Source organism: Pseudomonas sp. GW823-FHT02C02 (genome assembly GCF_058797635.1).
Genome location: NZ_JBXAJV010000026.1, coordinates 1 through 57,671, shown reverse-complemented (window position 1 = coordinate 57,671; position 57,671 = coordinate 1). Strand labels below are relative to the sequence as shown.

Here is a 57,671-nt window from a genome sequence, read left to right as displayed (position 1 = left end):
TCGTCGAATCCAGTTCATCGAGCCACTCTTCAATATCGCTCGATTCCAGTTCCGGCAACGGCTCGATCTCGACCCGCAGATGCTCATCCAGCCCCTGCAAGGCGGCCGCTAAAGGCTCGAGCGGTGAAATGCCGAGGCCCCAGCCGGGCAGCAGAATCAGTCGATCACGCATGGCTTGGCTCCGGTCCCAGTAATTGAAAACAATCGGCCAGTCCATTCAACAATAGCTGCACCTGCGCTTCGCTGTGGGCGGCGGTCAGGGTCACGCGCAGACGGGCGCTGCCGGCGGGCACGGTGGGCGGACGAATCGCCGTGACCATCAGTCCGCGCTCGCGCAGCATCTGCGACAGTCGCATCGCACGCCCGGCATCGCCGATCATGATCGGCTGGATCGGCGTGAAGCTGTCCATCAACTCCAGGCCGATCTGCTCGGCGCCATGGCGGAACTGGCGGATCAGCGTCTTCAGATGCTCGCGTCGCCAATGTTCAGTGCGCAGCAGCTCAAGGCTTTTCAGCGTCGCGCAAGCCAGGGCCGGTGGCTGGCTGGTGGTGTAGATATAGGGGCGGGCAAACTGGATCAGGCTTTCGATCAGTTCTTCGCTGCCGGCCACAAAGGCTCCTGCCGTGCCGAATGCCTTGCCGAGGGTGCCGACCAGCACCGGCACGTCTTCCTGACTCAGGCCGAAATGCTCGACAATCCCGCCGCCGTTGGCGCCCAGCGGGCCGAAGCCATGGGCGTCATCGACCATCAGCCACGCGCCCTTAGCCTTGGCTTCCCGGGCCAACGCCGGCAAGTCGGCAATATCGCCGTCCATGCTGAACACGCCGTCGGTGACCACCAGTGTATTGCCGGTAGCCTTCTCCAGCCGCTTGGCCAGGCTGACCGCGTCGTTGTGCAGATAGCGATTGAAACGCGCGCCGGACAACAAACCGGCATCCAGCAACGAGGCATGATTGAGGCGGTCTTCCAGCACCGTATCACCCTGCCCGATCAACGCGGTGACCGCGCCGAGGTTGGCCATGTAACCGGTGGTGAACAGCAGCGCACGCGGGCGACCGGTCAGGTCGGCCAACGCTTCCTCCAGCTCATGATGCGGCGTGCTGTGGCCAATGACCAAATGCGACGCCCCGCCACCGACACCCCAACGAGCAGCACCGGCGCGCCAGGCTTCGATCACTTGCGGATGATTGGCCAGGCCCAGGTAATCGTTGTTGCAGAACGCCAGCAATGGCTGACCGTCGACCACCACTTCCGGGCCTTGAGGGCTTTCGAGCAGGGGGCGCTGGCGGTAGAGGTTTTCGGCACGACGGGCAGCAAGGCGTGCGGCGAGATCGAAAGACATGCAGGCCTCGTGGATCAGAATTCAGTAGCGATCGCAGTACCTGTGGGAGCGAGCCTGCTCGCGAAAGCTATCGAACAACCAACATGTATGTTGAATGTGAATGCCTCTTCGCGAGCAGGCTCGCTCCTACAGGGTTTTGCATTCCTTCAGAAGGATCAGTGGAGCGTCAAACAGCCGCGTTATAGAACTGCTCGCTGCTCTTCTGCTCAACCAACGCTTGTTCGATCGCGGCCTGATGCACTTCGTCCGCGTGCTCTTCGCGCGCTTCCGGCAGGATCCCCAGGCGCGAGAACAGTTGCATGTCCTTGTCGGCCTGCGGGTTGGCGGTGGTCAGCAGTTTTTCGCCGTAGAAAATCGAGTTGGCACCGGCGAAGAACGCCAGGGCCTGCATCTGCTCGTTCATCGCTTCGCGGCCAGCGGACAGACGCACGTGGGATTGCGGCATCAGGATGCGCGCGACGGCGAGCATGCGGATGAAGTCGAACGGGTCGATGTCCTCGGCATTTTCCAGCGGCGTACCGGCGACTTTCACCAGCATGTTGATTGGCACCGACTCTGGATGCTCGGGCAGGTTGGCCAGCTGGATCAGCAGATTGGCGCGGTCATCGAGGGACTCGCCCATGCCGAGGATGCCGCCGGAGCAGATCTTCATCCCCGATTCACGCACGTAAGCCAGGGTTTGCAGGCGCTCGCTGTAAGTGCGGGTGGTGATGATGCTGCCGTAGAACTCCGGCGAGGTGTCGAGGTTGTGGTTGTAGTAATCGAGGCCGGCGTCGGCCAGCGCAACGGTCTGGTCCTGATCCAGGCGACCCAGGGTCATGCAGGTTTCCAGTCCCATGGCTTTCACGCCTTTGACCATTTCCAGCACGTAAGGCATGTCTTTGGCCGACGGGTGTTTCCACGCCGCGCCCATGCAGAAACGGGTCGAACCGATGGCCTTGGCGCGAGCGGCCTCTTCGAGGACCTTCTGCACTTCCATCAGCTTTTCTTTTTCCAGGCCGGTGTTGTAGTGACCGGACTGCGGACAATATTTGCAATCTTCCGGGCAGGCGCCGGTCTTGATCGACAGCAGGGTGGAAACCTGGACGCGGTTGGCGTCGAAATGCGCGCGGTGCACCGTTTGCGCCTGGAACAACAGGTCGTTGAATGGCTGAACGAAGAGTGCTTTGACTTCGGCCAAAGACCAGTCATGACGCAGGGTGGCAGAGGTGCTGGCGCTCATGGGCGTTTCCTTGTTTATGCTTGGCAAGCGACTGGGGAAGGGAATACCCACAGACGCGACACGGATGTTCGGCATATTTAAGGAAGAGTGATGCGCTGTCAACCACGATACGTTGGACCGGTTTACATCTGGTTAAATAATAACCAACACTGTTTGCTCTGCAGTGAAGCCACCGAGGACGTCAGGCCGATCTGCATGGCCTGTGAAACCGACCTGCCCTGGCTGGGCGATCACTGCCAGACCTGCGCGCTGCCCTTGCCTGCGTCAGGCCTGACGTGTGGCCCATGTTTAAAACTGCCGCCGGCTTTCGAGCGGGTCGCCGCGCCCTGGACGTACAGCTTTCCGGTGGACACATTGATCACGCGCTTCAAGCACAGCGCCAAGTGGCCGTTTGGCCGCCTGCTCGGCGAACTTCTCGCGCAGTTCCTGCAACATCGCTTCGATGAGGACCTTGATCGGCCCGACGTTCTGGTCCCCGTTCCGCTGGCTGCAAAACGCCTGCGTCAACGGGGTTTCAACCAGGCTGCGATGCTCGCCCACTGGCTCAGTAGTAGCCTCGACATCCCTTGCGATGAACAACTGCTGCTGAGGATTCAGGACACCAGCGCGCAACAGGACCTGAATGCCGACGCTCGCAAAAAGAACCTGCGCAATGCGTTTGCCCTGACGGCCGATGCGCCGGTCAAAGGGCGGCACCTGGCAATTGTGGACGACGTGCTGACCACCGGTGCCACGGCTCAGGCCCTGGCTCGCCTGTTGATGGACGCGGGCGCGGCTCGGGTAGATGTTTATTGCCTGGCCCGCACGCCCAAACCCGGGGACGCAGCCTGACGTAACGCCATGCGCAAAACCTGTGGGAGCGAGCCTGCTCGCGATGGCGGTGTATCAGACACATCAATGGTGACTGTGATGGCCTCATCGCGAGCAAGCTCGCTCCCACAAGGACGTGGGCTGACTTGACTCCCAGGCTTCCAGCCGCCAACGTCCTCCCCATCGCCACAGCCCAAAGCGCCTCACCATGTCCTTGCCCACCTTGTTGTCCCAGCACATTGTCCGTCGCCCGCAGCGCATCGCGTTGCTGCAACATATTGCCGAACAGGGCTCGATCACCCGCGCCGCGAAAAGCGCGGGACTGAGTTACAAGGCGGCGTGGGACGCTATCGATGAGCTGAACAACCTAGCGCAAAAACCGCTCGTGGAGCGCAGCGTCGGCGGCAAGGGCGGTGGTGGCGCCAAACTTTCAAGTGAAGGCCAGCGAGTGCTGCGCCTTTATCAAAAACTGCAAGCCTTGCAGGCCCAGGTGTTGGAAGCCGCCGAAGATGCCAGCGACCTGGACCTGCTCGGTCGGCTGATGCTCAGAACCAGCGCGCGCAATCAATTGCACGGCAAGGTCGTGGCGATCGACAACCAGGGGCACAACGATCGGGTCCGTCTTGAACTGGCCGAAGGCTTGACCCTCGATGCGCAGATCACGCACGACAGCACCTTGCGCCTGGAGCTGGAGACCGGCACCGAAGTCGTGGCCCTGATCAAGGCCGGTTGGCTGGAGTTACTGGGCATCGATCAACAAGCGACACCGGGTAGCAACTTTCTGAATGGCATCATCGAAGAAATACTCGACGCCCCAGACGGCCCCAGCGAAGTGCGCATCGGCCTGCCCAATGGCCAGACACTCTGCGCGCTGGCCGAGCCGCAGCACCTGAGGAGCCAGGGGCTTGCCACCGACAAACCGGTGCGGGTGCAGTTCGCGCCGTCCAACGTCTTGCTCGGCACACCGCTCTGAAACAAAAGTTTCATCATTGCTCTTTAAGGTGGCTGCAAAACCAGCAGGGAGCCTGATGTGAGCCTATTAGAAGAAAACCAGTCCACCGACCTCGAGAAAATGGTCGGCCTCAGCCGTCGCGGTTTCATCAGCGCCGGCGCCCTCTGCGGTGCGGCCATGTTCCTCGGTGGCAACCTGCTGAGCCGCAGCGTATTGGCCGCGAGTGTCAGCGCAGGCTCCAGCAAACTGTTGGGTTTTGACAGCATCCCCGCCGCCACCAGCGACGCAATCACCCTGCCGCCGGGCTACAAGTCTTCGGTACTGATCAGCTGGGGCCAGCCATTGCAAAAAAACGGTCCGGCATTTGACCCGAGCGGTAACGGCACCGCCGAGCAACAGGAAGTCCAGTTCGGTGACAACAACGACGGCATGAGCCTGTTCGAATTTCCCGGGGAAAAAGACCGGGCGCTGATGGCAATCAACAACGAATACACCAACTATCGCTACCTCTACCCGCACGGCGGCATGCCGCAATCGGCCGAAGAGGTGCGCAAGGCACTGGCCTGCGAAGGCGTGTCGGTGATCGAAGTGCAACGCAAGAACGGCCAATGGGCGTTCGTCCAGGGCTCGCGCTACAACCGACGCATTCACGGCAACGCACCGATCAGCCTCAGCGGCCCGGCTGCCGGCCACGCACTGGTGAAAACCAGCGCTGACCCGCAGGGCAAGCATGTCCTCGGCACCTTCCAGAACTGCGCCAACGGCATGACGCCGTGGGGCACATACCTGACCTGCGAAGAGAACTTCACCGATTGCTTCGGCAGCAGCAATGCCGAGCAGAAGTTCGATGCCGCGCAGAAGCGTTATGGCGCAGTGGCGGCCAGCAAAGAGATCAACTGGCATCAACACGATGAGCGGTTCGACCTGGCGAAAAATCCGAACGAGCTCAACCGTCACGGCTGGGTCGTGGAAATCGACCCGTTCGATCCGCAATCGACGCCGGTCAAACGAACTGCGCTGGGCCGCTTCAAACATGAAAACGCTGCGCTGGCTGAAACCCATGACGGTCACGCCGTGGTGTACATGGGCGACGACGAACGCGGCGAGTTCATCTACAAGTTCGTCAGCCGCGACAAAATCAACCACAAGAACCCCAAGGCCAACCGCGACCTGCTGGACCACGGCACCTTGTACGTGGCGCGCTTCGATGCGGGCGACAGCAACGCCGATCATCCGAAAGGCCAGGGCGAATGGATCGAACTGACCCACGGTAAAAACGGGATCGACGCCAGCAGCGGTTTTGCCGATCAGGCCGAAGTGCTCATTCACGCGCGCCTCGCGGCCAGCGTGGTGAAGGCCACGCGCATGGACCGTCCGGAATGGATCGTCGTCAGCCCCAAGGATGGCCAGGTCTATTGCACGCTGACCAACAACGCCAAGCGTGGCGAGGACGGCCAACCGGTGGGCGGGCCGAACCCGCGCGAGAAGAACGTCTACGGGCAGATTCTGCGCTGGCGCACTGATCGTGACGATCACGGTTCCAAAAGCTTTGCCTGGGACCTGTTTGTGGTCGCCGGCAACCCGGGCGTCCACGCTGGCACGCCGAAGGGCGGTTCGTCGAACATCACGCCACAGAACATGTTCAACAGCCCGGATGGCCTGGGCTTCGACAAGGCCGGGCGGTTGTGGATTCTCACCGATGGCGATTCGAGTAATGCAGGCGACTTCGCCGGCATGGGCAACAACCAGATGCTGTGTGCCGACCCGGTGACCGGGGAGATTCGTCGGTTCATGGTCGGGCCGGTTGGCTGCGAGGTCACGGGGATCAGCTTCTCGCCGGATCAGAAGACGTTGTTTGTCGGGATCCAGCACCCTGGAGAGAACGGGGGCTCGACGTTCCCGGAGCATCTGCCGAATGGCAAGCCGCGGTCTTCGGTGATGGCTATCACGCGTGAAGATGGCGGGATCGTCGGCGCCTGATCGGGCCCCATCGCTAGCAGGCTAGCTCCCACACGGGATCTGCGACACACCGCAAATCCCCTGTGGGAGCTAGCCTGCTAGCGATGGCAACACCACTCATCTCAAGCCTTAACACTAAAGACGCCCCGTCTGCGCTACCATGCTTGGCCGGACGCGGCAGCCTGCTGCGCGCAGGAGTCAGCATGGCCCACCCGTTTGCAACCCTCACCCCAGACCTCGTGCTCGATGCCGTCGAAAGCATCGGCTTTCTCAGCGACGCACGCATCCTGGCGCTCAACAGCTACGAGAACCGCGTCTATCAGGTCGGCATCGAAGACTCCGAGCCGCTGATCGCCAAGTTCTACCGCCCACAACGCTGGACCAACGAAGCGATTCTCGAAGAACACCAGTTCACTTTCGAACTCGCCGAGTGCGACGTGCCGGTGGTGGCGCCGATGATTCACAACGGCGTCAGCCTGCATGAACACGCCGGGTTTCGTTTCACCCTGTTCCCCCGCCGTGGTGGCCGTGCGCCGGAGCCGGGCAATCTTGATCAGCTGTATCGACTGGGTCAGTTGCTTGGCAGGTTGCACGCCGTCGGCGCCACCAAGCCGTTCGAACACCGTGAAGCGCTGGGCGTGAAGAACTTTGGTCACGATTCGCTGACCACCCTGCTCGAAGGCAATTTCGTCCCCAAGAGCCTGCTGCCGGCCTACGAGTCCGTGGCCCGCGACCTGCTCAAGCGCGTGGAAGAGGTCTACAAGGCCACCCCGCACAAGAACATCCGCATGCACGGCGATTGCCACCCCGGCAACATGATGTGCCGCGACGAAATGTTCCACATCGTCGACCTCGACGACTGTCGCATGGGCCCGGCGGTGCAGGACATCTGGATGATGCTGGCGGGGGATCGCCAGGAATGTCTCGTTCAACTGTCGGAACTGATGGACGGCTACAACGAATTTCACGACTTCGACCCACGGGAACTCGCGCTGATCGAACCGCTGCGCGCCTTGCGCCTGATGCACTACAGCGCCTGGCTCGCCCGCCGCTGGGACGACCCGGCGTTCCCGCACAGCTTTCCGTGGTTTGGCAGTGAACGGTATTGGGGTGATCAGGTGTTGGCGTTGCGCGAGCAATTATCTGCTCTCAACGAAGAACCGTTGAAGCTCTTCTGACAACCAGATCCCCAGTAGGAGCGAGGCTTGCCCGCGAAGAACGATAACGCGGTATTTCAGGCAGACCGCGATATCGTTCTTCGCGGGCAAGCCTCGCTCCTACAAAAAATACAACACATCTATACAATCCCCTCTTTGTTAGCTGCCTAAGCAAGGATTCTGCATGCAAGCTGCCAACCCGCGTCGCGGGTACATCCTGGGCCTGAGTGCCTACATCATCTGGGGCCTGTTCCCGATCTATTTCAAAGCCATCGCCAGCGTGCCGGCCGTGGAGATCATCATTCACCGTGTACTGTGGTCGGCGCTGTTCGGCGGCTTGTTGCTGATGGTCTGGAAACACCCGGGATGGTGGCAGGAACTGCGGGATAACCCGAAACGCCTGGCGGTCCTGGCCCTGAGCGGCACGCTGATTGCGGCCAACTGGCTGACCTACGTCTGGTCGGTGAACAACGGGCGCATGCTTGAGGCCAGTCTCGGTTACTACATCAACCCTCTGGTCAACGTGCTGCTGGGGATGCTGATCCTCGGCGAGCGGCTGCGGCGGATGCAGTGGATCGCGGTGGGGCTGGCGGCCATCGGCGTGGCGCAGCAGGTGTGGCAAGTCGGCAGCTTGCCGTGGGTGTCGCTGGTGTTGGCGCTGACGTTCGGCTTCTACGGTTTGATCCGCAAGCAAGCGCCCGTCAAGGCGCTGCCCGGCCTGGTGGTGGAAACCTGGATGCTGGTGCCGATTGCCATTGCCTGGCTGCTGTTCAATCAGACGGCCACAAGCGCTCAGCCCGAGTTCTGGACCACATCCGAAGCCTGGTGGCTGGTCGCGGCCGGGCCAGTAACGCTGGTGCCGCTGGTGTGTTTCAACGCCGCAGCACGGCATCTGCCCTACACGACGCTGGGTTTCCTCCAGTACCTGGCGCCGACGCTGGTGCTGTTGCAAGCCGTGCTGTTGTTTGGCGAGCATTTGTCTTCCAGCACGCTGGTCGCGTTTATCTTTATCTGGGCAGGTCTGGCGGTTTACAGCGTCGATGCGGTGATCAGTCTTCGCCGCCGCAGCTGATCAAAAAACACACAAACCTCTGCGAGCCACGTCCTTCGTGGCCTGCAGTGATCCTTCCCAAGGTTATCCACAGCGTGATCCCCGCCGTTTGTGCGCAACTTGTTGAAACTGATGGTTTTTTGATCAGATCTGGAAGAAGCCCGGCCGGCGTGGGCTGGCGGGCTGTCTCTACAGGTTATCCACAGGCAGGTGCACGTTTAACTTGGATAACCCGGTCAGGGTTCACTGCGCAGCACCAATTCCACCATCAGATCGTCGGCCAGGGTTTCCAGGCGCGACTGCAAGACATCCAGCGATAAGGTCAGCGGCACCGCCAGGATCGCTTCGGCGTGAAACAACGGCTCGCTGCTCATCGGTGCCGGACGCACTTCGGTCACCAGACGCTCCAGGCTCACCCCTTGCTCACTCAGCAGGCGAGTGATGTCACGGACAATCCCCGGGCGGTCATTGCCCACCAACTCCATGGCAATCGGTTTCCAGGTGCAGGATTGCTCAATGCCGCTTTCGGCGATCAGCACGCGAATACCGTGGGCGGACAACGCCTTCAGGGCATCGACCAGCTCATCGTAAGCCTCGGCCGGCACGCCCACCCGAAGAATCCCGGCGAACTGCCCGGCCATGCGCGACATGCGGCTCTCCAGCCAGTTGCCGCCATGCTCGGCAATGCATTGGGCAATGCGCTCGACCTGCCCTGGCTTGTCCGGAGCGAAAACAGTGAGTACGAGGTGGTCCATGGCGCAGCCCTCTTTTGTTATAGAGAAAGAAGTATAGGCAAGGGTTGTTACTGCGTTGAATCGGCGAATGCCTTCCCGGGCAAGCCTCGCTCCTAGAAGGAGCCGCCCCCTGCAGGAGCGAGGCTTGCCCGCGAAAGGCGCGCCGCGAAGAACATCGCGAACAATAAATCGTGTACAAGTTTTTATATTTAACTGGAACAATCCAATAGTTTTTTGAGAACATCCCGTGCCCCGACGTGACCGCAATGCGTCATGGGGTCGCAGAACGACGTAATTAGTCTAATTTTCACAAGCGCAATTCATCATGTAGTATGCCGCAGCGCGCACTACATAACGTTGGATCGATGTCTGCCACAGGCACACTCGCAGCCCTGATAGCCCTGTCAGCAAGGCCTCAAAGCCGTTGATCGGTTCCATCCCAGCCGCCCGAAATGGCATGTACTGGTGGAAGGGGTTTGTGGTTTAAATAGCCAGAGGCTTCATTGTTAATTTGAAGAGCTGAAAAGCGAAATAGCTGAGCAGAGTGAGGCAAGCAATGACTGAACACGTTCAAGTCGGTGGCCTGCAGGTCGCCAAAGTCCTGTTCGACTTCGTGAACAACGAAGCCATTCCCGGTACCGGCCTCACCGCCGATAAGTTCTGGGCCGGTGCCGACAAGGTCATCCATGACCTGGCGCCGAAGAACAAAGCCCTACTCGCCAAACGCGATGATTTCCAGGCTCGTATCGATGGCTGGCACCAATCCCGTGCCGGTCAACCACACGACGCTGTGGCCTATAAAGCCTTCTTGCAAGACATCGGTTATCTGCTGCCAGAAGCGGCTGATTTCCAGGCAACGACGCAAAACGTCGATGACGAAATCGCCCGCATGGCCGGTCCACAGCTTGTGGTTCCGGTGATGAATGCCCGTTTCGCGCTCAATGCCTCGAACGCCCGTTGGGGTTCGCTGTATGACGCGCTCTACGGCACCGATGCCATCAGCGAAGCTGACGGCGCGGAGAAAGGCAAAGGCTACAACAAGGTTCGCGGCGACAAGGTCATCGCCTTCGCCCGAGCCTTCCTCGACGAAGCCGCGCCCCTGGCGGCCGGCACTCACGTCGATTCCACCGGCTACAAGATCGTTGACGGCAAACTGGTCGTCGCCCTCAAAGGCGGCAGCAACACCGGCCTGCGCAACGATGCACAGCTGATCGGTTTCCACGGCGATACAGCCGCACCGACTGCAATCCTGCTGAAAAACAACGGCCTGCACTTCGAAATCCAGGTCGATGCCAGCACCCCGGTCGGCCAGACCGACGCTGCCGGTATCAAAGACATCCTGATGGAAGCTGCGCTGACCACCATCATGGACTGCGAAGACTCCGTCGCCGCTGTCGATGCCGATGACAAAGTGGTGATCTACCGCAACTGGCTCGGCCTGATGAAGGGCGACCTGTCGGAAGAAGTCTCCAAAGGCGGTCAGACCTTTACCCGCACCATGAACGCTGATCGCACCTACACCGGTGTCGACGGTAAGGAACTGAGCCTGCACGGTCGTTCGCTGTTGTTCGTGCGCAACGTCGGTCACCTGATGACCATCGATGCGATCATCGACAAAGATGGCAACGAAGTGCCGGAAGGCATTCTCGACGGCTTGATCACCAGTCTGGCAGCGATCCACAGCCTCAACGGCAACAACTCGCGCAAGAACAGCCGCACCGGTTCGGTCTATATCGTGAAGCCGAAAATGCACGGCCCGGAAGAAGCCGCGTTCACCAACGAGCTGTTCGGTCGCATCGAAGAAGTCCTCGGTCTGCCGCGCAACACGCTGAAAGTCGGGATCATGGACGAGGAGCGCCGCACCACGGTCAACCTCAAGGCCTGCATCAAAGCTGCGAGCGAGCGCGTGGTGTTCATCAACACCGGTTTCCTCGACCGCACGGGTGACGAAATCCACACCTCCATGGAAGCCGGCCCGATGGTGCGCAAGGCGGACATGAAGGCCGAGAAGTGGATCGGCGCCTACGAGAACTGGAACGTCGATATCGGTTTGAGCACCGGCCTGCAAGGTCGCGCCCAGATCGGTAAAGGCATGTGGGCGATGCCCGACCTGATGGCGGCGATGCTCGAACAGAAAATCGCTCACCCGCTGGCCGGCGCCAACACCGCCTGGGTTCCATCGCCGACTGCCGCTGCGTTGCACGCGCTGCATTACCACAAGGTCGACGTGTTCGCCCGTCAGGCCGAGCTGGCCAAACGTGCCCGCGCGTCGGTTGACGACATCCTGACCATCCCGCTGGCGGTGAACCCGCAGTGGACTGCGGAACAGATCAAGAACGAACTGGACAACAACGCCCAGGGCATTCTCGGTTACGTGGTGCGCTGGATCGATCAGGGCGTGGGTTGCTCGAAGGTGCCGGACATCAACGACATCGGCCTGATGGAAGACCGTGCGACGCTGCGGATTTCCAGCCAGCACATCGCCAACTGGCTGCGTCATGGCATCGTCACACATGACCAGGTCATGGAAAGCCTCAAGCGCATGGCGCCGGTGGTTGACCGCCAGAACGCCAACGACGCGCTGTATCGTCCGCTGGCACCGAACTTCGACAGCAACATCGCCTTCCAGGCGGCGGTCGAACTGGTGGTTGAAGGCACAAAGCAGCCAAACGGCTACACCGAGCCGGTCCTGCACCGTCGTCGCCGCGAGTTCAAGGCTGCCAATGGCCTGTAACTGAGCACTGACGCCGGACAAAAAAAGGCCCTGATCGAAAGATCAGGGCCTTTTTTTATCAAGTCGGTGTTTGCTCATCCATTATTCCCAACTCATGTTTGACCAGCTCCAACAACCTGCCGGTATCGACAGGTTTGAGCAGGAAGTCGACCACGCTCAGATGCATTGCGGCGATTGCGTCTTTCACGTCGGCGTCGCCGGAAACGATGATGAACGGCATCGCCGCCCGGACTGACTCTCGCACCTGGCGGATCAGGTCCAGGCCATCGATGTGCCCCATTCGCAAATCAGTGATCACCAGGCCAATCGTTGGTTTTTCGATCACCATTTTGAGTGCAGTTTCGCCACTGGCGGCGGTCATGCAACGAATACCGTCCAACGCAAGAATCTCCGACAACAGCTCACGCGAGTCTTTATCGTCGTCAACGATCAGCACCCGCTGCGCCGGTAAATCGGGTTCGAGCATGACGGCACTCAGCGCCTCGCGCTCGGCATCACTCAAAATATCGTGGTCGGACATGGCTTTCTCTACGTTTTCAATTCAATCCCCTAGCACTTTCGTCAGACATCGCTAAGTAGACCTTCAATGTGCACTTCGTCGGAAACTTTTCCTATAGCCAATGTAGGAGGTTTTTCCTGCATTTGCGTCAGACATTTCTTAACTTCCGAAGCCTGCACGCCCCGACCTAGACTTACGTCCAATGGGCACCCTGCATGTACGAGCCGACCATGGGGGTAGTCATCCGACAACAATTCAAAAAAGACTGCGGTAATGGTTATGAGTAGAGAGGACGCCTTTACACAGGCAGGGAAAACCGCGGTGTTGCAGAACATCCAGGGCACTTTGCAATTCCTTCAGCGATTCCCGCCCTTCAATCAAATGGAACACGCGCACCTGGCGTACCTGGTTGAACAATGTCAGCTGCGTTTTTATGCGCCCGGCGAAAGCATCATCAAACCGGCCGACGGGCCGGTTGAGCATTTCTATATCGTCAAACAAGGACGGGTTGTGGGTGAGCGCCCGCATACGGCCAAGGGCGGCACCGAAACCACCTTCGAAATCACCACCGGCGAGTGTTTCCCCCTCGCCGCGCTGCTGGGCGAGCGTGCTACCCGCACCGAACACCTGGCGGCCGAAGACACCTTTTGCCTTCAGCTCAACAAGCTGGCGTTCATCAAGTTGTTCGCCCTTTCCACCACGTTTCGCGACTTCGCCCTGCGCGGTGTCAGCAGCCTGCTGGATCAGGTCAATCAGCAAGTCCAGCAAAAAGCCGTGGAAACCCTCGGTACTCAATATTCGCTGAACACGCGACTGGGCGAATTGGCCATGCGCCATCCGGTGACTTGCAGCCCCGCCACGCCATTGCGTGAAGCCGTGACCCTGATGCATGAGCAACAGGTCGGCAGCATCGTGATTGTCGACGAGCGCAAAGCCCCGCTGGGCATTTTTACCCTGCGCGACCTGCGCCATGTGGTGGCCGACGGCACTGACGACTTCAACGAAGCGATCGAACGCCACATGACCCAGGCGCCGTTTTTCCTGTCGCCGGACCACAGCGCCTTCGATGCGGCGATCGCCATGACCGAACGGCACATCGCCCACGTCTGCCTGGTGAAGGACCATCGTCTGTGCGGCGTGGTGTCCGAGCGCGACCTGTTTTCCCTGCAACGGGTGGACCTCGTCCATTTGGCGCGGACTATTCGCAGCGCCCAGAAAGTGGAAAACCTGGTGGCGCTGCGCGGCGAGATCGGCCAACTGGTCGAACGCATGCTGGCGCACGGTGCCTCCTCGACCCAGATCACCCACATCATTACCTTGCTCAACGATCACACCGTGTGCCGGGTGATCGAACTGACCCTCGCCGAAAAAGGCGACCCTGGGATTCCATTCAGCTGGCTGTGCTTCGGCAGCGAAGGCCGCCGCGAACAGACGCTGCACACCGATCAGGACAACGGCATTCTTTTCGAAGCCCGGGACGCGGCGCATGCCGCCGAAATTCGCGGCAAATTGCTGCCGATTGCCCAGCAGATCAACCAGAGCCTGGCACTCTGCGGCTTCACGCTGTGCAAGGGCAACATCATGGCCGGCAACCCCGAACTGTGTTTGTCCCGGGCCGAATGGGCGCGGCGTTTTGCGGCGTTTATTCGTGAGGCGACGCCGGAGAACCTGCTGGGATCGAGCATTTATTTCGACCTGCGGGTGGTCTGGGGCGACGAACAAGGTTGCGAGCAGCTGCGTCGGGGAATTCTCGATCAGGTGAATGACAACCGGTTGTTCCAGCGGATGATGGCCGAGAACGCCTTGCGCAACCGCCCTCCGGTCGGGCGTTTCCGTGAGTTCGTGCTGGCGCGCAAGAATGGCGAGAAAGCCACGCTGGATCTGAAGGTCCAGGGGCTGACGCCTTTCGTCGATGGCGCCCGATTGCTGGCCCTGGCCCATGGCATCGAGTCCAACAATACCCTGGAGCGCTTTCGCGAACTGGTGGCCAAAGAGGTCATCGAACGGCTCGACGGCGCTGCGTATGAAGAGGCCTACCACTTCATCCAGCAAACCCGCATGCAGCAACATCAGCTACAGACTCGGGAGAACTTGCCCTACTCCAACCGGGTCGATCCGGACAGCCTCAATCATCTGGACCGACGGATCCTGCGTGAATCCCTGCGCCAGGCTCAACGCCTGCAAAGCAGCCTGGCCCTGCGGTATCAGCTATGAGCCTGTTTTCATGGCTGCGTCCGGCGGGCCCAAGCCTGACCGCTGAACTCCAGCTACGTCTGCAACGCTTACCCTCGGCGGCCGATCTGAGCGAATGCAGCCTGCGCGAGCAGCGCTGGGTGGTGCTCGACCTGGAAACCACCGGGCTGAACCTGAACAAGGACCGGGTGTTGTCCATCGGCGCGGTGGTGATCGAAGACGGAGCGATCGATTTCAGCCAGCAGTTCGAACGCACGCTGCAATGCGCGGATATGAAGGTAGGGCCCAGCGTATTGATTCATGGTCTGGGGCCTAGCGCGATTGCCGCTGGCAGCGATCCGGCTCAGGCACTGGTCGAATTTATGGAGTTCGTCAGAGACAGCCCGGTGCTGGCGTTTCATGCGCCGTTCGATCAACACATGCTGGGGCGTTCGCTGAAAGAGCATCTGGGCTACAAATTGCAGAATACGTTTCTGGATGTGGCGGACATCGCACCGTTGCTGTGTCCTCAGGCGCACATTCGCGATGCCGGGCTCGATGACTGGATCGACTGGTTCAAGCTGGAAGTCTTCGAACGCCACAACGCCAGCGCCGATGCGTTGGCCACCGCGGAGCTGGCGTTGATTCTGTTCAGCCGGGCGCGGCAGCAGCAGATTCATAGCCCGTTGAATTTGCAGCAGCGGGTGAGTCAGTGGAAACGCCGGCAGCGGGCGCCGTCCTTCTAAATCTGCGGCGCCTGTTCTGACGCCTTCGCGGGCAAGCCTCGCGCCTACAGGTTTTGTGTCGATCTGTGGAACGACGACATCCTGTAGGCGCGAGGCTTGCCCGCGAAGCACGACAACGCGGTCCACCTGAAGACTCCCCATCAAAAACCACCTGACCAGTGGCCAATTGCTTACCTCCCCCGCCTCTGCCACAATCGCGAACAATTCTCGTTAGTTAACATTTCCCAATCGGTGATGCTGCGTGTCGTCAGTCCAAAGCCCCCAAAGTGAGCTCGTTGGTGCGTTGTATCGCGACCATCGCGGTTGGCTATTGGCCTGGCTGCGACGCAATGTGGCCTGCCCGCAACGGGCCGAAGACCTGAGTCAGGACACCTTCATGCGCCTGCTCGGCCGTGATGAGCTGAAGGAGCCTCGTGAACCGCGGGCGTTTCTGGTGGCGATCGCCAAGGGCTTGCTGTTCGATTATTTCCGTCGCGCAGCGCTGGAACAGGCCTACCTCACCGAATTGATGCTGATCCCCGAAGGCGAACAACCGTCGGTGGAAGAACAGCAGCTGATCCTCGAAGACCTGAAAAACATCGACCGCCTGCTTGGCAAGCTTTCCAGCAAGGCCCGGGCGGCGTTTCTCTATAACCGCCTCGACGGCCTCGGCCATGCGCAAATCGCCGAGCGTCTGGGCGTGTCAGTGCCTCGGGTTCGCCAATACCTGGCCCAAGGCATTCGTCAGTGCTACATCGCGCTGTACGGTGAGCCGGTATGAACCCGGTCAGCTCCAAACCGGTATCAGCGCAGGTGCTGGATGCCGCGATTGCCTGGCAATTGTCCCTGGATTCCGGCAGCCCGGTGGAGCGCGAAGAGTTCACCAAATGGCACGCCGCCCACGAGGAACACGCGCGGGCCTGGCGCCAACTGGGCATGCTCGACCAGCGTTTCAGCGTCGCCAGCGGCCCGGCGCGCACGGCGTTATTGCAATCGCGCGAAAGCATTCGCCGACGGGTGCGCAAGCTCGGCAGTGGCCTGGCCAGCGTCGTCGCAGTAATCGGCTTGGCGCTGTTCGTCGGTGATCGTCATTTGCCCATCGACTATTGGCTGGCCGACCAGCGCACCGCCACCGGCGAGCAGCGCACCCTGCGCCTGAGCGACGGCACGCTGATCAACCTCAACACCCACAGCGCGGTGGACGTGCGTTTTGACGAAAAGCAGCGGCTGATCATCCTTCAGGAAGGGGAAATTCTCGTCGAAACCGGTCATGGCGACGCTCGACCGTTTATCGTCGAAACCCGTGAAGGCAGCCTGCGCGCGCTGGGTACGCGGTTCCTGGTCAAGCGCGAGGACGACGGCACGCGACTGAGCGTGTTGCAGTCCGCGGTGGCCGCCCACCCGCAGTCGAGCCCTGAAGAGCAGATCCTGCATGAAGGCCAGCAAGTGCTGATGCGCAGCAATGGCCTGGGCCCAATCGTCGCGCTGAACCTCGGCGCCGATGCCTGGACCCGCGGCATGCTGGTGGTGGACAACACACGACTGGAAGACCTGGTGCACGAACTCGGTCGATATCGACGGGGGCATTTGGGCGTTGCGCCGGAGGTGGCTGACCTGCGGATCACCGGTAGCTTCCCCCTGCACGACACCGACAAGGCGCTAAGCGCGCTGCTGCCGACCTTGCCCGTGCAGATCGAACAGCACACGCCGTGGTGGGTGACGGTGGCGAAGGCCGAAGCCAAGCCCTGAGGGGTGTTGCGTCTGATCGGCCGCCTTCGCGGGCAAGCCTCGCTCCTACAGGATGTCATCGCTCCACAGGTCGACACAAAACCCGTAGGAGCGAGGCTTGCCCGCGAAGAGGCCGTCAACAACAGCACACATCTAGACTCAGCCCCTCACTTACTGAATCGAAATTATTTTCATCCAGCCCTATCACTTTGGGATTCTCATTCGGCACCTAGGCAATTGAGAAATATTTCCATTCAGGAGCCGCTGTATGTCCCGTTCGCTAGACACCTTGTTGCGCCCCAGCTTGCTGGCCATCGCCATTGCCCTTTGCGCCCCGCTGGCCAGCAGTCAGCTGATTGCCGCTGAACAGGCGTCCAGCGTTCGCGCCTACAACCTGCCGGCCGCGCCATTGGCCAGCACGCTGAACCAGATCGCCAGCCAAGCGGGCCTCGCGCTGTCGTTGAACCCTTCGCTGGCCGCGGGCAAGACCTCAGCGCCGGTCAAGGGCCAGTACGACGCCGCCAGCGCCTTGCGTGAAGCCTTGCGCGGCACCGGTCTGCAACTGGAACAAAGCAACGCCGGCACCTACAGCCTGGCCGCCATCCCCGAGGGCACGCTGGCCCTGCCGGAAACCGCCGTCATCGGTGTCCAAAACACTGAAAGCGCCTGGGGCCCGGTGGAAGGCTACCTCGCCACGCGCACCGCCGCCGGCAGCAAGACCGACACCGCGCTGGTCGAAGCGCCGCGCTCGATATCGGTCGCCACTCGCCAGCAAATGGAAGATCGCAATGTGCAGAACCTCGATGACGCCGTGCGCTACATGCCCGGCATCGTCGCCAGCAGCTACGGCAGCGACACCCGTGCCGACTGGCTGCGGGTCCGGGGCTTTGAGCCGACCCAGTTCCTCGATGGCCTGCCGCTGCCGAAAGGCACCTACGCCAACCCGAAACAGGAAACCTGGAACCTCGATCGCCTCGCCCTGCTGCGCGGCCCGGCGTCGTCGGTCTACGGCCAGACCCCGCCGGGTGGCTTGCTGGACATGGTCAGCCGCCGTCCAAGCGCTGAAGACAGCCACGAGATCCAGCTGCAATACGGCAGCGACAACCAGCGCCAGATCAACTTCGCCAGCACCGGCAAAATTGATGACGAAGGCCAGTTCCTCTATAGCCTGAGCGGCGTGGTGCGCGACAGCGGCACGCAGATCGACCACGTCGACAACAAGCGCTACAACATCGCGCCAAGCCTGACCTGGAACATCGACGAAGACACCCGCTTCACCCTGCTCACGCAATTCACCCGCGACGATACCGGCATCACCAGCCAGTTCCTGCCGGTGCAGGGCACCAAGATCGACATGCCGTTCGGCAAGGTTTCCCATCATAAGAATCTCGGCGACCCGGACTGGGAATACTACGACCGCACCTACTACGCTCTGGGCTATGCGTTCGAACATCGCTTGAACGACGTCTGGCAGTTCAAGCAGAACCTGCGTTACACCAAATCCGATCTGTCGTTCCAGGGGCTCACTGTCGGCTCGTATCCGTTCACCCAGGTGGATAACGAAGGCAACGTCGGGCGCACCAGCACCATCGTCGATGAAGACATCAGCCAGTTCGCCGTGGATAACAATTTCCAGACCGACTTCGCCACCGGCGATGTCCGTCACACCCTGCTGCTGGGCCTCGACCACCAGCGCAGCAACACCAACTACACCTCGATTTTCGGCGACGGGCTGACCACCAACGTCAACAACCCGATCTATGGCCAGCCCATCGTTCGTCCACCGCGCTCCACCGCGTTCTACGACTACAACCAGAAGACCTACCAGACCGGCCTGTACGTGCAGGATCAAATGGCCCTCGACCAATGGCGCCTGACCGTCGGCGGACGTGAGGATTGGGTCCACACCAGCACCGAGTTTTTCAACAAGGGCGATGCCACCAACACCCAGCGTGACAAGAACTTCAGCGGCAACGCGGCAATCAGCTATGTGTTTGATTCGGGCTTCGTGCCGTACTTGTCGTACGCCGAATCCTTCCAGCCCACCACTGGCGCATCAGCCTCCAGCACCGAATCGTTCAAGCCGACCGAAGGCAAGCAGTGGGAATTGGGCATCAAGTACCAGCCACCGGGCAGCAACACCCTGCTCAGCGCAGCGGTGTATGACCTGACCCAGAAAAACGTCTCGGTCACCACCACCGTCGGCGCCACACCGATCACCAGCCAGACTGGCGAAGTGAAGGTCAGGGGCCTGGAGCTGGAAGCGGTATCCGACGTCACCGAAAACCTGAAAATCATCGCGGCCTACACCTTGGCCAAATCCGAAGTGCAGAAAGGCGACTACAAGGGCAATCGTCTGCAATTGATGCCCAACCAACAGGCTTCGCTGTGGGCCGATTACACCTGGCACGCCGGCGTACTGGATGGCTTCGGCATTGGCGCCGGCGCTCGCTACACCGGCAACACCTACGGCGATCAGGGCAACACCTGGCTGGGCAAGGCCGACGCCTACACCGTGTTCGACGCGGCGGTCCATTACGACCTCGGCCGCCTGGACAACAGCCTGAAAGGCGCGTCCCTGGCACTGAACGCGACCAACCTGCTGGACAAGGACTACATCTCCACCTGTGACAGTTTCTACTGCTACTACGGCGACCAGCGCAGTGTCGTCGCCAGTGCAACTTACAAGTGGTAAATGCCTGAGCTGAACGCTCCAAGACCAAGCCGTCCTTCGGGGACGGCTTTGGTATTTCTGAAGGCCATCAAATGAAAAGTAAAACAATTCGCCGCTGGTCGTTCATCCACACCTGGACCAGCCTGATCTGCACCGTGTTCCTGCTGATGCTGGCGCTGACCGGCCTGCCGTTGATCTTCCACCACGAGATCGACCACCTGCTGGGCGATGCCGCCGAGTTGAAGCAAATGCCGGCGGACACCCCGCAGCTGAATTTGCAGCAGTTGGTGCAGGCGGCGGAAGAACATCGCCCCGGCGAAGTCATGCAGTATTTCGGCTTCGACGAAGAAGAGCCCAACGCCGCGATCGCCATCATGGCGGCCACCGCCGGTACCGAGCCCAATTCGTCGCACACCTTCATGCTCGACGCCCGCACCGGCGAAGCGCTGGAGATGCCGTCGGCCAACGGCGGTTTCATGATGGTGATGCTGCGCCTGCACGTGGACATGTTCGCCGGTCTGCCGGGCAAGTTGTTGCTGGCGTTCATGGGGCTGATGTTTGTCGTGGCCATCATTTCCGGGACGGTGCTGTACCTGCCGTTCATGCGCCGCTTGAAATTCGCCAGCGTGCGCCAGGACAAGTCCACTCGCCTGCGCTGGCTCGACCTGCATAACCTGATCGGCGTGGTCACCCTGACCTGGGCACTGGTGGTCGGGGTGACCGGCGTGATCAGTGCCTGCGCCGACCTGCTGATCGCCGCCTGGCGCAACGACGCACTGAGCACGATGATCGCGCCCTACCGCGACGCGCCACCGCTGACGCAATTGGCACCCGCGACCCGTTTACTCGACATCGCCAAGGAAGTCGCGCCGGGCATGCAACCCGATTTCATCGCCTTCCCCGGCACGCGGTTTTCCAGCGAACACCATTACGCCGTGTTCATGAAAGGCAGCACCCACCTGACTTCGCACCTGCTGACCCCGGTGTTGATTGACGCCAGCACCCTGCAAGTCACGGCGGTGGCGGAACGACCGTGGTACATGGACGCCATGGGCATGTCGCAACCCCTGCACTTTGGTGATTACGGTGGCATGCCGATGAAAATCCTCTGGGCGACTCTGGATGGGCTGACCATCGTCGTGCTGGGCAGCGGGGTTTATCTGTGGGTAGTGCGGCGCAAGGCGGCGAAACCTGCGCTCGAGCAAGCGGAGGCTCAAGCATGAGGCCACGACAGTCGAACTTCTGGAAGGTCTTCGCCACGCCCACCGTGATCGCGCTGCTCAGTGCCGCGGGGTTGTTCGCCGCGTTGCTGGGCGACGGCGTGTGGGATGCCTTGAGCTGGCTTGGCTTGGGCGTCCCTGCCGTCCTGGCCCTGCGCGGCCTGCTGCAACGCCGCTGATCCTTGTGGGAGCGAGCCTGCTCGCGATGGCGGCCTGACATTCAACAGGGGTGCTGAATGTAAACGACCTCTTCGCGAGCAGGCTCGCCCCCACGATCTTGAGCAATCTCTTGAACGCGCTATGCTGCCCAGCATTGCCCAACTCCGAGATGCTGCCATGTCCGCCCCCAGCATGACCCTGTTCCACAATTCGTTATCGCCCTTCGTCCGCAAAGTCATGGTGCTGCTGCACGAAACCGGTCAGACCGACCGCGTGGCGCTGCAAGACTGCGTGCTCACACCGGTAAGCCCGGATCAGGCGCTCAACGAAGACAACCCGCTGGGCAAGATCCCGGCCCTGCGCCTGGCCGACGGCAACGTTATCCATGACAGCCGGGTGATCCTCGATTACCTCGATCATCAACACGTCGGCAACCCGCTGATCCCCCGCGACGGCTCGGCCCGCTGGCGCCGTTTGACCCTGGCCTCGCTGGCCGACGGGATCATGGACGCTTCGGTGATGGTTCGTTATGAAGTGGTCCTGCGCGCCCCCGAAAAACAGTGGGACGAATGGCTCGATGGCCAGCGCGACAAGATTCGTCGCGCGCTGGCGCTGTTGGAGAAGGACGCGATTGCCGAGCTGACCAGCCATTTCGATGTGGCGGCGATCAGCGTGGCGTGTGCGCTGGGTTACCTCGACCTGCGCCACCCGGATCTGCAATGGCGCGAGGCGAATCCGCAATTGGCGGCCTGGTATTTCGAGGTGAGCCAGCGGCCGTCGATGGTGGCGACGATGCCGAAGGTCTAGATCTTCGCTGGCTGTACCGGCCTCATCGCGAGCAGGCTCGCTCCCACAGTTGATCGGTGGTGTGCACGAACCTTGTGTTCACTGCAGATCCCTTGTGGGACCGAGCCTGCTCACGATGGCACCACACCGGGTCAACAGGAAACAAACCGAATATCTGCTTCGCCAACTCTTCCCCCTCCCGCTGATCCTCGCGCAACCCCACCGACCGGCTCATTCCACCGCCCCCAGATCAAACGCCAACGGCTTGGCCGGCTTCTGCCCGATCCCGTACCAATCCAGCTTGCGGGTCAGCACCATGAACACGCCGAGCAAGCCGAACAGCAACAACGAGCCCATCAACAACGCGTAGTCCTCGGCACTCAACAAGCCGTAGAGCAAGCCATACAACGCCGCCAACCCCGCCGAAAAGCTCAAGCCGTGACGCGCGCTTCGCAACACATGGCAGACATAGAACCCGATCAGCAACACGCAGCCGCCGGCCGACAACAGATAAGCCAGGGCAAAACCGATGTGCTCCGACAGCGACAGCAGCAACAGGTAGAAGAACGCCAGCGCAACCCCCACCAATGCATATTGCACCGGGTGCACCGCGAGGCTTTTCAGCACTTCGAAGAGGAAGAAGCCGGCGAAGGTCAGCACGATAAACAGCAGTGCGTATTTGATCGCTCGGTCGCTCTTGAGGTATTGGTCCACCGGATCAATGAAACTCACGCCAAAGCTGCGGCCGCTGTACGCCTCGCACCCACCGCCGGATACGCAACTGCTCAGCGCTTCCTGCAGGTTGGTGGAGAAAAACGAGGTCTGCCAGTTGGCGGTAAACCCCTGATCGGTGACTTCACGCTGGGCCGGCAGGTAGTTGCCGATAAAGCTTGGGTGCGGCCAGTTGGCGCTCAGCGACACCTTGCTGGTCTTGCCCACGGGAAGGATCTGCAACTGACCGGTGCCTTGCAGCCGCAGGTCGAAACCGAAGGTCAATTCCGTGGATTGCCTGGCATCCAGCGCTGGCAATGTCACGTGTACACCTTCGCCTAACCAGCCCACCTGGGTCCCCGGAACAAAGTCCAGCCGCTGGTCATTGAGTTCGAGTTTCAGGGCGTTTTCGATGCCGCGAATGTCGCTGATCCCGACCGCCAGAAACGGTTGGTCGAACTGGTAATCGGCGAAGTCTTCCTTGATGCCCAGTTGCGCCGGGACCGAGAAATGCCCGCTGATGCGGTTGTCGGCGTGGAACAGTCGCGCCTCGTAAATGCCTCGGGAGCGCAGTTCGGTCTGCACTTGGCCATCGAGTTCGAAGCGTTCCGGGAGGAAATACAGACGACCGCGCTCCTCACCGACTTCCTGATAACGCTGGTTGGTTTTTTCGTTGAGCTTCCAGGTGCGCACCACTTTGCGATACGGCACCACCATCAGCGGCCCGCTCAGTTGCTGGCTGTAGCTGGAGCTGCGGGCAATGTCTTCAAGCACACCGTCGCGCAATTGCTGGCGGTCCTGGATGACGCCGTTGATCATCAGCAACGGAATCAGCAATAGCAGAATCAGAAGGGCGATTGCCCCGAGTTTTAGGGTCAGGCTGCGGTTCATGGGACTCTCCCTGTTTGGATGGGGAGAGTCTGGAATCGGTGTGTGGGGGATTTATGAGGGGAATATGGAGATTGTGTGGAGTCTGGGCCGGCCCCATCGCGAGCAGGCTCGCTCCCACAGTTGATCTGCGGTCCCCCTGCAGGAGTGAGCCTGCTCGCGATGGGCCGCAACTCGGTCCTAAGCCAGGTGCAACCTGACTTCAACACCACCCTGGACATTGCCGATGCTCAATGCCCCACCATGCAGCTTCACCACTTCTTCCACAAAGTTAAGCCCCAACCCGGTGCTCTTGCGCCCACTGTCCGGGCGCGGCAGCGAGTAGAAACGCTCGCTCAAACGCGGTAACGCATAGTCGGGAATCGCCTCGGCCTGATTGAACAACCTGAACTCGATCTGCTCACCGACCCTCTCGGCGCTGAACCGCAGCAGCCCCTGAGGCGGGGTGAAATCCAAAGCATTCTCCAGCAGATTCCCCAGCGCCTGACGCAACAGAAACGGCTCGCCATGCAGGGTCATATCCGGCGCAATCCTCTGTTCCACGCGCAACTTTTTCCCTTCGATCCGCGCGGCCTGGGCGTTGAGCAACTCATCCACCAAACCCGCCAACGGCACCGCCACCCGCTCTTCCAGCCCTTGACGCTGTTCGACCTGGGCCAGGTTCAGCAACCGCTCAATCAACTGCTGCATCCGCACACTTTCACTGTCGATGTTGCTGACGAAACGCTGCTGCTGAGCCAACGGCATTTCACCTTGCAGCAACTCCGCTGCACCGCGAATCGCCGCCAATGGGCTTTTCAATTCATGGGTCAGGGTGTGCACATAACGCTCGACGTAGGCTTTGCCTTCCAGCTGGGTTCGCATCTGTTCCACCGCCGTCGCCAGTTGCTCCAACTCCCCGCCGCGATAATGCGGCACCTCGACGCGCCGGCCCTCACTCACCGCTTGGGCATAGGCGGTCAACCGCCGCAGCGCCGCGCTCAACCACCACGACAACAGCGCGCCGAACAGCAGGCCCAGGCCGATCAACCCGGCGCCATAAGCGAGCAATCGACGTTCGGTGCGATCCACGTAAGGCTGCAACGAACTGTTGGGCTTGGCCACGGTGACCACGCCGATGATCTGGCCGTTGTCGCGAATTGGCGCGCCGACGTGCATCACCGAAGAGGTCGCATCGTTCGGATCGCTGCGGGTGGAACGTGCGCCGTATTCACCGCGCAACGTCAGGTAGACGTCGTTCCATCGTGAATAGTCCTGCCCCACCGCTGCGCCACTGGAGTCCAGCACCACGAGGCCTTTGGCGTCGGTGACGTAAATCCGGTGGTTGACCTGGTTCTTCGGCAAGCCCCAGATGCTTGCCTTCGGCTGCCGTTCGCCATAGGCCCTGAGCAGCTCGGGCCAGCGGTTCTGGTTGAGGGTGCCGGCCTTGAAATCGTCGCGCAGGATCTCGGCCATCAGGTTGGCGGTGTCGACCAGGGTTTCTTCCGTGGACTGGCGCACCCCTGGGCGGATTTCTTCCATCACGGTGTTGAGCACGAAGTAACCGGTCAGGCCGATAAACAGCACGTAGACCAGGAAAATCCGGATCCCCAACGGCATCAGCTGTGCCCCGGGCTGTAGCTGTAACCGAGGCCGCGATGGGTCTGGATCGGTTCGGCGTCAGCCTTCACCAGACGCAATTTGGCGCGCACGCTTTTGATATGGCTGTCGATGCTGCGCTCGTAACCGGCATCGGCGGCCACGCCCAGCGCATCGAGCAATTGCTCGCGACTGAAGACGCGTTCGGGTTGTTCCAGCAGGCATTGCAGCAGACGGAATTCGTGCCGGGTGAGATTCAATGGTTGATTGCGATAGCTGATCTGCACGCGTTCGCAGTCGACCCGAAACAACGCCGATGAGACTTCGGCCACCGGTCGCGGCGCCATGCGCTTGAGAATCGCCCGGACCCGCGCCGCGACTTCCCGGGGGCTGAACGGCTTGACCACGTAGTCGTCGGCGCCGATTTCCAGGCCCACGACGCGGTCGATTTCTGCGTCACGGGCGCTGAGGAAGATTACCGGCACTTCGCTGAAACGCCGCAGTTGCTTGCAGGTCTCGAAGCCGCTGATGTCTGGCAGGCCGATGTCGAGAATGATCAGGTCGGCCGGGGTCTGGCGCTGATGCTCCAGCGCCGCCGCGCCGAGGCTCAACCAGGTCGTGGTGAACCCCTCGCCCTGCAACGCGAATATCAGGGTGTCGGCAATCGCCGCTTCGTCTTCGACAATCAGGATATGAGGCATGGCGTCCGAGCCCGGCAGTTAAGTGGGCGAACGGTGCCCCAAGCCTCTCGTTCCGTCAATCAGCAGTCGGGTTTGTCGGCCGTGAAACGCCGCGCCGGGTTGACCGCCGCACCGAATTCACGCAAGGCCTTGGCACCGATCAACAGCGGATAGTTGAAGCTGCTGCGGTCGGTAAGGTTGACCTCGACGGTGCGCTTGACGTTGCCCAGGCACAGTTCCAGATCGACTACCGGGCGCTTGGTCGGCTCGACGGCTTCCTTGTCATCGTCATCCTCTTCGGAGCGGGTCTTGATCTTGCTGATCCGCGCAACCTTATGCTCGTAGACCTTGTTGCTCGCGTCTTTGGTGGCGAGGCGGAAACGGACCCACTCGTCGCCGTCGCGGGTGAAGGTTTCGATGTCCTTGGCCGACAGCGAGGCCGTCAGGGCGCCGGTGTCCATTTTGGCCTTGAGGACTTCGCCGCCGATTTCCGGCAGCGCAATGTATTCGTAACGCCCGTACAGCGTCGGCTCGGCGGCCAGGACCGGCAGGGCCACGAGAGAAAGCAGTGCAAGGAGGGATTTCACGTAATGGGCATCCTTTGGGAATGGGGGCGCAGTGGCCAAATTCTAGACCGCAAACAACAAAGATAGTTGGACGGCCACCTAGCTTTGTGGCGAGGGAGCTTGCTCCCGTTGGGCGGCGAAGCCGCCGTAAATCCATTCAACTCGGTGTTCCTGACACGCCGCTTCACATTAGCTTTTGGGGCCGCTTCGCAGCCCGGCGGGAGCAAGCTCCCTCGCCACAGGTGATCTCATCAGGCGGCAAGCATAACGATGTAAAGGTGAAACATTCGTCACCGCCGATTTGGCCTGCGGCCCGAAGCTGAATATCATGACGCGCCCAAACGCTTTCAAGAGTTACTTATGCGCCGCCTGCTCACCGGCTGTTTCGTTACCCTGCTGCTGTTGCTCAACACCCTGGTCCTGATCGGGCCGCTGATGGTGTTTGCGCTGCTCAAACTGGTCTTGCCTGGTCGCTATCGCGACTACGCCTCATGGGCGGTGATGTGGATCGCCGAAACCTGGGCCGAGATCGACAAGCTGATCTTCAAGTGGTGCATCCCGACCCAGTGGGACATTCGTGGTGGCGAGGGTCTGCGCGTCGATACCTCATACCTGGTGATCAGCAACCATCAATCCTGGGTCGATATCCCGGCGTTGATCCAGGCCCTGAACCGCCGCACGCCGTTCTTCAAGTTCTTCCTCAAGAAGGAACTGATCTGGGTGCCATTCCTGGGGCTGGCGTGGTGGGCCCTGGATTATCCGTTCATGAAGCGCTACACCAAGTCATTCCTGGCCAAGCACCCTGAGCTGGCCGGCAAGGATCTGGAAATCACTAAAGCGGCGTGCGAGTTGTACAAGCGTCAGCCGGTGACCGTGGTCAATTATCTGGAAGGCACCCGATACACCGCAGCGAAAAGCACTCAGCAGCAGTCACCCTTCACTCACCTGCTCAAGCCCAAGGCCGGCGGCGTGGCGTTTGTCCTGGCGGCAATGGGCGAACAGCTGGATGCCGTGCTTGATGTGACGGTGGTGTATCCGCAGCAGCAGATTCCGGGGTTTTGGGATTTGATCAGTGGCAACGTGCCGAGGGTCATCATCGACATCAAGACCCGAGAACTCGACCCGGCGCTGTGGCAAGGCGATTACGAAAACGATCCGGTGTTTCGCGAAACGGTCCAGAACTGGGTCAACCAGCTCTGGATCGAGAAGGATCAACGCATCGACGCGTTGTGCGCCGAGCGCCGTTGAATCAACTGCCGGTGCCGGCGCCCCAGATCCCGCCCAGGCTTTCCAGCAACGAGCCACCAACGCCCTGCTGACCGAGGTATTGCAACAGCACCGGGGCAAACTGGCCGATCATGCCGCTGTCCATGCCCAACGCGCTGAAAGCGTTGTTCAGATCGTTGGTGTTCTTCACGGCACCAAAGGCATTGTCCAGACCGGCCGCCTTGCCGGAAGACCCAAGCAGGCCGGCCAGCGCACCCAGCTCACCGCCGCCGGACAACTTGTCGATACCCGGAACGCTTTTGGCCAGTTCCGAGTAATCGGTCGAGTTCAACTGATTCTTCGCCAGCCCCAGCATCGCCCCAGTCCCGCCGACGGCCTGTTGAGGTGTCACGTTCAATTCGCTGAGCGCGCTCAACAATCCGGCCGTTTCTGACGTTGGCGCAGCCGCTGCGGCAGCATTACCCCCCTGCATGCTCGAAGCCGCTTTGGTCACATCGTCCAGGCTGAAACCGGCGAAGACCGGGCTGGCCGCGAGGGTCATCAGCGAAGCCAGTGCTAAACCGCGTGAAATCTTCATCCAGACATCCTCTTGCGCCGTGAGAGCCACCCGTGTGTGGGCGGGAAAACTGCCGATTTGACCGGGGTTTGGGGGGTGTTGTTCCTTGCTGGCGCAGGCATTTTTTGCCTTTGGAAGTGCATAGCATGAGATAGACCAGTTAATTGACTGCTATAAGAAACAACCTGACTACATCAAACCGGTATAAAAATCTGTCATATCTGACAGTTGCGACCGTTTCGCAGCACAAACTAAGCTGAGTTTGTAACAACAGCAATCGGGAGTGAGTTATTAAATAGCAGCTCGCACCTCTTCGTTTTCGATCTGGTAGGAAGCATTAATATGGCTGACAGAGAAACAGGTATAGTTAAATGGTTTAACGATGAAAAGGGCTTTGGATTTATCACTCCAGATAGTGGAGGAGCGGAACTTTTCGTACACTTCAAAGCAATTGAATCAGACGGCTTTAAAAGTTTGAAAGAGGGACAAGCAGTATCTTACGTTTCAGAAAAAGGGCAAAAAGGTCAACAGGCTGCGCAGGTTCGCACCGAATAAATAAACAATGACCAAAGTCGTTGAAGACTCGACCAGGCCTGCTTCCACCTAGTGGTTAGGGCAGGCCATTCTTATCGGAGACACGGCGATGAGGCGAAAAACAGAAAAGTTCGATACTACAGTCATTAACGAACCTACTTCGTCGCCATCGAAAAGTTTGGAACATATAGAACTGGAGACTCAACCAATTATCTTTTGCATCAACCCGGGCGACCGTCATCCAAAGGTCGGCGATAAGGTGACGTATGACCTAGTCCAAGGCGATAACGGACAGTGGTACGCAAAGAACATCATAGTGGTAAGCGACAAAAAGCCTCATTAAATCTATTTAGTTTTGACCGTAAGTCCAGCTTCTCTTTTGCGCACATACCAACTGAAGCTATTGTTTTTCTTCACTTACGGCAATTAGCTGGCAATAGGTATCAACGCGAGTGTTTATTACGGACAAACAAACGGGGGTTAGACACCATGCAGACAAAGATTATTGCCAGCGTTTTAGCAATCCTGACCGTGAGTAACTATACCTACGCAGATACTTGCCCTGAACCCTCATCTATTTACAAAACAAAGAGTGGCTTTGAAGCCAAGGACAGATCCGGCCATATCTGGAAAGGAGAAGATCCGGGACAACCGGTCGATGTTAAGACTCTGGTTTTTGAAGATGCGGCGTATATTACTGAAGACGAAACCGAAAACGGGCCAGTGAAAGTCAGTCAGTTGAGTTGCCGCTACCAAAATCTGGCCTTGTTTCTAGACAATGTAGTCAACTGGAAAGCCGCGGCGCCTGCGAATTGGGACGAATCGAATCGCTGTTATTCTAAACCCAACAATGACTGCTCATTCTCTTTGAGCAATTAGGTGTCACCGGACAGCCATAAAAAAGGGCGACATCTCTGTCGCCCTTCTCCCGTCTTGCGTAACGCTTACGCCGCACTGAACAACTTATGCGGATCAATCACAAACTTCTTCGGCACGCCCGCATCGAACTCGCCATAACCGCGTGGCGCGTCATCAAGGCTGATGACTTCCACGCCAACGATGTCGGCAATGTGAATGCGGTCCCACATGATCGCCTGCATTAGCTGGCGGTTGTATTTCATCACGGGCGTCTGGCCGGTGTGGAAGCTGTGGGATTTGGCCCAGCCCAAGCCGAAGCGGATGCTGAGGCTGCCCATTTTTGCGGCAGCATCGACGGCACCTGGATCTTCGGTCACGTACAGGCCCGGGATACCGATTTTACCCGCCACACGCACCACGCCCATCAGCGAGTTGAGCACGGTGGCCGGGGCCTCGTGTTTCACACCGTCATGGCCGTGGCCGCGCGCTTCGAAGCCTACGGCGTCGACGGCGCAATCCACTTCTGGTTCGCCCAGCAGCGCAGCGATTTGTTCGTGCAGCGGGGTGTCCAGGGACAGGTCGGCGATTTCAAAACCCTGGGCCTTGGCGTGTGCCAGGCGGACGGTGTTGACGTCACCAACAATCACCACCGCCGCGCCCAGCAGGCGGGCGGACGCGGCAGCGGCCAGACCGACAGGGCCGGCGCCAGCGATGTACACGGTGCTGCCTGGACCAACGCCGGCGGTGACTGCCCCGTGGTAACCGGTCGGCAGGATGTCGGAGAGGCAGGTCAGGTCGCGGATTTTTTCCATCGCGCGATCACGATCAGGCAGTTTCAGCAGGTTGAAGTCGGCATACGGCACCATCGCGTATTCAGCCTGGCCGCCGGTCCAGTCGCCCATGTCGACATAACCGTAAGCACCGCCCGGACGCGCCGGGTTAACGCTGAGGCAAACACCGGTATGCATTTCCTTGCAGGAACGGCAGCGCCCGCAAGCCACGTTGAACGGCACGGAGACTAGATCGCCGATCTGCAGGTTTTCGACGTCGCTGCCCTTCTCGATCACTTCGCCAGTGATTTCATGGCCCAGCACCAGGCCAGTCTGAGCAGTGGTACGGCCGCGCACCATGTGCTGGTCGGAACCACAGATGTTGGTGGAAACCACACGCAGGATGACGGCGTGGTTAATCTTCCTGCCGCGCGGGTCCTGCATTTTCGGATAGTCGATTTTTTGCACCTCGACCTTGCCATTGCCGAGATACACCACACCACGATTGCCAGACATGCTTTCACCTCGCTGTTGTTTTTATGTAGCGGTCGCGTCGCCATGAAGCGGCGGCGCGTTGATTGCTCGGGTTATTGCCTGTGTCTTGTGTTGCCTGATAGGGCCTCTTCGCGAGCAGGCTCGCTCCCACATTTGATCGGGGGTGTACACACGTCTGTGACCAACACAAAACCGGTGGGAGCGGGCCTGCTCGCGAAAGCGAACTAGAGAACGACCGTGCGATTGGCGTTGAGAAACACTCGTCGTTCAATGTGATACCCGACGGCCCGCGCCAGGGTCAGCCCTTCGATATCCCGACCTTTGGCGATCAAGTCTTCCGGGTAATGACTGTGGTCCACCGCCTCCACGCCCTGGGCGATGATCGGCCCTTCGTCCAGGTCGTTGTTGATGTAGTGCGCCGTGGCGCCGACCAGTTTCACGCCCTTGTTGTAGGCTTGGTGATAAGGCTTGGCGCCCTTGAAACCCGGCAGCAACGAGTGATGGATGTTGATCGCCTTGCCGTCGAGTTTGCGGCACAACTCTGGCGACAGGACTTGCATGTAGCGGGCAAGGATCACCAGTTCAGCGCCGGACTCTTCGATCACCTGCCACACCTGACGCTCTTGCGACGGCTTGTCGTTCGGGTCCAGCGGGAAGTGGTAGTACGGAATCTGATGCCAGTCGGCCAACGGTTTGAGGTCCGGGTGGTTGGACACCACGGCGGCCACGTCCATCGACAATTGGCCAATACGTTGGCGGTAGAGCAAATCGTTGAGGCAGTGATCGGCCTTGGAGACCATGATCACCACTTTTGGCCGGTAGTTCGGTGGTGTCAGCTCGAAGACCATGCCGAAGGCTTTGCCACGCTCTTCCAGTCCGGCGCGGAAGGCTTGCTCGTCGAAGCCATCGGGCTGGCGGAATTCCACGCGAATGAAGAAACGGCCCGAGAGCCGGTCATCGAAGGAATGGTGCTCGGTGACGTAGCAGCCCTGCTCGAACAGAAAGCGGGTCACCGCGTCCACGGTGCCGAGGACGCTTGGGCAGTCGGCGGTCAGAATCCATGTGTCTGGGGCGCGGCTCATAGTGCGGTGACTCCTGCTGCTACAACTGTGATCAGAGATAACTCTGTGGCGAGGGAGCTTGCTCCCGCTGGGTTGCGAAGCGACCCCAAAATCAGCGACCGCATTCCCTCAGGAGGAATGCGGGCTCAGGTTTTACGACTGCTGCGCAGCCGAGCGGGAGCAAGCTCCCTCGCCACAGGGGAACGATCATTAAGCCTGGACGCTCAGGCCGTATTCCGCCGCCGCATCCTGCAACCACAACCACCAGTAATCCGAGAAGCTGCGACGGATCAGCAGTTCCCAGGTGTCTTCGGCGGTGTGGCGGATCACCAGTTGCGACTTGGCAAACACGGTGCCGACAGCCTTGCCCACCGGGAAGCTGTTGGGGTGCACGTCGTAGCTGGTGGATTTCATCAGCACCTGGCGCACGTTCGGGCCGCTCAGTTCGAGGATCTGCTGGCCGCCGCTGACGTTGGTGATCGCGATGTGCAGGTCGCCCAGCGCTTCACGCAGTTTTTGCTCGGCCGCGAATTCTTCGCCGGTCGGCACGATCAGCAGCCATTCATCCGGCCCCATCCATTGCAGGCTGGTTTCGCCTTTGACGACGACGGTCAGCGCGGCCGGCAGTTCGATCCCGAGGGCCTTGTGCACGCCAGCGGCGAACGCCGCATCGTGGCCATCACCACGAATGGTCAGGTGGCCGAGGAGTTTTTTCTCACGCACGATCACGCCGGCGCTTTTACGGCCCTTGCCCACCAGGCTGGCGAGGTCGGCATGATGCAGCGACGACTCGGCCTTGGCCCCGGTGGTTGGGCGTTGTTGGTACACATTGGCTGCGGTCATAAAGCACCTTTCCTGAATTCTGTTGGTTCCTGTGGTGGCTGCACTGCCGTCATCGCCAGCAGGCTAGCTCCCACATTTGACCGCGATCTCCTGTGGGAGCGAGCCTGCTCGCGAAGGCGGTAGCAGGCACCCCACAGGACCCGAAGCCATTAGATGTTCTGGCGATCACCCTTTGGATCGAAGAACACCGAAGAAACGATTTCCGCCTCGATCACGCTGCCATCGGCCAGCGGTGCGAACACGCGCTCACCGATGCGCTTCAAACCGCCCTTCACCACGCCCATGGCAAACGAATAGCCCAGGGAGTTGTGCAGGTAGCTTGAAGTGACGTGACCGACCATCGTCATCGGGATCGTCTGCTTGGTGTTGAACACCAGTTGCGCACCTTCCGGCAGCCATTTGGTCGGGTCGATCGGCTTCAGGCCCACCAGCTGTTTGCGTTGATCACGCACGCAGTCTTCGCGGTTCATGCCACGCTGGCCAATCCACGAGAACGGTTTGGTGCGACCGACACACCAGCCCATGTTCAGGTCGTCCGGGGTCATCGAGCCGTCGGTGTCCTGACCGACGATGATGAAGCCCTTCTCGGCCCGCAGGATGTGCATGGTTTCGGTGCCATACGGGGTCAGGTTGTACTGCTTGCCAGCCTCGACGATTTTCTCGAGCACGCCCATCGCATAGTCGGCTTGCACGTTGACTTCGTACGACAGCTCACCGGTAAACGAAATCCGGAAAATCCGCGCCGGCACACCGCCGACCAACGCTTCTTTCCAGGTCATGAACGGGAAGGCTTCGTTGCTCAGATCGGCGTCGGTCACTTCGCTGAGCAGCTTGCGGCTGTTCGGCCCGGACAGGGTCATGGTTGCCCAGTGATCCGTCACGGACGTGAAGTACACCTTCAGGTCTGGCCATTCGGTCTGGTGGTAGATTTCCAGCCATTGCAGCACGCGAGCAGCGCCGCCGGTGGTGGTGGTCATCACGAAGTGGTTATCGGCCAGGCATGCGGTCACGCCATCGTCGAACACCATGCCGTCTTCTTTGCACATCAGGCCGTAACGGGCCTTGCCCACGTCGAGCTTGGTCCAGGCGTTGGTGTAGATGCGGTTCAGGAACTCGCGGGTGTCCGGGCCCTGGATGTCGATCTTGCCCAGGGTCGAAGCGTCCAGCAGGCCGACGCTGTCGCGCACGGCTTTGCATTCGCGTTTAACGGCAGCGTGAATGTCTTCACCGTTTTTCGGGAAGTACCAAGGACGCTTCCACTGACCGACGTCTTCAAACTCGGCGCCGTTTTTCACGTGCCAATGATGCAGCGCGGTGTGACGCACCGGTTCGAAGATGTGCCCACAGTGACGACCGGCCACGGCGCCGAAGGTAACCGGCGTGTAGTTCGGGCGGAACATGGTGGTGCCCATCTGCGGGATGGTCACGTTCAGCGAACGGGCGGCGATGGCCAGGCCGTTGACGTTGCCGAGCTTGCCCTGGTCAGTGCCGAAGCCCAGTGCGGTGTAGCGTTTGACGTGCTCGACCGACTCGAAGCCTTCGCGGGTCGCCAGTTCGATGGCGGCGGCGGTGACGTCGTTTTGCAGGTCGACGAATTGCTTCGGTCCGCGCGCGGTGCCTTTTTCGTGTGGCACCTGGAACAGCGCCAGGGTGGGCTCTTCGAGACGGCTCAGGGCTTTCGGCAACGTGCCTTCGACCACACTGAAACCGGCTTCGCTGGCTGCGCGAGCGCCGCCTTCAAAACCATCGGCCAACGAATCGCCGAGGCCGTAGACGCCGTTGATGCCACCAACGCACACGCGTTTCTGCGGTGCTTCGCCCGGTACGAAACCGAGGATGTCTTCACGCCAGATCGGTTTGCCACCCAGGTGAGAAGCCAAGTGAACCACCGGGCTGTAACCACCGGAGCTGGCGATCAAATCGCAATCAAGCCACTCGCCAGGGCTGGTCACGGCGTGTGCTTTGACATCGATCGCGGCAACGCGAGCGGCGGTCACGTGCTTGCTGCCACGGGCCTCGATCACGGCGCTGCCGGTCAGGATGCGAATGCCTTTGGCGCGCGCTTCTTCAACCAATGCACCGCGCGGATTGCTGCGGGCGTCGGCGATGGCCACCACTTGCAGGCTGGCATCGAGCCAATCCAGGGCAACGCGGTAGGCGTGATCGTTGTTGGTCGACAGCACCAGTTTCTTGCCCGGTGCCACGCCGTAACGGCGAACGTAAGTCGAGACAGCGCCGGCCAGCATGTTGCCCGGCACGTCGTTGTTGCCGTAGACCAGTGGGCGCTCGTGAGCGCCGGTCGCCAGCACCACACGTTTGGCGCGAACCCGGTGGATGCGCTGACGCACCTGGCCAATCGGAGCACGGTCGCCGAGGTGATCGGTCAGGCGCTCGTGAATGGTCAGGAAGTTATGGTCGTGGTAACCGTTGACCGTGGCGCGCGGCAACAGCAGCACGTCCGGGGTGTCTTTGAGTTCGGCGATGACGCTGGCGACCCACTCGACCGCTGGCTTGCCGTCGAGGCTTTCGCGGGAGTCGAGCAGGCTACCGCCGAACTCTTCCTGTTCATCGGCGAGGATGACACGAGCACCGCTGCGCGCAGCCGCCAGTGCAGCGGCCAGACCTGCGGGGCCACCGCCGACGATCAGCACGTCGCAGTGCTGGTTCATGTAGTCGTAGGTATCCGGATCGTTCTCGGTCGGCGAGCGGCCAAGGCCGGCGGCCTTACGGATGTACTTCTCGTAAGTCATCCAGAACGATTGCGGGTACATGAAGGTTTTGTAGTAGAAGCCCGGCGGCATCAGCTTGCCGCCGACCTTGCCGAGAATCCCCATCATGTCGTTGTTGACGCTTGGCCAGCCGTTGGTGCTGGTGGCGACCAGGCCTTGATACAGCGCTTGTTGCGTGGCACGTACGTTCGGGATCTGCGTGGCTTCGGTCGCGCCGATCTGCAGCACGGCGTTCGGCTCTTCAGCGCCGGCAGCGAAGATGCCGCGCGGACGGGAGTACTTGAAGCTGCGACCGATGATGTCGACACCGTTGGCCAGCAGGGCAGCGGCCAGCGAATCGCCTTCAAAGCCTTTGTAGACCTGACCGTTGAAGGTGAAGCTCAGCACTTTGTTGCGGTCGATCCGTCCGCCGTTGGACAGGCGATTGATCTGGCTCATACCTTCTCTCCCAGAGCCGTCGTGGCCGCTTTCGGGCTATCGGTCTTGTCGGTGAACTGCGGCTTGGCGCCGATCTTGTAGGTCTCGAGAATCTCGTAGGTCACGGTGTCGCGGGTCGCGTTGAAATACTGACGGCAACCGGCGACGTGATCCCACAACTCGTGGTGCAGACCGCGAGGGTTATCGCGGAAGAACATGTAGTCGCCCCACTCCTCGTCGGTGCAGGTGTTCGGATCCAGTGGGCGCGGAATGTGCGCCTGGCCGGATGCGTGGAATTCCTCTTCGGAGCGCAACTCGCCGCAGTGAGGACAGAAGATATGCAACATGGGGATTTCTCCTGTTAGTGGGCAACCGCAGCAGCGCCGTGTTCATCGATCAACGCACCGTTGTGGAAACGGTCGATGGAGAAAGGTGCAGCCAATGGGTGCATTTCACCCTTGGCCAGACTCGCGGCAAACACGTTGCCCGAGCCAGGTGTGGCCTTGAAGCCGCCGGTGCCCCAACCGCAGTTGAAGAACATGTTCGGGACCGGGGTTTTCGAGATGATCGGGCAGGCATCCGGTGTGGTGTCGACGATGCCGCCCCACTGCCGGTTCATGCGCACGCGGGACAACACCGGGAACATCTCGACGATGGCCTGGATGGTGTGTTCGATCACCGGGTACGAACCACGCTGGCCGTAGCCGTTGTAGCCGTCGATACCGGCGCCGATCACCAGGTCGCCCTTGTCGGACTGGCTGATGTAACCGTGTACGGCGTTGGACATGATCACGCTGTCGATAATCGGCTTGATCGGCTCGGACACCAGCGCTTGCAGCGGGTGGGATTCGATCGGCAGGCGGAAACCGGCCAGCTTGGCCATGTGCCCGGAGTTACCGGCGGTCACCACACCGACGCGCTTGGCGCCGATGAAGCCTTTGTTGGTTTCAACGCCGATGCACACGCCGTTTTCCTTGCGGAAGCCGATCACCTCGGTCTGCTGGATCAGGTCCACGCCCAGTGCGTCGGCGGCACGGGCAAAGCCCCACGCCACGGCATCGTGACGGGCCACGCCGCCGCGACGCTGAACGGTTGCGCCCATCACCGGGTAGCGAGTGTTCTTCGAGCAGTCGAGGTACGGGATCTCGTCGGCCACTTGCTTGGCATCGAGCAGTTCGCCGTCGACGCCGTTGAGGCGGTTGGCGCTGACCCGACGCTCGGAATCACGGATGTCTTGCAGGGTGTGGCACAGGTTGTAAACGCCGCGCTGGGAGAACATGACGTTGTAGTTCAGATCCTGGGACAGGCCTTCCCACAATTTCATCGCGTGTTCGTACAGGTGCGCCGACTCGTCCCACAGGTAGTTGGAGCGAACGATGGTGGTGTTGCGCGCGGTGTTACCGCCGCCCAGCCAGCCTTTCTCGACCACGGCCACGTTGGTGATGCCGTGCTCTTTGGCCAGGTAGTAAGCCGTGGCGAGACCATGCCCGCCACCGCCGACGATGACCACGTCATAGACCTTTTTAGGGGTCGGCGTGCGCCACATTTTCTGCCAGTTTTCGTGATGGCTGAGGGAGTGTTTGAAGAGGCCGAAGCCCGAGTAGCGTTGCATAGTCATTTACTCCAAAACCGCGCTCAGCGATAAACCGGGAAGTCCGCGCACAGGGCCGACACTTGCTGGGCAACATTCGCTTCCACGTCGGCGTCGCCGAGGTTGTCGAGGATGTCGCAGATCCAGCCGGCCAGTTCCACGCACTGGGTCACCTTGAAGCCGCGCGTGGTCACCGCCGGGGTGCCGATGCGCAGGCCGGAGGTCACGAACGGCGACTGTGGATCGTTCGGGACAGCGTTCTTGTTGACGGTGATGTGGGCGCGACCGAGTGCTGCATCCGCCTCTTTGCCGGTGAGGCCCTGACGGATCAGGCTGACCAGGAACAGGTGGTTATCGGTGCCGCCGGACACTACATCGTAGCCGCGTTTGATAAACACGCCGGCCATGGCCTGGGCGTTGTCGATCACTTGTTGCTGGTAAACCTTGAAACCAGGCTCCAGCGCTTCCTTGAAGCACACGGCTTTACCGGCGATGACGTGCATCAGCGGGCCGCCCTGTGCGCCGGGGAATACCGCAGCGTTGAGCTTTTTCTCGATTTCTTCGTTGGACTTGCACAGGATCAGGCCGCCACGCGGACCGCGCAGGGTCTTGTGGGTGGTGGTGGTGACCACGTCGGCGTACGGCAGCGGATTCGGATACAGGCCAGCGGCGACCAGACCGGCCACGTGGGCCATGTCGACGAACAGCAGCGCACCGACTTTGTCGGCGATCTGACGGAAACGTGGGAAGTCGAGGGTCTTGGAGTAAGCCGAGAAGCCGGCAACGATCATCTTCGGCCGGCATTCGACCGCCAGGCGCTCGACTTCGTCGTAATCGATCAGCCCGGTCTTGGTGTCGATACCGTACTGCACGGCGTTGTACAGCTTGCCCGAGGACGACACTTTGGCGCCGTGGGTCAGGTGACCACCGTGGGCCAGGCTCATGCCGAGGATGGTGTCGCCCGGCTGGATCAGGGCCAGATACACAGCACTGTTGGCCGAAGAGCCGGAGTGCGGCTGGACGTTGGCGTAGTCGGCACCGAACAGTTGCTTGGCGCGTTCGATGGCCAGCGCTTCAACTTTATCGACGTGCTCGCAGCCACCGTAGTAGCGCTTGCCCGGATAGCCTTCGGCGTATTTGTTGGTCAGGCCGCTGCCTTGCGCTTCCATGACGCGTTTGCTGGTGTAGTTCTCTGACGCGATCAGCTCGATGTGATCTTCCTGGCGTTGCTCCTCGGCATTCATCGCCGCCAGCAGTGCATCGTCGTAACCCTGGATCTGGTCTTGCTTGCTGAACATCGCGTCTCTCCCAGCGGCATCTATGCGCCATTCGTCTCGGTAAGGCACCGGTGTTTCGACAGTGCCCTTTGATGCGATGGTATGACCGGCGCAGACAGGCCAAATGCCTACGGACGCCACGCAAAGGTGCGTTTACGACATGGCGGGAAATGGCATGCCGAACACACTCCTCAAATCACCAAGGAACCCCTGTAGGAGTGAGCCTGCTCGCGATAGCGGTGGGTCAGGCAACATCAATGCTGGCGGTGACGGCCTCATCGCGAGCAGGCTCACTCCTACAGGGGTCAGGCGATTGCCTGGCGCATTGCGAGCAACAGCAAAAAATGCAGCGGATACAAGGCATACGCCCAACGCCGCATTGGCGGCGGCTGGAAATGCCGGGTATGTCGCAACAGGAACAACCCGAGCAATGGCGCAATCAGACAAGCGGCAATGCCGAGGAAGGCTGCACGGTTGCCGATCCTCGCGGAGTAAAACAGCACCTCCCATTGATTCGCCGCCAGGCACACCAACCCCGGCAACAGGCTGAAATACCAGGGCCGGCGGATCACCAGCAACGTCGCCAGCGGCAGCAGCACCCCGAAGAATCCAAACATCAGCCACTGCGGGAACAGCGCCGCCAGCGCCAGCGCGACCACCGCGAGCAGTCGTGATTGCAGGCGTTGATCCTGCCAGCCGCGGGCCACCAGCAATCCCAGCGCCAGCGTAGGCAACACGTTCAAGGTGTCGGGATCGGGAATGTACATCCGGTAGGGAATTTCGCTGAGGGCGCTGAACAACAGCAACCAGCCCAGGTATCGCCACTGGCCGTCGGTCGTCGTGGCACCAGTGCGCGCAAGGTTGGCCGCCATCGCCAGGCAGAACCACGGAAACGCCAGCCGTCCCGGCACATACAGCAGATCGACGGAGTAACCGACATATCGCAGGTGATCGAGCACCATGCTCAATAGCGCCAGCCACTTGAGCAGATCCAGTGCCCCATCCCTTTGCGTCATGTGCATAATTGCCCGTCGTCTTTGTAGTGTTCTGTCAGACGCATCCCGTGTGCTCGCCGGATGATCTTCGGTAAAGTGCGCACCATCATTGACCACGAGGCGCTTCACCATAAGCGTCTCGACCACGGAAAGCAGGGCCATGACCGATAAGAGCCAACAATTCGCCAGCGACAACTATTCCGGTATCTGCCCTGAAGCCTGGGCTGCCATGGAACAGGCCAACCACGGCCACCAACGCGCTTACGGCGACGATGAATGGACCGCACGCGCGTCCGATGATTTCCGCAAACTGTTCGAAACCGACTGCGAAGTGTTTTTCGCCTTCAACGGCACCGCGGCCAACTCGCTGGCCCTGTCGTCGCTGTGCCAGAGTTACCACAGCGTGATCTGCTCGGAAACCGCCCACGTCGAAACCGACGAGTGCGGCGCGCCGGAATTCTTCTCCAACGGTTCCAAGTTGCTCATTGCCCGCACCGAAAACGGCAAGCTGACCCCGGAATCGATCCGCGAAGTCGCCCTCAAGCGCCAGGACATCCACTACCCGAAACCCCGCGTCGTGACCCTGACCCAGGCCACCGAAGTCGGCAGCGTCTACACCCCGGAAGAAATCCGTGCCATCAGCGCCACCTGCAAAGAGCTGGGCCTGAACCTGCACATGGACGGCGCGCGCTTCTCCAACGCCTGCGCATTCCTCGGCTGCTCCCCGGCCGACCTGACCTGGAAAGCCGGCGTCGATGTGTTGTGCTTCGGCGGCACGAAAAACGGCATGGCGGTGGGTGAAGCGATTCTGTTCTTCAACCACAAACTGGCCGAAGACTTCGACTACCGCTGCAAACAGGCGGGGCAACTGGCCTCGAAAATGCGTTTCCTGTCGGCACCGTGGGTCGGGATTCTGGAAAACGACGCCTGGCTCAAATACGCCCGCCACGCCAACCATTGCGCGCAGCTTCTTGCAGAACTGGTCAGCGATATTCCCGGCGTGGAACTGATGTTCCCGGTACAGGCCAACGGCGTGTTCCTGCAACTGTCGGAGCCGGCCATCGCTGCACTGACGGCCAAGGGCTGGCGTTTCTACACCTTCATCGGCAACGGCGGCGCACGCTTCATGTGCTCGTGGGATACCGAAGAAGAACGCGTACGTGAATTGGCGGCGGATATTCGCGAAGTCATGTCCCACTGATTCCTTCAAACAGCAACCCGATCCCCTGTGGCGAGGGAGCTTGCTCCCGCTCGGCGGCGCAGCCGTCGTAGAACCAGCCAATGCGGTCTGCCAGACAGACCGCATTCTCAGTATTCGGGGCCGCTTCGCAGCCCAGCGGGAGCAAGCTCCCTCGCCACAAAACCCCTTTCCCCCTCCCCTGATCACTCACCCTGAAACTCTTGGTCTACATTGATTGGCGAGCCGCTTCTATCCGCTCAGACAATAATAATCAGGAGCGTACGCATGTCCTTACAAGGCAAAACCCTGTTCATTACCGGTGCCAGCCGTGGGATTGGTCGTGAGATCGCGCTGCGAGCTGCGCGGGATGGGGCCAACATTGTGATTGCCGCCAAAAGCGCCGACCTCCACCCCAAACTGCCCGGCACGATTTTCAGCGTGGCCAAGGAAGTTGAAGACGCGGGCGGCAAGGCGCTGGCCTTGCAGGTGGATGTTCGCGATGAACTCGCGGTACGCGAGGCGCTGGCCCAGGCCCACGAGCATTTCGGCGGTATCGATGCATTGATCAACAACGCCGGGGCGATCAAGCTGACCGGCGTTCAACACATCGAGCTCAAGCGCTTCGACCTGATGCACCAAATCAACACCCGCGCCGTGTTGCTGTGCAGCCAGGCTGCCCTGCCCTATCTGAAAAAAACCAAGGGTCACATTCTTAACCTGTCGCCACCGTTGAACCTGGCGACGAAATGGTTCGCCCAATACAGCCCCTACACGGTGACCAAATACGGCATGAGCATGCTGACCCTGGGCATGAGTGAGGAATTTGCCAGTTATGGCATCAGCGTCAATTCGTTGTGGCCGCAGACGATGATTGCGACGGCGGCCATCGAGTTTCAGCTTGGCTCAAGGGAATCCTTCAAACACGCACGAACGCCGGCGATCATGGCCGATGCTGCTTACGCAATTCTGGACAGCAGCGGTCGCAGCATTACCGGGCGGTTGCTGATTGATGAAGAGATTCTGAGTGAGCACGGGGTGACGGATTTTGAACAGTATCGGTTCGCGCCCGACACCACTGACCCGCTGATGCCGGACCTGTTTGTCGACTGAAGAAAACAACCGGTCAGAAAAGATACAAAACCTGTGGGAGCGAGCCTGCTCGCGAAAGCGCCGGATCATTCAACATCGATGTTGAATGTCCGTATGCCTTCGCGAGCAGGCTCGCTCCCACAAGGGATTGGCGTTGCTTAGAACTCGATGCGCACGTCGCCCTTCGGCACGCTGCAGCACGACAGGATGTAGCCTTCGGCTTCGTCTTCCTCGGTAATCCCGCCGTTGTGGTCCATTTCGACCTCGCCACCCAGCTTCAGCACTTTGCACGTGCCGCAAATGCCCATGCCGCAGGCCTTCGGAATCAGCAAGCCCAGCTTGGCCGCCGCCGCATGCACGGTTTCACCCGGGGCCACGCGAATGCTCTTGCCGGAGGAGATAAATTCGACTTGATGCAGGTCCGCCAGATCAACTTCCGGCGCGTCGGCAGCAATTTCGGCCTGTTCCACCGCATCGGCACGGGCTTCCGGCGGCGTGGCACCGAAGGATTCCTCGTGGTAACGCGACATGTCGAAACCGGCGGTCTCGAGCATGCGCTTGACCGCGTTCATGTACGGCGTCGGGCCGCAGCAGAACACTTCGCGCTCCATGAAGTCCGGGGCCATCAGTTCGAGCATCTTGTGGTTCAGGTAACCGCGATAACCCGCCCACGGCTCACCCAGACCATGCTTCTCGCAGATCAGGTGAAGGCTGAAGTTATCGATCCGCGACGCCATGTGTTCCAGCTCGCGGTGATAAATGATGTCTTTGGGCGAGCGGGCGCTGTGGATAAACACCATGTCGACGTTGCCGTTGGTGTCGTAGAACCAGCGCGCCATCGACATGACCGGCGTGATACCGACACCGCCGCTGAGGTACAACACCTTCGGCGCGGTGAAGTCCATGGCGTTGAACAGCCCGACCGGCCCGTGCACCGCCAGCTCCTGACCTTCATGCAGCGTGTCGTGCAACCAGTTCGAGACTTTGCCGCCCGGTACGCGCTTGATCGTCACCGAAAAGCTGTACGGCACCGATGGCGAGCTGGAAATGGTGTAGGAGCGCATGATCGGCACGCCTTCGATTTCCAGCTCCAGGGTGACGAACTGCCCCGGCTTGAAGAAGAACAGGATCGGCTGGTCGGCCATAAAGCAGAAGGTGCGCACATCCCAGGTTTCCTGGATGACTTTGACGCAACGGACGATGTGTCGACCGTTGGCCCAGGTCTGGGTGGTTACCGGATTCAGGAAGCTGTTGGACATGCTGTTCTCCACCGCCGATGGTCGGCCTTATGTTGGCGATTCTGCGTATAGCGCGAGCCACCCATTTACCTATCTGCGACATTCACATACTTATCGCGACCAGCCCCCAACTACCGGGGGTTGCGCGTCGGGAACAGATTGGGCCATGTCGCCCATGGATAAGGTTCTGCCCAGCGCCGGCCCCACACTCGCTCCATACCAAGACACAATCTTTACACCTTGCTTTACACCTTGCGTAGCAAACCGGTGGCCGGTGTAACGGGGTTGGGTGGAGCAGGTCCGGATGCATGAAATTCTGAGCCAAGGCGCCGCGACGACTCATAGCGCGCTATGGGGAGGAGCGGCAACGCAGGATCAGAACTTCATGCGCCGGACCTGCCCGCCCAACCCCGTTACACAGGCCACATAGCCACTTTCGCCGGCCACACAGAATGGCCTTGAGGATCAAATCGATGGACGTCACCGCAAAAATCAGCCTGGGCGATCCGCTGGAACCCGCACGCAAGGCCACCGCGCAGATGCTGCAAGAGCGCGAGCGCACTTTCTCGCTGCCGCAGCCGTTTTACTCTGACGAGCGGCTGTTTGATATCGACATGCAGGAAATCTTCCAGAAAGAGTGGTTGATCGCCGGCATGGCTTGCGAGATCCCGACCAAGGGCAACTACCTGACCCTGCAAGTCGGCAAGAATCCGATCATCGTGATTCGCGGCGCCGAAGGCGTGATCCATGCATTCCACAACGTCTGTCGTCACCGCGGCTCGCGTCTGTGCACCAGTGAAAAGGGCAAGGTTGCCAAACTGGTCTGCCATTACCACCAGTGGACTTACGAACTGGACGGTCGCCTGCTGTTCGCCGGCACCGAAATGGGCGCCGACTTCGACATGAAGCAGTACGGCCTCAAACCGGTGAACGTGAAGACCGCCGGCGGCTACATCTTCATCAGCCTGTCGGAAAACCCGCCAGCCATTGATGACTTCCTGTCGACGCTGAACCATTACATGGAACCGTATGACATGGAAAACACCAAGGTGGCGATTACCACCACCTTGATGGAAAAGGCCAACTGGAAGCTGGTGCTGGAAAACAACCGCGAGTGCTACCACTGCAACGCGTCGCACCCGGAACTGCTGAAAACCCTGCTGGAATGGGACGACGTCACCGACCCGCGTGCCGACCAGGCCTTCAAGGACCACGTCGCGGCCTCCGCCGCTGCCTGGGAAGCCGAGAAGATCCCTTACGCCCACGCCAGTTTCGGCCTGCGTAACCGCATCGTGCGCATGCCGCTGCTCAAGGGCACCGTGTCGATGACCCTGGACGGCAAACAGGGCTGCGCCAAACTCATGGGCCGCATCAAGAACCCGGACCTGGGCTCGATGCGCATCCTGCACCTGCCGCACTCGTGGAACCACTGCATGGGCGATCACATCATCGTCTTCACCGTGTGGCCGATCAGCGCTCAGGAAACCATGGTCACCACCAAGTGGATCGTCCACAAGGACGCGGTTGAAGGCGTGGACTACGACGTGGAGCGCATGCGCCAGGTCTGGGACGCCACCAACGACCAGGACCGTCGCCTGGCCGAAGAGAACCAGCGCGGGATCAACTCCACGGCGTACCAGCCAGGGCCTTACTCCAAGACCTATGAGTTTGGTGTGGTGAACTTTGTGGACTGGTACAGCGAGCGTCTGTTGAGCAACCTCGGGGCCGAGCCTGCGCCTTACCTCAAGGGCGTTCCGGTTCAGGGCTAACAGCAAAAGCATCGCGAGCAGGCTCGCTCCCACAGGGGATCTTTGGTGCGCTGAAGATCGAATGTGGGAGCGAGCCTGCTCGCGATGGCGGCCTCACATTCACCCGATCAACTTGAAGACCACCGCACGCTGCCATCCTCCCCGATAAACGTCTCTTCGATGTGCTCCCCCACCAACCGCACCTTCACATACCCATTCAACACCCGATCCGGGTACGCCTCATCCCGCGCATTCTCGGTTTCCGACCACAACACCCGCGTATGCCCGTCCAGCTCGCTGGCATTACCATACGGAATCGCCCCATGCCCGGCGCAACGCGCATGCAGTCCACCCTGGGCCGCATAGCAAATGCCATTGTGCAAATGCCCCCAATACCAGTAATCAGGCTCCCGCCCCAGCGCATCACAGACCGGCTGATACAACGCCGTCTTGTTGTGCCCGGAAATATCGAACCCCTGATGGTGACTGAGCACCATGATCTTCTTGCGCTGGGGCAGTTCTTTCATCCAGGCGATCTGCTCCTTGTTCAGCGTGCCGTCCATGTACAGATTGATGGCGTCTGACGCATAGGCCGTGTCGAGCCCGACCACCAGCCAATCGTCGTTGTACAACGCGAAATAACTGGTGCCTTGCTGCGCCGGAAAACGCTTGGCCAGTTCCTTGAAATAACCGTGGGCGCCGCTGTACATCTCGTGATTGGAGTTGAGGGTGAACGAGCCGTGCTTGCCCATGGGCCAGCCGACCATGTCGACGTCTTCCTGGGAATGGGTGCCGGCGTAATACACATCCCCCAGGTGAATAGTGAAATCGGCCTGAGCCAGTTGCATCTGGTTGGCCACCGCCACCGCCGGGGCGTGGCTGTCGAACGGACCGGTGCCCCAGTCGCCGGCGATCGCCAGCACCACGTCACTGTCCATCTTCATCAATGCCGGGTTGGTGGCGAACGGCGCGTGATGGCGCAGGTTTTCGATCCACTTGAGCAGCGCTTCGCTCCACAACAGATCCAGCAGTTCCCACTTGCGACAGCCCAGCAGACTGCCGTCCTTGAGCACCCGGGTCTGCAACTGGTCGACCGATTGCGGCAAAGGCGTGGCGTTGCCGATGTGCAGGATCGACAAACCGTGGGACAACTCCCACGGCACGCTTGGCTGATCGACCGGCAGATCGCCGTGTTTGAGCACGTATTGCGCCTGATCGTGGCCACGCTGCAACAGGGCGACGATGGCCTGGAACTCCTCGGGCTCAAGCTCGCTGATGAGCTTTTTCCAGGACATTTCCAATCGCGTGAACAGCCCATGCACGCGAACTTTGACCTTGTCGTATTCATGTTCCCAATGAGTAACTAATGACATGTTGGCATTCCTCCATCCGTAGTGGGATCACAGGGTTTTCATGAACTCGATGAGCGCCCGTTTATCGATGTCCGACAGTTGCGTGCCGTACAGGTGGCCGCTGTTGTGGTTGCCCTCCAGGCGCGTGTCGTATTTGAAGTCCGCCGAGGCCTTGGCCTGCGCCCCGCTCGTGACGAAGCCGACCTTTTCCTGGTCGTACACATCGGAGCCGGTGTAGAACACCGAAGGCCGTTGTTCCGGCGTCTGCAGCAAATCCCACAACGTGGGCACCGAACCGTTATGCAGATAGGGCGCCCGCAGCCAGACACCATCGGTCGGCGTGTTGCTGTAGCTCTGGGTCTTGCGATAGGCGTTGAAGTCGAATGGCGGTTTCTTGAAGGTGTGGAAGGCCTCCACCAACCCCGTGGTGAACGAGTTCAGGCGATGGGGATCGGTGCCCAGTTCGTCGATGTGGGTGGTGACCTGGCCGGTGTCGGTGCGACCGAAGTCGTGACAGCCGGCGCAGTTCTGATCCCAGAGCGGTTTGCCCTGGGCGACCTTGGCCTGGTCCAGCGCGAACGGCCAGACGGGCGGCTTGGTGCCGAGCAGCCAGTTGGTCACGCGGTTGAAGCTTTCCGGCAGCACCGATTCCGGCGTCGCACCCACGGCCATTGCCGCTGCGTAGTTGCGCTCGTGGATGTCGTTGTTGTTGCCGTCCCAGTGCAGGTACAGCGACTCCCGGGGTTTCTGGTTCCACACTTGCGGCAGGTCGACGGTGCCGATGGTCGAGTCATCCGGGAAGCCGAACACCACCATTTTCGTCGGGTTAAAGGTGTCGGTGCGCCCCGGCCCCTGTTGCGGGCGCAGCTTCTGCCAGGCGTAGGCCTGTTTCTGTTTGAGCAGCGCGCTCTTGGCCATCGGAATGATCAGGTAGCGGTTGTACAAGCGCTCGAAAAACCCGAGTTGGAACTTGCCGTTGATCGCAGTCATCACCGCGTCGGTGGTGAATGTCGGATCGCTGGCGCAATCGTAGGCGAACCACTGAAAGGCTTGCAGTTGAAGGGTATTGGCCGGGGCGGTGGCCACCGGGGTGGCAACGTCGCTGGCATTGGCCCGGTAGGAACCGGTGTGACACAGGGCGCAGTTCGGCTCCACGGTCGGGTAGCCGATTTGCCGCTTGGCCATGCCGATGGGCAGGTCCTTGCCGTTCTCAAAGAGGAAACCGAAGACTTCATAGCCGCCGGGTTTCGGCAGTTTCTCGGGGCACATCTGCGGCAGCACGGCGAACAGGTAATACGGGATGCGTGCTTCGATGCCGAGGCCGATGGCGGCGTACTTGTAGTGGTCTTCGTCGGAGGCGTACTTCTCGGCTGGCACCACCCGCAGCATCTGGTACCAAGTCTCGTAACCGATAAATCCCAGCACCAGGACCACGATCAGCGTGCCGACCTTGAAACTGTGCCGCTGCCAGCGCAGCGCCCAGCCGGCACGCCATTCCCGCCAGCCGTCACAGAGCAACGCCAACGGACGATTGGCCGGCGTGCTGCCCAGGTACAGCAGGATGCCGAGGATCAGGAGCATGCTCAGATCGCCCATCAGCATCGGCACGAACACCGATGCCTGGCTGCTGGTGTTGATCAGGTAGATCCAGAACGCCACGGCGATCAGTCGCGACAACACACATAACCAGGAATGCACCACAAACCGCGGCGCATTGAAGCCCGACGGCATGTAGAACACGCTGATACCCACCAGCAGCATGCCGGCGTTTTCAAGCCATGGATCGGAGAGTTGCGGTGGCAGGCCGAGCATCGAGGTCAGCAGCGCCGGAGCGAAAAGCGCCGGGATCGCGAAGACCATGTTCATCACGATGCCTAGCCAGATGAAGCGTTGGAACCAGCGGATGTAACTGTCCATATCATCCATTTCCTTCTAATCCTGAACACCGTCCACTGTGGGAGCGAGCCCGCTCGCGAAAGCGTTGTATCAGGCAACGTCAATGTTGACTGTGCCGCCGCTTTCGCGAGCAGGCTCGCTCCCACAGGTTGTGCGACAAATCTCCAGCCACCGGCGGTATTAGCCGAGGGCGGTTTTCTCGAGGTGTTGCAGGATGATCGGGTACACATCGACCACCGCGTCCTTGCCGAACATGCAATCGATATGGCCGTACCCCGGCACCACATGCCGGCTGTAACGCTCCGGCCCATGGACCTTGCACACGCGGTCATAAGTCTTGAGCGTGCTTTCCGGCAGGTAGCACTGGTTGTCCGCGCCGCTGATAAAGCAGATCGGCATGCTCAGCCGGTCGAAGTGCGGCATGTAGACGTCGTCACCCTTGAAGTCCACCAGATGGCCTTTGCGCACGATCAGCGCCAGGTGCTCGAAGGTGTGCATGTTCGACTCGCCAAACAATTCGTGCAGGTTGTCGTGCAAGGTTTCGTTGAGGGTGTCGTGGCGATACAACGACGCGTACATGAAGGTGATGCGATGGCACACCGGGTTGGTGCAGTAGCCTTGGGCCTCAATCCGGGCGTAGCCGTTGAGCGCCTTGTCGTAGAGCTTGTTGAACAAGTTCTCCTTGTTGTCGGCATACGCCGTGAGGGATTTGATGCCGATGGCGTCGAGCATGCCCGGCAGGTGCAAACCGGCCTTGAGCCCGGTTGCCGTGGCGACCACCGTATCCGCCGCGATCTGCGAGCAGACCACCGAGCGCACGCCCTGCAGCCCGGCCAGCAACGACATGAAGAAGGTCGTCGCGCCGTAGCAATGCACCACGCACTGCACGTCCGCCGCCTCGGTTGCCTGGCGGATCTGCGCGATGGCCGCCTTGAAGTCGTACTGGGCGATCTGGTCGCCGTTCCATTCCTTCTTGCTCGCCGGCAGCAGGATGCTCACCCGCAAATCCAGGAGCCAGACGTCGTACTCGTGCTTGCACAAGAACTCCAGCAGGTTGGTCTGGATGGTGTCGGTGGAGAAAATATTCGAGCCTACTCCCAACCCATGAACCAGCATCACCGGCCCTTTGCTGCCGCCCTGATAACGGGTCAGGCGCAATTCGACGTTGTCTTCGGTCTGGAAGAAATGCACCACTGGCGACGGCGCATCCAGGGGGCGTTTGAGCCGTGGCGGTGCGTCGGGATTGAAGTAAATGTCGCCGGCGAACACGCCGCCATAGCTCTCCCAGAGAATCCCGGCGAAGAACTTGCCGAACCGCGCCAGGCCTTCGATGCGTTCGCGTTCGTTGCGGGCGTTGAGCACCTTCATGGTGGTCATTTGCTTGGCAAAGTCGGTCGGATGGATGTGCATCACCCCGCTGCCGATCACCTCGCCGGTCTTGTCCGGCCCGCGATACAGCGTCACGTAGAGGGTGCTGGTGTCGTGCCAGATGTTCAGCACGCCGTTGTCCTCGGGCACGGTTTTGAAGGCGCTGCAGTAAAAGTCGCTGCCGTCCTCGGCGGTCAGTTTCATGTCGTACTTCATGTGGCGCACGCCGACCTGCTGCTGATACTGCTCGAACAGGTTGAACACGCCGTTGCTGGCGGTCAGCGGCTGCGGCGACAGGCTCGGGGCGTTGACCGTACCGACCAGCGTCGCGGCGTGCTCCGGCTCCTTGATCATGCGATTGAGGTCGTTGGCGGTGATGGTCAGGGTGAAATCGATGGGCGAGTTATCTGCCTCGCCGCGTTTGGCCGCCGCTTCGTAGACCTTCAGGTCAGTACTTTGGGCTGCGGTGAAGGCCCGGGAAAAGTAGCCTTTCATGGTTTCGGTGAATTGCACGCCGAGCGTTGGCGGCGCCACTTGTTTGCGTGGGGCCGAAGGCAGCGTGTAGTCGATCTGCCAGCCGCGATCGGCAGCCAGCAGGCCCATGTTGCGCTCGCTCACCGCGGAAATTGTCAGCAACGGATTGACCGCCAGGGACGTCGGAATTACCGCGCCGTCGGTCACGTACAAACCGGCATACACGTCAGTCCCGCTGGCGCCGCTGAACACCTGGCCCTTGTGGTTGACCACGCCCTGCCCCGCGTCCTCGCCCATGACGCAACCGCCCAGGGGGTGTACCGAGACGATGCTGTGTTTGAGCAATTTGGTCCAGATCGGGTTCTCGACCCAGATGCCGCCCAGTGCCTTGGTGCTCAGGTGCAGCCGTTCATTGCCGATCTTGACGTTTTCCTGCTCGCCAACGCCCGGCCAATCGATGCGCAGCTGATCCTTGCTGTCCAGCACCATCCGGCCCTTGCCGTCGTCGTGGCTCATGATCAGGTACGTCTGCATGTTGTGCAGCGCGCCGTAATACGGGCCACGGAGGAAGCTTTCGGCTTCGCGTTCCTTGTACTTCAACTTGCCGGTAAAACTGTCGTCGGTGGGCTGACCGATCAGCTCGGCGAACCCGGCCATGCTCGGCACCATCGGCCGACCGAGGGCACCGGGGATCGATCCTTCTTCGATGACCATGCGGCTACGCCAGTCGCCTTCGGTGCGCATGTCGATGACCGAGGTGATGCACGGGCCGACCGGCTGCAATTCCTTCGCCGGATGCGCGCCGAAACCGATGCCATTGATCGGTTGTGCGCAATTGTGACCGAAGCCGAGGATGTCGCCGTTGCCGCTCATGTTCTCGCCGAGCTGGCCGGACATCGACAGGCCTTTGTCCCGGGAGCGCAGGAGGATTTCGGTGGAGCCGAGGGTGCCGGCAGACACAACGACGATGTCGGCTTTGACGAACAGCGTCGGCGCCGAGAACTTCTCGCGGCCGCTGTCCAGGTACTGGAAGTGCACGATCCAGCCATCGCCGTCGCGCTCCAGATGCCGCACTTGCGCCTGGCAGAAAATCTCCGCGCCATGGTTCCAGGCGTCCGGCAGATAATTCATCAGCGTGGTGTTCTTGGCCTTGTTGTTACAGCCCGAGACGCAGTCGCCGCAATGGTTGCAAGGCAGTTGTTCAACACCGACATGGTTGAGGTTGTTCGGCAGTTTGTCGAAGGTCACGTTGATCGGCGGCCGGTAAAAATGCGCGCCTTGCTTGAGGTAGTCCGCCGACTTCTTGTTGGCTTCGAGTTTCGGCAACACCGGTGAAGTGCTGGGATACGGATTGGGCTTGAGCATTTCCCGCGCCCGGGCGTAACCGTCCTTGAGCAAGGTGTCGCGATGTTCGCGCACCGCCAATGGCCAGCGCGGATCGTCGAACACACCGGGCTCCGGTTCGAGGGCGACGTTGGCGTTGATCAGCGACGTACCGCCCAGGCCGCAACCGACCACCACGTTCTGCTGGGCGTTGACGTGCAGATCGAACAACCCGGTGCGCGAACCGATGTGGCCGTCCGGGTCGTGCACCTGCAATTCCTCGGTGGCTGCCAGCATCGTGTTCGGGTATTCGCCGGGTTGTATCTCCCGGCCCCGTTCCAGCAGGCAGACCCGCTTGCCGGCGCGGGACAGGCGCGACGCCGCGATCCCGCCGCCGTAACCCGAGCCGATGACGATCACGTCGTAATGTTCCTTGATGTCGCTGATGGGCGTTGCGATCCGTGTCATGGGACTTTCCTCTATCAGGCAGATAGGGCAACTCTGCGGTTGCCTGCAATCGATGGGCGAACGAGTACTTGGCCACTGAGTGAACTCAACGGCAGCACGCGGGTGTCACTACGAAAGGTCGGGCGCTATAGGCGAGCGCGCTGATTGGCGGCGCGGCGGTGAATGCGTTTGCGCAACAAGACCGCCGGGAGGGGCACGCACGTTGCGAAGAAAATGGGGGCGGGCTGGCTATCCATCACGCGTTCTCCCTGAACCAGATGTGGATAAATGACGGCGGTCCTTGTGACCTGTGAGTGAAGACAGGCGACCGATCGAAGTCAAGCCAGCGGCTTAGAACTGTATGAAATCTGATCTATTCCATTCAAGCCTATGCGGGACGTGGCTTTCAGGGTTTGGCGAACAAGTTATCCACACCTCCACCCACAGCTAATGGGGACAAGTGTGGATAGGCGGGAATCTTTCTCCACAGAAACCGAAGAAAAACCGTGACTTATCCAGAAGGCCGGTTTTCCACAGCGATTGGTTGTTTTTTGATCTAAAGCTTGCAGGGCACGTTATACGTGGCTTGCAGCGGATGGCGAACACCTTATCCACAGAAGCGCCAACAGACTTTGGGGGCAACTTCCGCCGATCTGTGGAAAACCTCTGAAAACCGCAATATATCGGGCTTTGCGGGTGATTAGTCGCGCAAAACCGCTGACTTGGTCGTTTTTTAACCAGCCACCTGACAAGCCCGTTTTATAAGGCCTGTAGCGGACAGCGAACATCTTATCCACAGATGCGCTAACAGAGATTGGGGGCAAGTATTGGCTAGCGGACAAACTTATCCTCTGGAAAAAGCCTGTAAAAACCGCAAGTTAGCCTGGTTGTTTTTTGTACGAAGGTTTGCAGGGCTTGTTTTGTATGGTGTGTAGCGAAGGGCGAACATGTTATCCACAGAAGCGCTAACAGGGATTGTGGGTAACCATGGGTTTTCTGTATGGGATGGAAACGCCAACCTGAATCTGGCGCAACATCGGGTTAATGTTCATGGCCGATACATCAGGTAGGCCTCCCCCGTGACCCGAATCATCGGATGGGGCGTGATCTGGCAGGTGTCGACGATGCGGAAGCCATGACGCTCATAGAACCGACGCGCGCCAGTGTTGGCGGCGTAGTCGATCAGGCTCAAGCCGTTGAGCCCGAGCCGGTTGGCACGGTCGTAGGCGTAGGCAAGGAATTGCTTGCCCAGGCCCAGGTTGCGCCAGCCTTCATGCAACGCCAGGCTGGATATGTACAGGGTGTCGGGGATTTCCATCTTCGCGTAGGGCGCCAGGACCGGATCGGTCGTCGGCTCTGCCAGCGGATCGTGACGCATCACGTAACTGTGCAGCATGCCGATGACCCGGCCCTCCGACTCTGCGATAAGGCAGTTCTGCCAGGAGAAATCCACGTCGTCGCGGGCGTAACGAATGGCGCCGACGTCCAGCAGATCCTGACCGGGCTGGGCGAGTTGGCTCCAAATGTAATCGGCAGCCCCCTCCGATGTGATTTGAAACAGACGCGCAATCTCACGCGCATCGGCGCGCACTGCCGAACGAAATTCTACTGCCATTGTTTCCCCATAAATGTCGGTGACACGGACACCCTGTGGGAGTGAGCCTGCTCGCGAAAGCGGTTGATCAGTCGCAAGGATGTTGAATGACCCACCGCTTTCGCGAGCAGGCTCGCTCCCACATGGGTTCTGTGCTGATTTTCGGTTAGCGGACGACGCCTTCTTCGATCAGCAACTTGAGAATCGCCTCAGCCCCGGCCTGCGCGGTCACGCCTTTGAGCACTTGCCCACCGCCGCCACTGGCCTTGGCCGTCGCAGCTTTCATCCGGTCCGCGCCGCTCTTGGCCTTGATCACCTTCAGACGTTTTGGACGTGGCTTGGCCGGTTGCAGCGTGGCGACGGCCAACAATTCATCATCGATCACTTCGACTTCATCGGCCTGCAACACCCCGCGTCGGGCCGGGCCGTAGGCGCTCTGCCGAGGTTTCGGTGCAGCGTTATCCACAGTTGCGAGAAACGGCAGCCGCACTTTCAACCGACGGCGTTGACCGCGAGGCAAGGCTTGCAGCACCAGCGCTGAATTACCGTCGATGGATTCCACTTGAGCCAGCCCCACCACCAGCGGCCAGCCGAGGCTTTCCGCCAGCAGGAACGGGAGCATGCCCGAGCCTTCGCCGGTTTCCGCCTGACTGCCGGTCAGCACCACTTGCGCCCCGGCGTCGCGCAGGTACGCAGTCAATGCCGGCAGTGCATCGGCGCCTTGCGGTTGTTCGAGCACATGCAGTTGTTCCAGGCCCATGCCTAGATAAGCGCGCAACGCCGGCTCTGCGACATCGCCGGCATGCAGCACGTGCAAGTTATCCCCAGCCAGTTGCAGACCCAGTTCCACCGCCCGCGCATCCTGCTCCGCGCGACGTGGCCGGCCGGAGGTCGGGTGGGCGCCGATGGACACCAGGCTGATGATTTTCGTGCTCATAACCCTTTCCTTTCCTTAAGCCGCATCGCGCTTTGCTTCGTTGCGGTAAGCCTCTACCGCCGCGATCAAGGCTTGAAGAATTTCGGCGCTCTCACCGATCACCGACAGGTCGGCTCGTTTGATCATGTCGCAGCCAGGGTCGAGGTTGATTGCCACCACCTTGTCGCAGGCACCAATGCCTTGCAGGTGCTGGATCGCCCCGGAAATCCCCACCGCCACGTAAACCCGCGCGGTGACCCAGGTACCGGACGCGCCGACTTGGCGATCGCGCGCCATGAAGCCATCGTCCACCGCCACCCGCGACGCGCCTTCGGTGGCGCCAAGGGCTTCAGCGGTCCTGTGGAAAAGTCCCCAGTCCTTGACTCCGTTGCCGCCGGAGAAGATGAATTCGGCTTCGGCCATCGGAATCGCCGCCGGATCCACCGCCACCGCGCCCAAATCTTCAATGCGCGACAAGCTGCGTGCGACGGCTGTGGATAACTCCACGGGCAACGCTTCGTGACGGGTTTCGCTGACCGGTTCTGCGCACTCGACAGCGGCCAGAATCAAGCGTGCGACCGGACGCGCAAGGTCCTGTAAACCGGCACCGGCGCGGCCGATGCATTCCTGATCCTTGACCTGCCAGACCCGCGTGGCCGGGCGTTCGCCCAGTGCGGCGGCAAAGCGCCGACCGAGTTCACCGCCACCGCTGCGGCTGTCCGGCAGCAGCCAGTGACGCGGACTGAACTGGTTATCCACAGCCCGCAGGCCCTGGACCCGTTGCTCCGGTGCATAACCGCTGAATTCATCGCCGTCCAATACCAGCAAGCGATCGACGCCTGCGGTAGTGAAGGCGTTTTCTTTGTGTTCGCCGAAAACCACGGCCAACACCGCGCCTTCCTTGCCGGCCAGTTGATGCGCCAGACCGAGCAAGTCGCGGTCGTGGCTGCTCAAGCGGCCGCCGACCATGTCCGGCACCACGCTGATGTAAAACGCAGGTGCAGGCACTTGATGCAGTGGCAATTGCACTTCCACGGCCGCCGAGCGTTTGGTCGCGCCGCCCTGCTGAGCGCCGCTGCGGTCAATGCGCTTGATGCCGTTGGGACCGATAAAACCGATGCCGTGCAGGTTCTTGCGGATGACGCCGTTAGGGCCCATCCAGCTGTGTTGCGCCGGTTGCATGGCCGCGTGCAGCGGGTGCAGGCGGTTACGGGCAATCCATTCGGCGCGGGGGTCGCGGCGGATAATGTCGCTCATCAGTGGGCCTCCGCAGGTTCACGTTGGGCCGGTTTGGTCGGCTTGCTCGGCGCCGCGTCTTCGAGCAACGCGTCCGCCACCAATTCGGCGATGTCCTTGATCAGCGGACGCGGTTCGACCACGCCTTCGAGCATCGCGGTGCATTGCGGGCAACCCACGGCCACCAGTTCGGCGCCGGTTTCGCGGATGTCGTCCATGCGCATGTCAGGGATCCGTTGCTTGCCCGGAATGTCGGTGATCGGCGCCCCGCCACCGCCGCCGCAGCAGCGCGAGCGGAAACCGGAGCGTTGCATCTCTTTGACTTCAATGCCGAGGGCGCGCAGCACTTCACGCGGCGCCTCGTATTCGCCGTTGTAGCGGCCGAGGTAGCACGGGTCGTGATACGTCACGCTGCTGCCTTTGTGCTGGCCAAGGTTCAAGGCGCCAGCGCCGATGATTTCGGCCATGTAGGTGCTGTGGTGCTGCACCAGGTAGTTGCCGTCGAAGGCGCCGTACTCGTTTTTCAGCACGTGGAAGCTGTGTGGATCGCAGGTGACGATACGGTTGAAGCTGTACTTGGCCAGGGTCTGGATGTTGCGTTTGGCCAACAACTGGAACGTCGCTTCGTCGCCCAGACGCCGGGCCACGTCACCGCTGTCGCGCTCTTCGAGCCCCAGCACTGCGAAGTCGACCTTGGCCGCTTTCAATACCTTGACGAAGGCGCGCAGGGTGCGCTGGTTGCGCATGTCGAAGGCGCCGTCGCCAACCCAGAACAGCACGTCGACGGACTTCTTCTCGCTCATCAGGTTGAGGTTCAAATCCGCCGCCCAGTTCATCCGCCCGCCCGGCGCGAAACCGCCCGGGTTATCGGTGGCAATCAGGTTTTCCAGGACTTCGGCGCCCTTGTTCGGAGTGGCGCCTTTTTCCAGGGTCAGATGGCGGCGCATATCGACGATGGCGTCGACGTGCTCGATCATCATCGGGCATTCCTCGACACAAGCCCGGCACGTGGTGCAGGACCACAGGGTCTCGGCGTCCACCAAACCGTTGACGATCGGTTGATGCGGGTTGCCGGCGTGCTCGCCGATGGCCTTGCCCGGATACGGGCTGCCAGCGAACTTGGCGTCGGTGCCACCGGCCAGGCCGACGACCATGTCCTGAATCAGTTTTTTCGGGTTCAGCGGCTGGCCGGCGGCGAATGCGGGGCACGCAGCTTCGCATTTACCGCACTGCACGCAGGCGTCGAAGCCGAGCAGTTGGTTCCAGGTGAAATCCTTGGGTTTTTCCACGCCCAACGGTGCGCTCGGGTCGTTCAGGTCCAGCGGTTTCAAACCGGTGGAACGACCGCCGCCAAAGCGTTCGGCGCGACGGTGCCAAGCCAGGTGCAGGGCCCCGGCAAAGGCGTGCTTCATCGGCCCGCCCCAGGTCATGCCGAAGAACAGTTCACTCACACCCCACAAAACACCGAGGCCGAGGATCGCTGCCACCACCCAACCGCCGAAGTTTTCCGGGAGGATGCCGGCCACCGGCAGGGTCAACAGGAAGAAGCTCGCCGAGAACGCCAACAGGCTTTTCGGCAGGCGCATCCACGGCCCCTTGGACAGGCGCGCCGGTGGGTTGCGACGACGCAGGTAGACAAAGATCGCACCGACGAACATCACCACCGTCATCAACAGCAGCGCGTAACCGAGGATGCGGTTATGCAGGCCGAAACCGTGCACCAGAATCGCCAGCACGATGGACGCCACCGCACCACCGGCCGTGGCCACGTGGGTGTTGGCGATGTATTTGTCCCGCGCCACGACGTGGTGCAAATCGACCATGTAGCGCTTGGGCATGGCGAACAGGCCGCCGATCAGGTCGACCTTGGAGGCACGGCCCCGGCGCCACATAGCCACCCGCCGCAACGCGCCGAGGACGGCAAGGCCCAGGGCAGCGAACAACAGGATTGGAAGAAGGGTGTTCAACATGGTGGAGCTCCCAAAGACCGCAGGGTCTTGCAGGCCAAACTACCTGGATGCCTTGCCCGATTCCTTGTAGGAGCGGGGGGGGGGGGGGGGGGGGGGGGGGGGGGGGGGGGGGGGGGGGGGGGGGGGGGGGGGGGGGGGG

General features: G+C 60.6%; 46 protein-coding genes (1 of these 46 running past the window's edge). 20 read left to right on the top strand and 26 right to left on the bottom strand.

What is annotated here, in order from left to right; all coding sequences use genetic code 11:
* The 3 genes from AC1ROI_RS31700 to bioB all read right to left on the bottom strand — a co-directional run.
* Positions 1–172 carry the beginning of an alpha/beta fold hydrolase gene (locus tag AC1ROI_RS31700; RefSeq protein WP_010467117.1) on the bottom strand. Its footprint begins 560 nt before the window's first position, so 172 of the gene's 732 nt are visible here — the first part of the coding sequence; the start codon lies at positions 170–172; its stop codon lies beyond the left edge, outside the window.
* On the bottom strand, positions 165–1,343 hold the full coding sequence (gene bioF / locus AC1ROI_RS31695; RefSeq protein WP_010467116.1) for an 8-amino-7-oxononanoate synthase: 1,179 nt from the start codon (positions 1,341–1,343) through the stop codon (positions 165–167). Before bioF ends, AC1ROI_RS31700 begins: the two co-directional genes overlap by 8 nt.
* A 166-nt stretch (positions 1,344–1,509) precedes the next feature.
* On the bottom strand, positions 1,510–2,565 hold the full coding sequence (bioB, locus tag AC1ROI_RS31690) for a biotin synthase BioB (RefSeq protein WP_010467114.1): 1,056 nt from the start codon (positions 2,563–2,565) through the stop codon (positions 1,510–1,512).
* Between the two features lie 90 nt (positions 2,566–2,655).
* Between bioB and AC1ROI_RS31685 the strand changes: the two genes are divergently transcribed.
* From AC1ROI_RS31685 to rarD, 5 genes are all read left to right on the top strand, one after another.
* Complete coding sequence (locus AC1ROI_RS31685; RefSeq protein WP_102595102.1) at positions 2,656–3,396, top strand: ComF family protein; 741 nt, start codon at positions 2,656–2,658, stop codon at positions 3,394–3,396.
* Positions 3,397–3,583: 187 nt separating this feature from the next.
* Positions 3,584–4,348: a TOBE domain-containing protein gene (locus AC1ROI_RS31680; RefSeq protein ID WP_083375621.1), complete on the top strand. Its 765-nt coding sequence runs from the start codon at positions 3,584–3,586 to the stop codon at positions 4,346–4,348.
* 57 nt (positions 4,349–4,405) lie between these two features.
* Positions 4,406–6,307: a PhoX family protein gene (locus AC1ROI_RS31675; protein ID WP_077747292.1), complete on the top strand. Its 1,902-nt coding sequence runs from the start codon at positions 4,406–4,408 to the stop codon at positions 6,305–6,307.
* 182 nt (positions 6,308–6,489) lie between these two features.
* Positions 6,490–7,464, top strand: coding sequence for a serine/threonine protein kinase (locus AC1ROI_RS31670; protein ID WP_077747291.1), 975 nt, complete (start codon positions 6,490–6,492; stop codon positions 7,462–7,464).
* A 163-nt stretch (positions 7,465–7,627) separates the two neighbouring features.
* Entirely contained in the window at positions 7,628–8,515 is an 888-nt protein-coding gene (gene rarD / locus AC1ROI_RS31665) for an EamA family transporter RarD (RefSeq protein WP_010467094.1), read from the top strand.
* 215 nt (positions 8,516–8,730) lie between these two features.
* Here the strand turns inward: rarD and AC1ROI_RS31660 are convergent, their stop codons facing one another.
* Positions 8,731–9,249, bottom strand: coding sequence for a glycine cleavage system transcriptional repressor (locus tag AC1ROI_RS31660; RefSeq protein WP_010467092.1), 519 nt, complete (start codon positions 9,247–9,249; stop codon positions 8,731–8,733).
* A 535-nt stretch (positions 9,250–9,784) separates the two neighbouring features.
* On the opposite strand from AC1ROI_RS31660, the gene AC1ROI_RS31655 reads away from it, so the two are divergent.
* Positions 9,785–11,962, top strand: a complete 2,178-nt coding sequence (locus tag AC1ROI_RS31655) for a malate synthase G (RefSeq protein WP_102593751.1) — start codon at positions 9,785–9,787, stop codon at positions 11,960–11,962.
* 58 nt (positions 11,963–12,020) lie between these two features.
* Here AC1ROI_RS31655 and AC1ROI_RS31650 read toward each other — a convergent pair whose 3' ends face one another.
* Positions 12,021–12,482: a response regulator gene (locus tag AC1ROI_RS31650; protein WP_102593750.1), complete on the bottom strand. Its 462-nt coding sequence runs from the start codon at positions 12,480–12,482 to the stop codon at positions 12,021–12,023.
* 252 nt (positions 12,483–12,734) lie between these two features.
* On the opposite strand from AC1ROI_RS31650, the gene AC1ROI_RS31645 reads away from it, so the two are divergent.
* The 8 genes from AC1ROI_RS31645 (at position 12,735) to AC1ROI_RS31610 (ending at position 21,946) form a co-directional block, all read left to right on the top strand.
* Entirely contained in the window at positions 12,735–14,675 is a 1,941-nt protein-coding gene (locus tag AC1ROI_RS31645; RefSeq protein WP_042932509.1) for a putative nucleotidyltransferase substrate binding domain-containing protein, read from the top strand.
* The gene (locus tag AC1ROI_RS31640) at positions 14,672–15,379 is read left to right on the top strand and encodes a 3'-5' exonuclease (protein ID WP_010467084.1); all 708 of its coding nucleotides are present in this window, start codon (positions 14,672–14,674) and stop codon (positions 15,377–15,379) included. Before AC1ROI_RS31645 ends, AC1ROI_RS31640 begins: the two co-directional genes overlap by 4 nt.
* Before the next feature lie 241 nt (positions 15,380–15,620).
* Positions 15,621–16,139, top strand: a complete 519-nt coding sequence (locus AC1ROI_RS31635; protein ID WP_010467082.1) for an RNA polymerase sigma factor — start codon at positions 15,621–15,623, stop codon at positions 16,137–16,139.
* Positions 16,136–17,107 carry a FecR domain-containing protein gene (locus AC1ROI_RS31630; protein ID WP_102593749.1) on the top strand — a complete coding sequence of 324 codons (972 nt, stop codon included), beginning with the start codon at positions 16,136–16,138 and terminating at the stop codon, positions 17,105–17,107. Before AC1ROI_RS31635 ends, AC1ROI_RS31630 begins: the two co-directional genes overlap by 4 nt.
* Before the next feature lie 247 nt (positions 17,108–17,354).
* Positions 17,355–19,781, top strand: coding sequence for a TonB-dependent siderophore receptor (locus AC1ROI_RS31625; protein ID WP_102593748.1), 2,427 nt, complete (start codon positions 17,355–17,357; stop codon positions 19,779–19,781).
* Between the two features lie 71 nt (positions 19,782–19,852).
* The gene (locus AC1ROI_RS31620; protein ID WP_102593747.1) at positions 19,853–20,983 is read left to right on the top strand and encodes a PepSY-associated TM helix domain-containing protein; all 1,131 of its coding nucleotides are present in this window, start codon (positions 19,853–19,855) and stop codon (positions 20,981–20,983) included.
* On the top strand, positions 20,980–21,159 hold the full coding sequence (locus AC1ROI_RS31615) for a hypothetical protein (protein ID WP_010467072.1): 180 nt from the start codon (positions 20,980–20,982) through the stop codon (positions 21,157–21,159). The genes AC1ROI_RS31620 and AC1ROI_RS31615 overlap by 4 nt, the downstream gene beginning before the upstream one ends.
* Positions 21,160–21,316: 157 nt before the next feature.
* Positions 21,317–21,946, top strand: coding sequence for a glutathione S-transferase (locus AC1ROI_RS31610; protein ID WP_102593753.1), 630 nt, complete (start codon positions 21,317–21,319; stop codon positions 21,944–21,946).
* Between the two features lie 210 nt (positions 21,947–22,156).
* Here AC1ROI_RS31610 and creD read toward each other — a convergent pair whose 3' ends face one another.
* From creD to rloA2, 4 genes are all read right to left on the bottom strand, one after another.
* A complete protein-coding gene (creD, locus tag AC1ROI_RS31605) occupies positions 22,157–23,527 on the bottom strand; it encodes a cell envelope integrity protein CreD (RefSeq protein ID WP_102593745.1) in 1,371 nt (456 codons plus the stop codon).
* A gap of 177 nt (positions 23,528–23,704) precedes the next feature.
* Positions 23,705–25,123 (bottom strand): two-component system sensor histidine kinase CreC, encoded by a 1,419-nt coding sequence (creC, locus tag AC1ROI_RS31600; RefSeq protein ID WP_102593744.1) that lies wholly within the window; start codon positions 25,121–25,123, stop codon positions 23,705–23,707.
* Complete coding sequence (gene creB, locus AC1ROI_RS31595) at positions 25,123–25,803, bottom strand: two-component system response regulator CreB (RefSeq protein WP_010467062.1); 681 nt, start codon at positions 25,801–25,803, stop codon at positions 25,123–25,125. Before creB ends, creC begins: the two co-directional genes overlap by 1 nt.
* Before the next feature lie 59 nt (positions 25,804–25,862).
* On the bottom strand, positions 25,863–26,369 hold the full coding sequence (gene rloA2, locus AC1ROI_RS31590; RefSeq protein WP_010467060.1) for a retropepsin-like aspartic peptidase RloA2: 507 nt from the start codon (positions 26,367–26,369) through the stop codon (positions 25,863–25,865).
* 339 nt (positions 26,370–26,708) lie between these two features.
* Between rloA2 and yihG the strand changes: the two genes are divergently transcribed.
* Complete coding sequence (yihG, locus tag AC1ROI_RS31585; protein ID WP_102593742.1) at positions 26,709–27,596, top strand: 1-acylglycerol-3-phosphate O-acyltransferase, YihG family; 888 nt, start codon at positions 26,709–26,711, stop codon at positions 27,594–27,596.
* A 1-nt stretch (position 27,597) separates the two neighbouring features.
* On the opposite strand, the gene AC1ROI_RS31580 is transcribed toward yihG, so the two are convergent.
* Entirely contained in the window at positions 27,598–28,152 is a 555-nt protein-coding gene (locus AC1ROI_RS31580) for a DUF2780 domain-containing protein (RefSeq protein WP_102593741.1), read from the bottom strand.
* Between the two features lie 321 nt (positions 28,153–28,473).
* On the opposite strand from AC1ROI_RS31580, the gene AC1ROI_RS31575 reads away from it, so the two are divergent.
* Complete coding sequence (locus AC1ROI_RS31575) at positions 28,474–28,686, top strand: cold-shock protein (protein WP_083375610.1); 213 nt, start codon at positions 28,474–28,476, stop codon at positions 28,684–28,686.
* A 273-nt stretch (positions 28,687–28,959) separates the two neighbouring features.
* Complete coding sequence (locus AC1ROI_RS31570; RefSeq protein WP_146020186.1) at positions 28,960–29,544, top strand: DUF3757 domain-containing protein; 585 nt, start codon at positions 28,960–28,962, stop codon at positions 29,542–29,544.
* A gap of 65 nt (positions 29,545–29,609) precedes the next feature.
* On the opposite strand, the gene fdhA is transcribed toward AC1ROI_RS31570, so the two are convergent.
* The 8 genes from fdhA to AC1ROI_RS31530 form a co-directional block, all read right to left on the bottom strand.
* Positions 29,610–30,809 carry a formaldehyde dehydrogenase, glutathione-independent gene (gene fdhA, locus AC1ROI_RS31565; protein WP_077747277.1) on the bottom strand — a complete coding sequence of 400 codons (1,200 nt, stop codon included), beginning with the start codon at positions 30,807–30,809 and terminating at the stop codon, positions 29,610–29,612.
* Positions 30,810–31,012: 203 nt separating this feature from the next.
* A complete protein-coding gene (gene purU, locus AC1ROI_RS31560; RefSeq protein ID WP_010467046.1) occupies positions 31,013–31,870 on the bottom strand; it encodes a formyltetrahydrofolate deformylase in 858 nt (285 codons plus the stop codon).
* 189 nt (positions 31,871–32,059) lie between these two features.
* Positions 32,060–32,692, bottom strand: a complete 633-nt coding sequence (locus AC1ROI_RS31555) for a sarcosine oxidase subunit gamma (protein ID WP_010467044.1) — start codon at positions 32,690–32,692, stop codon at positions 32,060–32,062.
* 149 nt (positions 32,693–32,841) lie between these two features.
* Entirely contained in the window at positions 32,842–35,859 is a 3,018-nt protein-coding gene (locus tag AC1ROI_RS31550; RefSeq protein WP_102593738.1) for a sarcosine oxidase subunit alpha, read from the bottom strand.
* On the bottom strand, positions 35,856–36,185 hold the full coding sequence (locus AC1ROI_RS31545) for a sarcosine oxidase subunit delta (RefSeq protein ID WP_010467039.1): 330 nt from the start codon (positions 36,183–36,185) through the stop codon (positions 35,856–35,858). Before AC1ROI_RS31545 ends, AC1ROI_RS31550 begins: the two co-directional genes overlap by 4 nt.
* Positions 36,186–36,199: 14 nt before the next feature.
* Entirely contained in the window at positions 36,200–37,450 is a 1,251-nt protein-coding gene (locus AC1ROI_RS31540) for a sarcosine oxidase subunit beta (protein ID WP_007947735.1), read from the bottom strand.
* Positions 37,451–37,473: 23 nt separating this feature from the next.
* Positions 37,474–38,727, bottom strand: coding sequence for a serine hydroxymethyltransferase (glyA, locus tag AC1ROI_RS31535; protein WP_102593737.1), 1,254 nt, complete (start codon positions 38,725–38,727; stop codon positions 37,474–37,476).
* Between the two features lie 284 nt (positions 38,728–39,011).
* On the bottom strand, positions 39,012–39,728 hold the full coding sequence (locus tag AC1ROI_RS31530; RefSeq protein WP_083375608.1) for a TraX family protein: 717 nt from the start codon (positions 39,726–39,728) through the stop codon (positions 39,012–39,014).
* A 133-nt stretch (positions 39,729–39,861) separates the two neighbouring features.
* Here AC1ROI_RS31530 and AC1ROI_RS31525 point away from each other — a divergent pair, with 133 nt between their 5' ends.
* On the top strand, positions 39,862–40,902 hold the full coding sequence (locus AC1ROI_RS31525) for a threonine aldolase family protein (protein WP_010467030.1): 1,041 nt from the start codon (positions 39,862–39,864) through the stop codon (positions 40,900–40,902).
* A gap of 264 nt (positions 40,903–41,166) precedes the next feature.
* On the top strand, positions 41,167–41,991 hold the full coding sequence (locus AC1ROI_RS31520) for an SDR family oxidoreductase (RefSeq protein ID WP_102593736.1): 825 nt from the start codon (positions 41,167–41,169) through the stop codon (positions 41,989–41,991).
* Positions 41,992–42,128: 137 nt separating this feature from the next.
* Here the strand turns inward: AC1ROI_RS31520 and gbcB are convergent, their stop codons facing one another.
* Positions 42,129–43,229, bottom strand: a complete 1,101-nt coding sequence (gene gbcB, locus AC1ROI_RS31515; RefSeq protein ID WP_010467027.1) for a glycine betaine monooxygenase reductase subunit — start codon at positions 43,227–43,229, stop codon at positions 42,129–42,131.
* A 452-nt stretch (positions 43,230–43,681) separates the two neighbouring features.
* Between gbcB and gbca the strand changes: the two genes are divergently transcribed.
* Complete coding sequence (gene gbca, locus AC1ROI_RS31510; protein WP_010467026.1) at positions 43,682–44,977, top strand: glycine betaine monooxygenase oxygenase subunit; 1,296 nt, start codon at positions 43,682–43,684, stop codon at positions 44,975–44,977.
* A 107-nt stretch (positions 44,978–45,084) separates the two neighbouring features.
* Here gbca and AC1ROI_RS31505 read toward each other — a convergent pair whose 3' ends face one another.
* The 7 genes from AC1ROI_RS31505 to dgcB all read right to left on the bottom strand — a co-directional run bounded on the left by AC1ROI_RS31505 (position 45,085) and on the right by dgcB (position 57,532).
* Complete coding sequence (locus AC1ROI_RS31505; protein WP_077747271.1) at positions 45,085–46,329, bottom strand: metallophosphoesterase family protein; 1,245 nt, start codon at positions 46,327–46,329, stop codon at positions 45,085–45,087.
* Between the two features lie 27 nt (positions 46,330–46,356).
* The gene (locus tag AC1ROI_RS31500) at positions 46,357–48,225 is read right to left on the bottom strand and encodes a c-type cytochrome (protein WP_102593735.1); all 1,869 of its coding nucleotides are present in this window, start codon (positions 48,223–48,225) and stop codon (positions 46,357–46,359) included.
* 159 nt (positions 48,226–48,384) lie between these two features.
* Positions 48,385–51,837, bottom strand: a complete 3,453-nt coding sequence (locus tag AC1ROI_RS31495; protein WP_102593734.1) for a GMC family oxidoreductase N-terminal domain-containing protein — start codon at positions 51,835–51,837, stop codon at positions 48,385–48,387.
* Positions 51,838–52,864: 1,027 nt separating this feature from the next.
* Entirely contained in the window at positions 52,865–53,431 is a 567-nt protein-coding gene (locus AC1ROI_RS31490) for a GNAT family N-acetyltransferase (protein WP_010467022.1), read from the bottom strand.
* Positions 53,432–53,576: 145 nt separating this feature from the next.
* Positions 53,577–54,347, bottom strand: coding sequence for an electron transfer flavoprotein subunit beta (gene etfB, locus AC1ROI_RS31485; protein WP_010467008.1), 771 nt, complete (start codon positions 54,345–54,347; stop codon positions 53,577–53,579).
* Between the two features lie 15 nt (positions 54,348–54,362).
* Positions 54,363–55,583, bottom strand: coding sequence for an electron transfer flavoprotein subunit alpha (gene etfA / locus AC1ROI_RS31480; protein ID WP_010467007.1), 1,221 nt, complete (start codon positions 55,581–55,583; stop codon positions 54,363–54,365).
* Positions 55,583–57,532 carry a dimethylglycine demethylation protein DgcB gene (gene dgcB / locus AC1ROI_RS31475; RefSeq protein ID WP_010467006.1) on the bottom strand — a complete coding sequence of 650 codons (1,950 nt, stop codon included), beginning with the start codon at positions 57,530–57,532 and terminating at the stop codon, positions 55,583–55,585. The genes etfA and dgcB overlap by 1 nt, the downstream gene beginning before the upstream one ends.
* Positions 57,533–57,671: the final 139 nt, after the last annotated feature.

Coding starts and splice junctions, on each gene's coding strand:
- bioF (WP_010467116.1), bottom strand. CDS start 1,343: ATGTCTTTCGATCTCGCCGCACGCCTTGCTGCCCGTCGTGCCGAAAAC.
- bioB (WP_010467114.1), bottom strand. CDS start 2,565: ATGAGCGCCAGCACCTCTGCCACCCTGCGTCATGACTGGTCTTTGGCC.
- AC1ROI_RS31685 (WP_102595102.1), top strand. CDS start 2,656: ATGCGCTGTCAACCACGATACGTTGGACCGGTTTACATCTGGTTAAAT.
- AC1ROI_RS31680 (WP_083375621.1), top strand. CDS start 3,584: ATGTCCTTGCCCACCTTGTTGTCCCAGCACATTGTCCGTCGCCCGCAG.
- AC1ROI_RS31670 (WP_077747291.1), top strand. CDS start 6,490: ATGGCCCACCCGTTTGCAACCCTCACCCCAGACCTCGTGCTCGATGCC.
- rarD (WP_010467094.1), top strand. CDS start 7,628: ATGCAAGCTGCCAACCCGCGTCGCGGGTACATCCTGGGCCTGAGTGCC.
- AC1ROI_RS31660 (WP_010467092.1), bottom strand. CDS start 9,249: ATGGACCACCTCGTACTCACTGTTTTCGCTCCGGACAAGCCAGGGCAG.
- AC1ROI_RS31655 (WP_102593751.1), top strand. CDS start 9,785: ATGACTGAACACGTTCAAGTCGGTGGCCTGCAGGTCGCCAAAGTCCTG.
- AC1ROI_RS31650 (WP_102593750.1), bottom strand. CDS start 12,482: ATGTCCGACCACGATATTTTGAGTGATGCCGAGCGCGAGGCGCTGAGT.
- AC1ROI_RS31645 (WP_042932509.1), top strand. CDS start 12,735: ATGGTTATGAGTAGAGAGGACGCCTTTACACAGGCAGGGAAAACCGCG.
- AC1ROI_RS31640 (WP_010467084.1), top strand. CDS start 14,672: ATGAGCCTGTTTTCATGGCTGCGTCCGGCGGGCCCAAGCCTGACCGCT.
- AC1ROI_RS31630 (WP_102593749.1), top strand. CDS start 16,136: ATGAACCCGGTCAGCTCCAAACCGGTATCAGCGCAGGTGCTGGATGCC.
- AC1ROI_RS31625 (WP_102593748.1), top strand. CDS start 17,355: ATGTCCCGTTCGCTAGACACCTTGTTGCGCCCCAGCTTGCTGGCCATC.
- AC1ROI_RS31620 (WP_102593747.1), top strand. CDS start 19,853: ATGAAAAGTAAAACAATTCGCCGCTGGTCGTTCATCCACACCTGGACC.
- AC1ROI_RS31615 (WP_010467072.1), top strand. CDS start 20,980: ATGAGGCCACGACAGTCGAACTTCTGGAAGGTCTTCGCCACGCCCACC.
- AC1ROI_RS31610 (WP_102593753.1), top strand. CDS start 21,317: ATGTCCGCCCCCAGCATGACCCTGTTCCACAATTCGTTATCGCCCTTC.
- creD (WP_102593745.1), bottom strand. CDS start 23,527: ATGAACCGCAGCCTGACCCTAAAACTCGGGGCAATCGCCCTTCTGATT.
- creC (WP_102593744.1), bottom strand. CDS start 25,123: ATGCCGTTGGGGATCCGGATTTTCCTGGTCTACGTGCTGTTTATCGGC.
- creB (WP_010467062.1), bottom strand. CDS start 25,803: ATGCCTCATATCCTGATTGTCGAAGACGAAGCGGCGATTGCCGACACC.
- yihG (WP_102593742.1), top strand. CDS start 26,709: ATGCGCCGCCTGCTCACCGGCTGTTTCGTTACCCTGCTGCTGTTGCTC.
- AC1ROI_RS31580 (WP_102593741.1), bottom strand. CDS start 28,152: ATGAAGATTTCACGCGGTTTAGCACTGGCTTCGCTGATGACCCTCGCG.
- AC1ROI_RS31575 (WP_083375610.1), top strand. CDS start 28,474: ATGGCTGACAGAGAAACAGGTATAGTTAAATGGTTTAACGATGAAAAG.
- fdhA (WP_077747277.1), bottom strand. CDS start 30,809: ATGTCTGGCAATCGTGGTGTGGTGTATCTCGGCAATGGCAAGGTCGAG.
- purU (WP_010467046.1), bottom strand. CDS start 31,870: ATGAGCCGCGCCCCAGACACATGGATTCTGACCGCCGACTGCCCAAGC.
- AC1ROI_RS31555 (WP_010467044.1), bottom strand. CDS start 32,692: ATGACCGCAGCCAATGTGTACCAACAACGCCCAACCACCGGGGCCAAG.
- AC1ROI_RS31550 (WP_102593738.1), bottom strand. CDS start 35,859: ATGAGCCAGATCAATCGCCTGTCCAACGGCGGACGGATCGACCGCAAC.
- AC1ROI_RS31545 (WP_010467039.1), bottom strand. CDS start 36,185: ATGTTGCATATCTTCTGTCCTCACTGCGGCGAGTTGCGCTCCGAAGAG.
- AC1ROI_RS31540 (WP_007947735.1), bottom strand. CDS start 37,450: ATGCAACGCTACTCGGGCTTCGGCCTCTTCAAACACTCCCTCAGCCAT.
- glyA (WP_102593737.1), bottom strand. CDS start 38,727: ATGTTCAGCAAGCAAGACCAGATCCAGGGTTACGACGATGCACTGCTG.
- AC1ROI_RS31530 (WP_083375608.1), bottom strand. CDS start 39,728: ATGCACATGACGCAAAGGGATGGGGCACTGGATCTGCTCAAGTGGCTG.
- AC1ROI_RS31525 (WP_010467030.1), top strand. CDS start 39,862: ATGACCGATAAGAGCCAACAATTCGCCAGCGACAACTATTCCGGTATC.
- AC1ROI_RS31520 (WP_102593736.1), top strand. CDS start 41,167: ATGTCCTTACAAGGCAAAACCCTGTTCATTACCGGTGCCAGCCGTGGG.
- gbcB (WP_010467027.1), bottom strand. CDS start 43,229: ATGTCCAACAGCTTCCTGAATCCGGTAACCACCCAGACCTGGGCCAAC.
- gbca (WP_010467026.1), top strand. CDS start 43,682: ATGGACGTCACCGCAAAAATCAGCCTGGGCGATCCGCTGGAACCCGCA.
- AC1ROI_RS31505 (WP_077747271.1), bottom strand. CDS start 46,329: ATGTCATTAGTTACTCATTGGGAACATGAATACGACAAGGTCAAAGTT.
- AC1ROI_RS31500 (WP_102593735.1), bottom strand. CDS start 48,225: ATGGACAGTTACATCCGCTGGTTCCAACGCTTCATCTGGCTAGGCATC.
- AC1ROI_RS31495 (WP_102593734.1), bottom strand. CDS start 51,837: ATGACACGGATCGCAACGCCCATCAGCGACATCAAGGAACATTACGAC.
- AC1ROI_RS31490 (WP_010467022.1), bottom strand. CDS start 53,431: ATGGCAGTAGAATTTCGTTCGGCAGTGCGCGCCGATGCGCGTGAGATT.
- etfB (WP_010467008.1), bottom strand. CDS start 54,347: ATGAGCACGAAAATCATCAGCCTGGTGTCCATCGGCGCCCACCCGACC.
- etfA (WP_010467007.1), bottom strand. CDS start 55,583: ATGAGCGACATTATCCGCCGCGACCCCCGCGCCGAATGGATTGCCCGT.
- dgcB (WP_010467006.1), bottom strand. CDS start 57,532: ATGTTGAACACCCTTCTTCCAATCCTGTTGTTCGCTGCCCTGGGCCTT.